This window comes from Streptomyces sp. NPDC002513, from assembly GCF_053595355.1.
This window is the reverse complement of sequence record NZ_JBSFXK010000044.1, coordinates 1-57,671: the sequence shown is the minus strand read 5'-3', so window position 1 is coordinate 57,671 and position 57,671 is coordinate 1. Positions and strand designations below refer to the sequence as shown.

The window sequence follows — 57,671 nt, the reverse complement described above, 5'->3', positions numbered from 1 at the left end:
GCGCTCCACTGCCCGGGCGGGGGCTGCTCCTTGGACCACTGCGTCGGCGGCTGCGGCTGAGCGCCACCGCTCTGGTCCGAGGGCTGCTCCGGGGGCTGCGCGCCGGTGGCGTCCGGCTGCTCCCCGTCGGAGGGGGCGGATCCGGGCGATGCCCAGCCCGGAGTGTCATTCATCGTCGCTCCTTCACGGTGCCCGCTCCGCGGTCGCGGCGGCGAGTTGCCAGACATCGTGCCACGCGGTGTCCGGTGAGGGACCAGCGGTGGTGTGGGCTGTACACCTTCAATTGTCGGCCGGTTACGGGGCAGACTGACCGCATGGCTGATCAGTACGCGCGACCGGGCGAGGACAACCAGTCGACGGAGATACCCGTGATCCGCTGGGACGAGCCGCCCGAAGGGCCCGTACTGGTCCTTCTCGACCAGAGGAGACTGCCGGCCGAGGAGGTCGAGCTCGTGTGCACGGACGCGTCCGTGCTGGTGGACGCGATCCGCACGCTCGCCGTGCGCGGGGCGCCGCTGCTCGGGATCGCCGGGGCGTACGGTGTGGCGCTCGCCGCCACGCGCGGCTTCGACGTGGAGGAGGCCGCCGCCGCGCTGGCCGGGGCCCGGCCCACCGCGGTGAACCTCGCCGTCGGCGTGCGCAGGGCCCGGGCCGCCCACCGGGCCGCGCTCGCCGGCGGCGGGGGCCTGCGGCAGGCCGCTGAGGCGACGCTGGCCGCCGCGCGCGCCCTGCACCAGGAGGACGCCGAGGCCAGCGCGCGGATGGCGCGGCACGGTCTCACCCTGCTGGACGCGTTGCTGCCGGGCGGCGGGCACCGGGTGCTCACTCACTGCAACACGGGGGCGCTGGTGTCCGGCGGCAGGGGTACGGCGTTCGCGGTGGCGCTCGCGGCGCACCGGGCGGGGCGGTTGCGCAGGCTGTGGGTGGACGAGACGCGTCCCTTGCTGCAAGGTGCTCGTTTGACGGCGTACGAGGCGGCCCGCAACGGGATGGCGTACACCTTGCTCACGGACAACGCGGCCGGTTCCCTGTTCGCGGCGGGCGAGGTGGACGCCGTACTGATCGGGGCGGACCGGATCGCGGCCGACGGTTCGGTGGCGAACAAGGTGGGGAGCTATCCGCTCGCTGTTCTGGCCCGGTACCACCATGTGCCGTTCATCGTGGTGGCGCCGGTGACGACGGTGGATCCCGGCACGCCCGACGGGGCGTCCATCGAGGTGGAGCAGCGGCCCGGGTACGAGGTGACGGAGGTCACCGCGCCCCGGGTGCCGGTGGCGAGAGCGGAAGCGGGAGGCGGGATACCGGTGGCACCCCTGGGGACCCAGGCGTACAACCCGGCGTTCGACGTGACGCCGCCCGAGCTGGTGACGGCGATCGTCACCGAAGAGGGCGTCGTTTCCCCGGTGACGGCCGATGCACTCGCTGCGCTGTGTGACAGGTCACGCCAGGTAACAATTTAGTTAATGGGATGATGTGGTCCATGAAGGGACGAGTCCTTGTCGTCGACGACGACACCGCACTGGCCGAGATGCTCGGCATTGTGCTGCGTGGTGAAGGTTTTGAGCCGTCTTTCGTAGCTGACGGCGACAAGGCGCTGGCCGCTTTCCGCGAGACCAAGCCCGACCTCGTGCTGCTCGACCTGATGCTGCCCGGGCGGGACGGCATCGAGGTGTGCCGCCTGATCAGGGCGGAGTCCGGTGTGCCGATCGTGATGCTCACCGCCAAGAGCGACACCGTGGATGTGGTGGTCGGCCTCGAGTCGGGTGCGGATGACTACATCGTGAAGCCGTTCAAGCCGAAGGAGCTGGTGGCCCGGATCCGGGCGCGGCTGCGCAGGTCCGAGGAGCCGGCGCCCGAGCAGCTCACGATCGGTGACCTCGTCATCGACGTGGCCGGTCACTCGGTGAAGCGTGACGGGCAGTCGATCGCGCTGACGCCGCTGGAGTTCGACCTGCTGGTGGCGCTGGCGCGCAAGCCGTGGCAGGTGTTCACCCGCGAGGTCCTGCTCGAGCAGGTCTGGGGCTACCGTCACGCGGCGGACACCCGTCTGGTCAACGTGCATGTCCAGCGGCTGCGTTCCAAGGTCGAGAAGGACCCGGAGCGGCCGGACATCGTGGTGACCGTCCGTGGCGTCGGTTACAAGGCCGGACCGAGCTGAGGTGCCGTTGGACGGTGCCGCTTCGGCTCCCGGTCGGGCGGAGGCCCGCCGGGAGCCGCCTGCCGGGCGGCGCACGGCAGGCTCCGGATGGGGACGGTTCATCGAGGGCGGGCTGCTCCAGGGCGGAGTCCAGGGCAGCCCGGTCCTCCGGCTCGTCATGCGCTGGGTGCGCCGTCCGCTGCTGCCCGTGATGCGGCTGTGGCGGCGCAACATCCAGCTCAAGATCGTCGTCACGACGCTGCTGATGTCCCTGGGCGTCGTGCTGTTGCTGGGCTTCGTCGTCATCGGACAGGTGCGCAACGGTCTGCTCGATGCCAAGGTGAAGGCGTCCCAGAGCCAGGCCGTCGGCGGTTTCACGGTCGCCGGGCAGAAGGCGGACAGTGCGGTCAGCGCGAGCGGCGGCGACGACAACTCGGGCACGGGCAACAACCCGGTGCAGAACGTCAGCGGGTGGATGAGCGATCTCGTCGAGTCGCTCTCCAGCGGTGGCCAGGGCGCCTTCGACGTGGTCACGCTGAGCACCACCGCCGTGGACAGCGGCGACAACCGCGGTCTCGGTCCGCGTGCGTCGGGTGACGTGGACCCCAGCCAGAGCGTGCCGGAGGACCTGCGCCGGCGCGTCGGTGCCGGCATGGGTGTGGCCCAGAGCTACACCCGTATCGTCTACACCGACAGCGACCGCGATCCGCAGCCGGCGCTCATCATCGGCAAGCAGATCAACGACCCGAACGGACACCCCTACCAGCTGTACTACCTCTTCCCGCTCACCCAGGAGGAGAAGTCGCTCAGCCTGGTCAAGGGGACGCTGGCGACCGCCGGGCTGTTCGTCGTGGTGCTCCTCGGGGCCATCGCCTGGCTCGTGGTGCGCCAGGTCGTCACCCCCGTGCGGATGGCGGCGGGCATCGCCGAACGGCTGTCCGCCGGGCGGCTGCAGGAACGTATGAAGGTCACCGGCGAGGACGACATCGCACGTCTGGGCGAGGCCTTCAACAAGATGGCGCAGAACCTCCAGTTGAAGATCCAGCAGCTGGAGGACCTGTCGAGGATGCAGCGGCGGTTCGTGTCGGACGTGTCCCACGAGCTGCGCACGCCCTTGACGACCGTGCGGATGGCGGCCGACGTCATCCATGAGGCGCGCGTCGACTTCGACCCGGTGACCGCGCGGTCGGCGGAACTGCTCGCGGACCAGTTGGACCGTTTCGAGTCGCTGCTCGCGGACCTGCTGGAGATCAGCCGTTTCGACGCGGGCGCGGCGGCCCTGGAGGCCGAGCCGATCGACCTGCGCGAGGTCGTGCGACGGGTGGTGAGCGGGGCCGAGCCGCTTGCCGAGCGCAAGGGGACGCGGATACGCGTCGTCGGCGACCAGCAGCCCGTCGTCGCGGAAGCCGACGCCCGGCGGGTGGAGCGGGTGCTGCGCAACCTGGTCGTCAACGCGGTCGAGCACGGTGAGGGCAGGGACGTCATCGTCAAGCTCGCCGCGGCGGGCGGCGCGGTCGCGATCGCGGTGCGGGACTACGGCGTGGGGCTCAAGCCGGGCGAGGCGACCCGGGTGTTCAGCCGGTTCTGGCGGGCGGATCCGGCACGCGCCCGTACCACCGGTGGTACGGGCCTGGGGCTGTCGATCGCCCTGGAGGACGCCCGGCTGCACGGTGGCTGGCTGCAGGCGTGGGGCGAGCCGGGCGGCGGTTCGCAGTTCCGGCTGACGCTGCCGCGGACCGCGGACGAGCAGCTGCGGGGCTCCCCGATACCCCTGGAGCCCAAGGACTCGCGGCGCAACCGCGGGCTGCACGACGCCGGGCTGCCGCGGGGCGGCTCGGACAAGCTCGCCACGGTGCCCGCACAGGCCACGGGCGAGCGGGCCCCGATCGCGCCGAGACTGGCCGCCGTGGCGCCCACGGCCGACCCGACCGCGCTGCCGGGCAACGGCGCGCGGGTGGTGCCGCGGTCCACCGGGGCCGTGCGGCACCGGGAGGACAGCACACAGGACCCGTCGCCGGGCGACGGGCCGCACGAGTAAGTGAGCAAAGGGGAGGCAGTTCGTGGGCGCTGAGAGCTCCGGACAAAAGGGGAGTCCGATCAGCTTGCGGCGTCTGGTGCTTGCGAGCGTGCGTGCCAGACGCCGCGAGCCGGGCGCCGATTCTGTCCGGAGCTCTGAGGGGGGCAGGCGGCGGCGTGCGCCGCGCACGGGCGTGTTCGTCGGCTGTGGCGCCGTACTGCTGGCCGGGTGCGCGTCGATGCCGGACAGCGGGGATCTGCGCGGCGTCGAGTCGACGCCCCGGCAGGACGCCCAGGTCCGGGTGTTCGCGATGCCACCGCGGGAGAACGCCGGGCCCGCGGAGATCGTGCAGGGTTTCCTGGAGGCGCTGACCAGTGACGACCCGCGGTACGAGACGGCCCGTAAGTATTTGACCGCCGGCGCGTCGCGCGTGTGGCACCCGGACCAGTCCACCACGGTGCTGTCCGACGGGCCGAACACCGTGCCCGAGCACAGCAGGACCCGGGAGGCGGACGATGACTACTCGTACACGCTGACGGGCAGCGAGTTCGCCGTCGTGGACGCCCAGCACGCGTACAGGCCGGCCTCGGGGACGTACAGCAGGACCGTGCACCTCACGCTGGAGAAGAAGACCAACCAGTGGCGCATCGACTCGCTGCCGCAGGGTGTGGTCATGGGCAGGTCCGACTTCCAGCGCAACTATGTGTCGGTCAACAAGTACTACTACGCCTCGAACGTGCCCGCCGCGGAGGGCGGACAGCTGAGCACCGTCGCCGACCCGGTGTACGTGCGCAGCAAGGTGGACGCCGTCACGGCGACGGTCCGTGCGCTGCTGAAGGGCCCCACACACTGGCTGGACCCGGTCGCGACGTCGAGCTTCCCCTCGGGGACCGCGCTCAGGAAGGACGTCACCTCGCTGTCGCCCGACGACCAGAACACGCTGACGGTGCCGCTCGACGACAGGGCCGACCGGGTGGGGCGGACACAGTGCTCGCGGATGGCGGCCCAACTGCTGTTCACGCTGCAGGATCTGACACCGACGGGTGTGAACCAGGTCGAGCTGGAGCGCTCCGACGGCAGGAGGCTGTGCGAGCTGAACGAGGCCCGGGCCGAGATCATCGCCTCGCACGGCACGGCCAAAGCGCCCGAGTACGAGTACTTCATCGACGGCAGGCAGCGGCTGGTCAGGCTGCCGAGCGGCAGCGGTTCCAACCAGTTCGACCCGGTGCCGGGCGCCCTGGGCGAGGGGGTCAGGAGGCTGCGAGCGGCCGCCGTCTCGCGTGACGAGGACCGGGCGGCCGGGGTCTCGGCCGACGGGCAGTATCTGTACGTCGCGCCGCTGGAGCCGGGCGCTCCCCTCGGGAACGCGGTGCTGAGCAGTCAGGGCCCGTCGGAGGACGACCGGCTGACGACGCCGAGCTGGGACGGCGGGGGCGATCTGTGGGTGGCGGACCGCGATCCGAGGAACCCTCGGCTCGTGGTGCTGGAGAAGGGCGCCGGCCAACCGGTCGAGGTGCGCACGCCGGGACTCGACGGACGCATCGAGGCGGTCCGGGTGGCGGCCGACGGTGTGCGGATCGCGCTGATCGTGAAGAAGGACGGCAAGACGTCCCTGCAGATCGGGCGGGTCGAGCGGGAGAACGGGGCCGACGGGCGGCCCGCCGTGTCGATCCTCGAACTGCGTTCCGTCACTCCCCAGTTGGAGGAGGTCACAGCCATGTCCTGGGCCGGGGACAGCCGGCTCGTGGTGGTCGGACGCGAGTCGGGCGGGGTGCAGCAGATGCGCTACGTTCAGGTCGACGGCTCCGTGCCGGCGGGCAACGCGCCGCCCTCGCCGACCGGGGTGAAGCAGATCGCGGCGTCCGAGGACGAGCGGCTGCCGCTGGTGGCCTACTCGGAGGACGGGATCGTGCGGCTGTCGGCCGGGGCGCAGTGGCAGAAGGTCGTCAAGGCGGGGGCGGCTCCGGTCTATCCGGGGTGAACCGCCGGACCGCTGCCGGACCGCCGGGGCCCGGCCGGCATGCGCCCCTCGGTTGTCCACAGGGAGTTTTCCACAGGCCTGGCAGGCCGCTTCTCGCCTTGGCACAGTGGTGGCCATGCGGGGGTGGTGGCAGGACCTCACCGATCTGGTGCTGCCCGCCGAGTGCGGAGGCTGCGGGAGGCCGCGCACGGTGCTCTGCCCGGAGTGCCGAGCGGCCCTGCAGGGGAGCGCACCGCGGCGGGTGCGACCGGTGCCGGAGCCGGCGGGGCTGCCCGTGGTGCACGCGGCGGCTGCCTACGGGGGCGCGGTGCGCGCCCTGCTGCTGGCCCACAAGGAGCGGGGCGTCCTGATGCTCGCGAGGCCGCTCGGTACGGCGCTGGCCGGGGCCGTACGGGCGGGGCTGGGCGAGGACCGGGCCGGTGACGCACGGCCGGGTGTGCTGCTGGTGCCCGTCCCCTCCTCGCGTCGGGCGGTGCGGGCGAGGGGGCACGACCCCGCGCGGCGGATCGCGCTGGCTGCCGCGGGGGAGCTGCGCCGGACGGGGACGGCGGCCCGGGTGGCGGCCGTGCTGCGGCAGCGGCGGGCGGTGGCCGACCAGTCGGGGCTCGGTTCCCGGCAGCGGCTGGTCAACCTCGCCGGCGCGCTGGAGGTGGCCGAAGGGGGCGCGCGGCTGCTGACCGGCGGGCCGGTGGTGATCGTCGACGACCTGATGACGACGGGAGCGTCAGTGGCGGAGGCGGCGCGCGCGGTACGGGCCGCGGTCGGGCACCCTCGAATGAGGGACACGGAGGTGTATGCGCGCGCGGCAGGGGAAGCAAGGGGGGAACGAAGAGCGCGGGAGGCGACGGCAGGGCCGGCCCGGGTGCGGTGGCCATCGGGAAGAACCGCTGCTCACGGCGGTGCGGACGGGATCCGTGCGGCCGTGATCGCGGCGCCTGCGGACTCTTTCGCATTCACCGGAACTGACTGAGAACTTGCATCGTTGCAGGTAATGAGCAGGTCAATTCACCGGAATGGAGGTACGCCGCGGTAGAGGGTGACGACATCCGTCCGGGCGAGATATGTTCGGTTGTGAGAGAAAGGCGCAGGCCGTCCCTCGCTTATTCGAATGTGCGCTGCGGGCTTTCTGCAATCGCCCGCAGCCGTGGGAGGGGGCCTCGCACACGGGGGAGGAGGAGGTGGCAGTCACCGAGTCCGCGGCTCCGGAGTTCACCGGAGCCTGGTGCACAAGGGAGATGCTCCGCCGGGAATGCGGAGCGATCCGGGAACGGAGTTCTGCGTGGACATCGTCGTCAAGGGCCGCAAGACAGAGGTGCCCGAGCGGTTCCGGAAGCACGTGGCCGAGAAGCTGAAGCTGGACAAGATCCAGAAGCTGGATGCCAAGGTGATCAGCCTGGACGTCGAGGTGTCCAAGGAGCCCAACCCCCGACAGGCCGATCGCTGTGACCGAGTGGAGATCACCCTCCGCTCCCGCGGTCCGGTGATCAGGGCGGAGGCGGCGGCCAGCGATCCGTATGCGGCACTCGACCTGGCGTCGGAGAAGCTCGAGGCGCGGCTGCGCAGGGAGCACGACAAGCGCCATACCCGCCGCGGAGTCCGCAGGCTCACGGCGGCCGAGGTGCCCGACCACGTTCCGGGCGCCGCGACCCTCAACGGCAGCGGCATCGTCGTGTCGGAGGAAGAGGCGGACGGCGTGCCGACCAAGAAGATCGGATCGCTCGAGGTGCAGGGCGAAGGCCCCCTCATCGTCCGCGAGAAGACACATGTCGCGTCCCCGATGTCGCTCGACCAGGCCCTCTACGAGATGGAGCTGGTCGGACACGACTTCTATCTGTTCGTCGACTCCGAGAGCAAGCAACCCAGCGTCGTCTACCGCCGGCACGCCTATGACTACGGCGTCATCCACCTGAGCACCGACCAGATGGTGGCTCAGACGCAGGCGGCCGAGGCGGGCGGAGTGGTCGGCGGCTGATTCCCGCCGAGTGACGGCTGTACCGGTGTGCCCCTGGGAGAGCCCCTGCGCCCCCAGGGGCACCGGTGTGTGGCTATTTCTCGCCGCGTTCGGTCATCGGGCGGTCGCCCGGGCATGGAATCATGGCCGTAACGGCTCAACCGGTGGGCCGTTGCCTTGGGTTGGCGATGGCACAGGACCACGGGCCACAGCCTTCAGGGGGAGGAACGATGGCCGACAGCTTCGGACCGATGCGTGACGCGGATGCCGACGGCGGCGTCGTCGGCATGGGCCCGGAGACGGGCTCTGCGGGCGGCGAGCCCATCCGCGTCCTGGTCGTGGACGACCACGCGCTCTTCCGTCGCGGCCTGGAGATCGTGCTGGCCGCCGAGGAGGACATCCAGGTGGTCGGCGAGGCGGGAGACGGCGCGGAGGCGGTCGACAAGGCGGCCGATCTGCTGCCCGACATCGTGCTCATGGACGTGCGGATGCCCAAGCGGGGCGGGATCGAGGCCTGTACCTCCATCAAGGAGGTGGTGCCCAGCGCCAAGATCATCATGCTGACGATCAGCGACGAGGAGGCCGACCTCTACGACGCCATCAAGGCGGGTGCGACCGGGTACCTCCTCAAAGAGATCTCCACGGACGAGGTGGCCACGGCCATTCGCGCGGTCGCCGACGGCCAGTCGCAGATCAGCCCCTCCATGGCGTCGAAGCTCCTCACCGAGTTCAAGTCGATGATCCAGCGGACCGACGAGCGCCGGCTGGTCCCGGCGCCGCGGCTCACCGACCGTGAGCTGGAGGTCCTCAAGCTCGTCGCCACCGGAATGAACAACCGGGACATCGCCAAGGAGCTGTTCATCTCCGAGAACACCGTGAAGAACCACGTGCGCAACATCCTGGAGAAGCTGCAACTGCACTCCAGGATGGAGGCCGTGGTCTACGCGATGCGGGAGAAGATCCTCGAGATCCGCTAGCGGGCGGGCCCCGGCAGCCGGCGAGCAGCCGGGGGCCGGTTCGGAGCCCTGAGGGCTCGCGTCAGTCCAGCGCGCGGGACAGCTCCCGGGTCAGCGGCTCCCGCAGGGCCGGAGCGTCCACCCGCTCCACGCGTACGTTCGTGCAGTCCACCCAGGACGCCGCCTCCAACAGGGCCTGGGCCACCGCCGGGACCGCCCGGGGATCCTCCAGCGTGACCTGCTTCGCGACCAGGGTGCCGCCCTCACGCGCCGGGTCCACCCGGCCGACCAGCCGGCCGCCGGCGAGCACCGGCATCGCGAAGTAGCCGTGGACCCGCTTCGGCCTGGGGACATAGGCCTCCAGGCGGTGCGTGAAGCCGAAGATCCGCTCCGTGCGCGCCCGCTCCCAGATCAGGGAGTCGAAGGGCGACAGAAGCGTCGTACGGTGGCGGCCGCGCGGCGGGGTCGCGAGCGCCGCCGGATCCGCCCACGCCGGTCTGCCCCAGCCCTCGACCGTCACCGGGACCAGGCCCGAGTCCTCGATCACCGCGTCGACCTGCTCGCCCTTGAGACGGTGGTAGTCAGCGATGTCCGCGCGCGTGCCGACGCCGAGGGACTGGCCGGCGAGCCGCACCAGCCGGCGCAGGCACTCGGCGTCGTCCAGCTCGTCGTGCAGCAGGGCCTCAGGGACGGCGCGCTCGGCGAGGTCGTACACCCGTTTCCAGCCGCGTCGCTCGACGCACGCCACCTCGCCGTACATCAGCGCGCGCTCCACCGCGACCTTCGTGCCGGACCAGTCCCACCACTCGCTGGTCCTCTTCGCACCGCCCAGGTCCGTGGCGGTGAGCGGGCCCTCGGCGCGCAGCTGCTTGACGACCTGCTCGTAGACGCCGTCCGGCAGCGCGTGATTCCAGTGCGGGCGCGAGCGGTAGGCGCGGCGGCGGAAGGCGAAGTGGGGCCACTCCTCGATGGGGAGGATGCAGGCGGCGTGCGACCAGTACTCGAAGGCGTGGGGGTGGGGCGCGGCCGGACCGGCGGGCGACGGCGTCCAGTACGCCGCGTCGACCGAGCTGCGGCCTATCGCGCCGAGGCGGGCGTACGCGATGACTTCATGGGAGCGGGCGAGGACCGAGATGGTGTCGAGCTGGACCGCGCCGAGGTGGCGCAGGACCCCGCGGACGCCGGCCCTGCGGTCGGGGGCCCCGAGGAAGCCCTGGGCCCGCAGGGCGATGCGGCGGGCTTCGTCGGCGGTCAGTTCGGCGGCGGGAGGCGGGAGGCTCGGCATGGGTCACACCGTAGGGCCTGCCACTGACACCGCCGGGTGGGCCGGGACCCCGCCCCCGCGGTACGGCCCGTGGCTACGCCGGCCGGGACGGGGCCGGCAGATACGGCGCCGACGGGGGCAGGCCCAGATCGGACGGCAGGAGCGAACCCACCCAGCAGTCCCGGCGGACCCCCTTGTTGATGATCGCGGAGCGCAGGATGCCCTCGATGGAGAAGCCCGCGCGTTCCGCGACCGCCCGCGAGCCCGCGTTGCCCACCTCGGCACGCCACTCCAGGCGGTCGATCGACCGCTCGGTGAAGGCCCAGCGTGCCGCGGTGAGTGTCGCCTCCGTGACGTAGCCGTTGCCCCGGTGTTCCTTCGCCGTCCAATAGCCCACCTCGGCGACGTCCAGGGAGCGCATCGTCAGACCGAGCATGCTCACCAGCTCCCCCGAGGGCAGGAAGACGCCGAAGGTGAACATCGAGGCGTCCGCCCAGCCGTCGGGGGCTATCCGGCCGACGAACACTTCCGCGTGCTCCCGCAGGTACGGCGACGGGATCGTGGTCCAGCGCTGGATGTCGGGGTCCTGGGCGGCCGCGAACACCGCGTCGGCGTCACCGGGGTCCACGGTGCGCAACAGGAGGCGTTCGGAGGTCAGAGTGACGGGGTCCATCGCCCGATTCTGCTCGGGTCCCCGCCCGGCTGCCACGGCATTTCGCGCCGCCCCGCGTGCCCCCCGCCGGACGGGGCGCGGGCGCCACGCCGTCGGGTCTCCTCCCGCGTCATCGCGTGAGCGGCCGGTTACTTTTCGTGGCACGGACGCGGCACCTTCCGTCACGCCCGTCCGTTGTCCTCATGGCTGTCGGCGACAGACCTCCCGGCGTGGCGGGGTCCTCGCTTACGATGGCCGTTGCTCAAGCTGTCATACGTAACCGACCGTCCCAGGCCCGACCGGCAAGGAGACAAACCCCCGTGTCCGTCCTCTCGAAGATCATGCGTGCAGGCGAAGGCAAGATCCTGCGCAAGCTGCACCGCATCGCGGACCAGGTCAACTCCATCGAAGAGGACTTCGTCGACCTCTCCGACGCCGAGCTGCGGGCCCTCACCGATGAGTACAAGCAGCGGTACGCCGACGGTGAGAGCCTTGACGACCTGCTGCCCGAGGCGTTCGCCACCGTGCGCGAGGCCGCCAAGCGCGTCCTCGGCCAGCGGCACTACGACGTGCAGATGATGGGCGGCGCCGCGCTCCACCTCGGCTATGTCGCCGAGATGAAGACCGGTGAGGGCAAGACCCTGGTCGGCACGCTGCCCGCTTATCTCAACGCCATCTCCGGAGACGGCGTCCACATCGTCACGGTCAACGACTACCTGGCCGAGCGGGACTCCGAGATGATGGGCCGCGTCCACCGGTTCCTGGGTCTGACCGTCGGCTGCATCCTGGCGAACATGACCCCGGCCCAGCGCCGCGAGCAGTACGCGTGCGACATCACCTACGGCACGAACAACGAATTCGGCTTCGACTACCTCCGCGACAACATGGCGTGGTCGCAGGACGAGCTGGTCCAGCGGGGCCACAACTTCGCCGTCGTCGACGAGGTCGACTCCATCCTCATCGACGAGGCCCGTACGCCGCTGATCATCTCCGGCCCGGCCGACCAGGCCACCAAGTGGTACGGCGACTTCGCCAAGCTGGTCACGCGCCTGAAGCGCGGCGAGGCGGGCAACCCGCTGAAGGGCGTCGAGGAGACCGGCGACTACGACGTCGACGAGAAGAAGCGCACGGTCGCCATCCACGAGGCCGGCGTCACCAAGGTCGAGGACTGGCTGGGCATCGACAACCTCTACGAGTCGGTGAACACCCCGCTGGTGGGCTACCTGAACAACGCCATCAAGGCCAAGGAGCTCTTCAAGCGCGACAAGGACTACGTCGTCATCGACGGCGAGGTCATGATCGTCGACGAGCACACCGGCCGTATCCTCGCCGGCCGCCGCTACAACGAGGGCATGCACCAGGCGATCGAGGCGAAGGAAGGGGTGGACATCAAGGACGAGAACCAGACACTCGCCACGATCACCTTGCAGAACTTCTTCCGCCTGTACAACAAGCTCTCCGGCATGACCGGTACGGCGATGACCGAGGCCGCCGAGTTCCACCAGATCTACAAGCTCGGCGTGGTCCCGATCCCGACCAACAGGCCGATGGTCCGCAAGGACCAGTCGGACCTGATCTACCGCACCGAGGTCGCCAAGTTCGAGGCGGTCGTCGACGACATCTCGGAGAAGCACGAGAAGGGCCAGCCGATCCTGGTCGGCACCACCTCGGTCGAGAAGTCCGAGTACCTCTCGCAGCAGCTCAGCAAGCGCGGCATCCAGCACGAGGTGCTGAACGCCAAGCACCACGAGCGCGAGGCGGTGATCGTCGCCCAGGCCGGCCGCAAGGGCGCCGTGACCGTGGCCACCAACATGGCCGGCCGTGGTACGGACATCAAGCTCGGCGGCAACCCCGAGGACCTCGCCGAGGCCGAGCTGCGCCAGCGCGGGCTCGACCCCGAGGAGCACATCGAGGAGTGGGCGCAGGCCCTGCCCGCCGCCCTGGAGCGCGCCGAGCACGCGGTCAAGGCCGAGAAGGACGAGGTCGAGGACCTGGGCGGCCTGTATGTGCTGGGCACCGAGCGCCACGAGTCCCGCCGCATCGACAACCAGCTGCGCGGTCGTAGCGGCCGCCAGGGCGACCCCGGCGAGTCCCGCTTCTACCTCTCGCTGGGTGACGACCTGATGCGCCTGTTCAAGGCCCAGATGGTCGAGCGCGTGATGTCCATGGCGAACGTCCCGGACGACGTGCCGATCGAGAACAAGATGGTCACGCGCGCGATCGCGTCCGCCCAGTCGCAGGTCGAGACGCAGAACTTCGAGACCCGGAAGAACGTCCTCAAGTACGACGAGGTCCTCAACCGGCAGCGCGAGGTCATCTACGGCGAGCGGCGCCGCGTCCTGGAGGGCGAGGACCTGCAGGAGCAGATCCAGCACTTCACGCACGACACGATCGACGCCTACGTCGCGGCCGAGACCGCCGAGGGCTTCGCCGAGGAATGGGACCTGGACCGGCTGTGGGGCGCTTTCAAGCAGCTCTACCCGGTGAAGATCACCATCGAGGAGCTGGAGGAGGCCGCGGGCGACCGTGCCGGGCTGACCGCCGAGTTCATCGCCGAGTCCATCAAGGACGACATCCACGAGCAGTACGAACAGCGTGAGGGGCAGCTCGGCTCCGAGATCATGCGTGAGCTGGAGCGCCGGGTCGTGCTGTCCGTCCTGGACCGCAAGTGGCGCGAGCACCTCTACGAGATGGACTACCTCCAGGAGGGCATCGGCCTGCGCGCGATGGCGCAGAAGGACCCGCTGGTCGAGTACCAGCGCGAGGGCTTCGACATGTTCACCGCCATGATGGAGGGCATCAAGGAGGAGTCCGTCGGCTATCTGTTCAACCTGGAGGTCCAGGTCGAGCAGCAGGTCGAGGAGGTCCCCGTCGCGGACGCCGCCCAGCCCTCCCTGGAGAAGGAGGAGGCCGTGGCGGCCCAGGCGGCCCGCCCGGAGATCCGCGCCAAGGGCCTGGAAGCCCCGCAGCGCCGCGAGCGGCTGCACTTCTCCGCGCCGACCGTGGACGGTGAGGGCGGCATCGTCGAGGGCGACTTCGCCGGCGACGACGGCGAGCCGGTGCGCTCGGAGGCGGACGGCCTCACCCGTGCGGAGCGCCGCAAGCAGGCCAAGGGCAGCCGCCGCCGCAAGAAGTGACGCCGTCGCTTGAGGCGGCGGAGCGGTCGGCCGCCGCCTCAAGCGACGGCCGGACGTCGGCGCCATGCCGGAGTGCGGTGATGGCGCCCCGCGCGTTGCCGTCCGGCGGCAGCGGCAGCACGGCTGTGTGAGGGGCCGGGCACCCGAGGGTGCCCGGCCCCTCATGTCGTCGGGCCCCCGGCCGTCCGCTCGCCGTCGGGCTGGGAGCTTTTGGCTGCCGGCCGTCGGGCCCCCGGTCGTTTGGCTTCTGGCTGTCGGGCCCCCGGTCGTTTGGCTCCCGGCCGTTGTGCCCCCGGTCGTCGGGCCCGCTAGCCGTCGCGGCCTGTCGGTCGTCAGGCCCGCTGGTCGTTGGGCGTGCCGGTCGTCGCGGCCTGTCGGCCGTCAGGCCCCCGGTCGACCGCTTGCCGCGGGCCGGGAGCTTTTGGCCGCCGGCCGAAGGGCCCGCCAGTCATCGCGGCCTGTCAGTCGTCGGGCCCGCTGGCCGTCGGGCCTGCCGGCCGACAGGCGCCCGGTCATCGCGACCTGTCAGCCGTCGGCCGGCAGGGGGCGGCCCGCAGGGGTCAGTCTTCGTCCGCCCGTGGTGGCCGGGGTCCGCCCAGTTCCACCGCTGTGCAGCGCCAGCGGTGGTCGGGGCCGCACTCCAGGCGGAATGCCATGGCGCGCAGTTGGTCGCCCGCGCCGATCCGGGCGAAGGCCTCGATGGCACCCGGGCGCGGGACGTAGTAGCCGATGTCGCGGACGACCGGACGGGTGCCGTGGGTGCGCAGCGGGCCGTGTGCGGCGAGCCGGGCCAGCTCGTCGTAGGCCCGGCCGACGGTGTGGCGGAGCATGCTGTGCACCGGGCGCTGACCGCTGAGCACCGACAGCAGACGGTCGGCGAAGAGGTCCGTCGGGCGGGGCTGGGGGACCGTCGCCGCCGCCTGGCCCGCGACGCCGGGTGGTGCCGCTCCCGGGGCGCCCTGCGCCGGTACCGTGGCCGGTGTGCGGGGGCTCGGCGCCGTGGTGCCGGACAGGCCCGGGCCGGGGGTCCTGCGGCGAGGGGTGCCGCCGGGGCGGCGGGTGTCGTGGCGGACCGGCGGGCGCCCGCCAGGCCGGGACTTCGCCGGGGTCGTCGTGCTGTTTCTGGTCATCACCTTGTTCATGCGGGATCCCCGTTTCACGCGGAGGTGGATACCGGTCGGTAACTTCTCGGTGGGGATCCTGTACGAGGCGGACCGGGTGCGTGGCGAGGCCGCGGCGGCGCGGGGGCGGCCGAAAGGTTCACGCATCAGGGTGAGGGGCCGGGCGGGAGTCAGTGGTGCGGGTGGGACGGGCAGGGTGATCCGCGGGCGTCCTGGTTGACGGTGCGGAACGGTGCCGGCGGGGCCCGAAGGGGGACGCCCGCACGTATCCTGGGGTGACTCGCCGGAGGCGCGGAACGATCTGCGTGGGGTCCCCGACCGGGGCTTGTCCGGCGTCCCTGACCGACTACGAAAGCGGCTCGTCATGCGCGTCTACGTCCCTCTGACCCTCCCCGGTCTCGCCGAGGCGTACAAGACGGGCGAGCTGGGCGCGGGACCGGTCGTCGCGTACGCCGTCACGCCCGCCCTGCGTGAGTGGTACCTCTCCGACGACATCGAGGAGCTGGAGTACGCGGCGCTGAGCCGGTCCGCACTGGGCTCCCTGCGGCTGCTGGCGGCGGACCCGGGGGCGCCGCGGCGCCGGGTCGTCGTCGCGGTCGACGTGCCGGACGGCACGGCGGCGGTCGACCCGGACCGTGGCCTCGATCCGGCCGCGCTCGGCGAGGTGCGGATCGCGGGGGCCGTGCCACTGGCCAAGGCGGCCGCGGTGCACGTCGACGCGGCCGACGCGGAGGCGGACGTGACCGAGGCGGCCCGGGCGCTCCCGGCGGCGGAGGACGGGGACGACGGCGCACAGTTCGTCGTGGACGGGGCCGAGGACCACGAACTGCTTTGGTATGCGACGCAGGAGATTCCGAATCTCCTGATCCTGGGTCGCTGACCTGGTCTTTTCCGGTCTTCGAGGTCAAGGCGGCGGTGATTGTCAGTGGCACCGGGTACGTTTTCCGGCATGGGGACGCAGGGAAACGCGCACATTGTGTGGGACTGGAACGGGACGCTGTTCCACGACAATGAAGCGATCATCGGGGCGACGAACGCGGCCTTCACGGAGCTGGGCCTGGAGCCGATCACGCTGGAGCGGTACCGGGCGCTGTACTGCGTGCCGGTGCCGAAGTTCTACGAGCGGCTGACGGGGCGGCTGCCCACCGACACCGAGTGGGAGGTCATGGACGAGACCTTCCACCACTACTACGCGGAGCACCGGGTCCGGTGCGGGCTGACCGAAGGCGCGGCGGAGCTGCTCGCGGGCTGGCGGTCGGCGGGCCGCAGCCAGTCCCTCCTGAGCATGTACGCGCACGAGGAGCTCGTGCCGCTCGTGCGCGGCTTCGGGATCGAGACGCACTTCCTGCGGGTGGAAGGGCGGGTCGGTCCTTCCGGGGGCAGCAAGGCCGAGCACATGGTCCGCCACATACGGGCCCTCGGCGACGTCGCCCCCTCGCGCACGGTGGTGATCGGGGACGCCGCCGACGACGCGGTCGCCGCCCGGCACGTCGGAGCGCGGGCCGTTCTGTACACCGGGGGCTCACACGGCCGCGCCAGCCTGGAGGAGGTCGGTGTGCCGGTGGTCGACACGCTGGAGGAGGCGGTCGCGGAGGCCGAGCGTCTGGCGGCCTGAGGGGACGCGCCGGGGCGCCGCACCGCCCCGCCCGGACTCAGCTCACCGGCGCCTTCGCCCGCAGCACGGTCAGGAACTCACGCATCCAAGGGGAGTGATCCGGCCAGGCGCGGGAGGAGACGAGGGTGCCGTCGACGACCGCCTCGGCGTCCTGGAAGGTGGCTCCGGCCGCCTGCATGTCCAGTTCCAGCGCCGGGTAGGCCGTGACGCGCCGCCCGCGCAGGGCGTCGACCGCGGCGGTGAGCAGCGGGCCGTGGCAGATCTGGGCGACCGGCTTGTCGGTGTCGAAGAACGACTTGACGATCTTGCGGAGTTCGGGGTCGTTGCGGAGGTACTCCGGGGCGCGCCCGCCGGGGATGACCAGGGCGACGTAGGCACCGGGGTCGACATCGCAGAAGGCGAGGTCGGCGGGCCAGGTGTAGCCGGGTTTCTCGGTGTACGTGTCGAAACCGGGTTCGAAGTCGTGGACGACGAAGCGGAGGGTCTTCTGGGTGGGTGCGGCGATGTGGACCTCGTAGCCCTCTTCGCGAAGGCGCTGGTAGGGGTACAGGACCTCCAGTGATTCCGCCGCGTCGCCGGTGACGATCAGGATCTTCTGCGTCATGTCCGCTGTGCTCCCCTCGGTCGTGCGGACGGCCCGTCGGGTGCCTTCCGGCAACGTGCCTCAAGCCGGGGGCGCTGCCAAGGGGGCCCGTACGGTTCGTACCGCCATGCTCGCACCGAAGGCCCCGCGCGGCCCGTACCGCAAGCCCCGCGCGGCCCGTACCGAAGGCCCCGCGCGGCCCGTACGAAGGCCTTGCACGGTGGCGTCCCGTTCGTCCCTGTGCAGATCGTCAAACTTCGCCCCCCTCTTTTGTACACATACGGCTCATGACGTGCCCCCCGTGAGGAGCGATAGCCTGGTGACGTGATCAGCGCGATACCTCGCGGGGACGTTGTCGTCCCTGCCTTGCGCCCGGTGAGCACGGACGGCGTCCGTGACCGGGCGGCGGTCGCTGGTCTTCGCAAGCGGGGCCGGCCGAGCGGGGCGCCGCAGGCGCCCGGCACGGCAACCGGGGCGCCGAGGACGCGAGAGGCGCGGAACGCGCCGAGAGCAGCGTCACAGTCGCCGAGGGCGCCGGAAATGGCCGATAACTCCCCACCCATCTCTCCATGCGGCATAGCGTCGAACCAGACCGGATACCCCGCGTCACGGCGTTACGTCGGAGAAGAGACCGTACTTCCTTCTACGTCACGCAACGGCGCGCGACAGGAGCCAGAGGACAATGCAGACCAAGCTGGACGAAGCCAAGGCCGAGCTGCTCGAGAGGGCTGCCCGGGTAGCTGAGAACAGCCCGGTCGGGGGGCACCTACCGACTGGGACGATGGGCGCGGGAACCCCGGACCGGGACACCGTGCTCGCGTTCCTCCAGCGCTACTACCTGCACACCGCCCCGGAGGACCTGGCCGACCGTGACCCGGTCGACGTCCTGGGAGCCGCGTTCTCGCACTACAGGCTGGCCGAAACACGTCCCCAGGGCACGGCGAACGTACGGGTCCACACCCCCACCGTCGAGGAGAACGGCTGGACCAGCAGCCACTCCGTGGTGGAGGTCGTGACCGACGACATGCCCTTCCTGGTCGACTCCGTGACCAACGAGCTGTCCCGGCAGGGCCGCGGTATCCACGTCGTCATCCACCCGCAGATCGTCGTCCGCCGTGAGCTGACCGGCAAGCTGCTGGAGGTCCTGCCCGAGGCGCCCGGCGGCGAGCTGCCGCATGACGCGCACGTCGAGTCCTGGATCCACGTCGAGATGGACCGGGAGACCGACCGCTCCGACCTGAAGCAGATCACCGCCGATCTGCTGCGTGTCCTGTCCGACGTCCGCGAGGCCGTCGAGGACTGGGAGAAGATGCGCGACTGCGCGCTGCGCATCGCCGAGGACCTCCAGAAGGAGCCCGTGCCCGGGGACCTGCCCGAGGCCGAGCTGGAGGAGGCCGGCGAGCTGCTGCGCTGGCTGTCCGCCGACCACTTCACCTTCCTCGGCTACCGCGAGTACGAGCTGCGGGAGGACGACTCGCTGGCCGCCGTGCCCGGCACCGGGCTCGGCATACTGCGATCGGACCCGCACCACGCGCGGGGCGAGAGCCACCCGGTCAGCCCGTCCTTCGAGCGGCTGCCCGCCGACGCCCGCGCCAAGGCCCGCGAGCACAAGCTGCTGATCCTCACCAAGGCCAACAGCCGCGCGACCGTGCACCGGCCCTCGTACCTCGACTACGTCGGTGTGAAGAAGTTCGACGAGAACGGCAACGTCGTCGGCGAGCGCCGGTTCCTCGGCCTGTTCTCGTCCGCCGCGTACACCGAGTCCGTGCGCCGCGTGCCCGTCGTCCGGCGCAAGGTCGATGAGGTCCTCGAGGGCGCCGGGTTCTCGCCCAACAGCCACGACGGCCGCGACCTGGTCCAGATCCTGGAGACCTACCCCCGCGACGAGCTGTTCCAGACGCCGGCCGACGAGCTGCGCTCCATCGTCACCTCCGTCCTCTACCTCCAGGAGCGCCGCCGGCTGCGGCTCTACCTGCGCCAGGACGAGTACGGGCGCTACTACTCGGCCCTCGTCTACCTGCCGCGCGACCGCTACACCACGGGCGTCCGGCTGCGGATCATCGACATCCTCAAGGAGGAGCTCGGCGGCACCAGCGTCGACTTCACGGCCTGGAACACCGAGTCGATCCTGTCCCGGCTGCACTTCGTGGTGCGCGTCCCGCAGGGCACCGAGCTGCCGCAGCTGTCCGACACCGACAAGGAGCGCATCGAGGCGCGCCTGACGGAGGCCGCCCGCTCCTGGGCCGACGGCTTCGCCGAGGCGCTGAACGCCGAATGCGGCGAGGAGCGCGCCGCCGAGCTGCTGCGCCGCTACGCGAGCGCCTTCCCCGAGGGCTACAAGGCCGACCACAGCCCCCGCGCCGCGGTCGCCGACCTGGTCCACCTCGAGCAGCTCACCGCCGAGGAGGGCGGCCGGAACTTCGCGCTCAGCCTGTACGAGCCGGTGGGCTGCGGCCCCGGCGAGCGCCGCTTCAAGATCTACCGCAAGGGCGAGGCCGTCTCCCTGTCCGCCGTGCTGCCGGTCCTCCAGCGGCTCGGCGTCGAGGTCATCGACGAGCGTCCGTACGAGCTGCGCTGCACGGACCGTACGACCGCGTGGATCTACGACTTCGGGCTGCGCCTGCCGAAGTCCCTGGCCGGCAACGGTGACCACCTGGGTGACGACGCCCGTGAGCGGTTCCAGGACACCTTCGCCGCGACCTGGACCGGGCAGGCCGAGAACGACGGCTTCAACGCCCTGGTGCTGAGCGCCGGGCTCACCTGGCGGCAGGCCATGGTGCTGCGCGCGTACGCCAAGTACCTGCGCCAGGCCGGTTCCACCTTCAGCCAGGACTACATGGAGGACACCCTCCGAAACAATGTCCACACCACCCGGCTGCTGGTCTCGCTGTTCGAGGCGCGGATGTCGCCGGAGCGGCAGCGGGCCGGACTGGAGCTGACCGACGCCCTGCTGGAGGAGCTGGACGCCGCGCTGGACCAGGTCGCCTCGCTGGACGAGGACCGGATCCTGCGCTCCTTCCTCACCCTGATCAAGGCGACCCTGCGCACCAACTTCTTCCAGGAGTCGCGCGGCGGCACGGCGCACGACTACATCTCCGTGAAGTTCGACCCGCAGGCCATCCCGGACCTGCCGGCGCCGCGCCCGGCGTACGAGATCTGGGTGTACTCGCCGCGGGTCGAGGGCGTGCACCTGCGCTTCGGCAAGGTCGCGCGCGGTGGTCTGCGCTGGTCCGACCGGCGTGAGGACTTCCGCACCGAGATCCTCGGCCTGGTCAAGGCGCAGATGGTGAAGAACACCGTCATCGTGCCGGTGGGCGCCAAGGGCGGGTTCGTCGCCAAGCAGCTCCCGGACCCGTCCGTGGACCGTGACGCCTGGCTCGCGGAGGGCGTGCGCAGCTACCGCACCTTCATCTCGGCGCTGCTCGACATCACCGACAACCTGGTGGCAGGCGAGGTCGTACCGCCCGCGGACGTGGTCCGGCACGACTCGGACGACACCTACCTCGTGGTCGCCGCGGACAAGGGCACGGCGACGTTCTCGGACATCGCCAACGAGGTCGCCGTGAGCTACGGCTTCTGGCTCGGTGACGCCTTCGCCTCCGGCGGCTCGGCGGGCTACGACCACAAGAAGATGGGCATCACCGCCCGCGGCGCCTGGGAGTCGGTGAAGCGGCACTTCCGGGAGCTGGACGTCGACACCCAGGCCGAGGACTTCACCGTGGTGGGCATCGGCGACATGTCCGGTGACGTGTTCGGCAACGGCATGCTGCTGTCCGAGCACATCCGCCTGGTCGCGGCATTCGACCACCGGCACATCTTCATCGACCCCGAACCGGACGCGGCGACCTCGTACGCGGAGCGCCGCCGCCTGTTCGAACTGCCGCGCTCGTCGTGGGCCGACTACGACACCGGACTGCTGTCGGCGGGCGGCGGTGTGTTCCCGCGGTCGGCGAAGTCGATCCCGGTCAACGCGCACATCCGCGAGGTGCTCGGCATCGAGGGCTCGGTCACCAAGATGACCCCGGCCGATCTGATGAAGACGATCCTCACGGCACCGGTGGACCTGCTGTGGAACGGCGGCATCGGCACGTACGTGAAGTCCTCGGCGGAGTCGAACGCGGACGTCGGCGACAAGGCGAACGACGCCATCCGGGTGGACGGCAAGGACCTGCGGGTCAAGGTCGTGGGCGAGGGCGGCAACCTGGGCCTGACCCAGCTCGGCCGGATCGAGTTCGCCCAGCACGGCGGCAAGATCAACACGGATGCCATCGACAACAGCGCGGGCGTGGACACCTCCGACCACGAGGTGAACATCAAGATCCTGCTCAACGCGGTCGTGGCCAACGGCGATCTGACGGTCAAGCAGCGCAACCACCTGCTCGCCGAGATGACCGACGAGGTCGGCGCCCTGGTGCTGCGCAACAACTACGCGCAGAACGTGGCGATCGCCAACGCCCTGTTCCAGTCGAAGGACATGCTGCACGCACAGCAGCGGTTCCTCCGCCACCTGGTGCGCGAGGGCCACCTCGACCGGGCGCTGGAGTTCCTGCCCACCGACCGGCAGATCCGTGAGCGGCTGAACGCCGGTCAGGGCCTGACCGGCCCGGAGACGGCCGTCCTGCTGGCGTACACCAAGATCACGGTGGCCGAGGAGCTGCTGGAGACGGAGTTGCCCGACGACCCGTATCTGCGCCGCCTGCTGCAGGCCTACTTCCCGACGGCCCTGCGCGACAGGTTCCCCGGGCAGATCGACAGCCACGCGCTGCGTCGCGAGATCGTGACGACCCTGCTGGTCAACGACACGGTCAACACGGGTGGTACGAGCTTCCTGCACCGTCTGCGCGAGGAGACGGGCGCCTCGCTGGAGGAGATCGTCCGGGCGCAGACCGCGTCCCGTGCGATCTTCCACGCCGGCGCGGTGTGGGACGCGGTCGAGGACCTGGACAACAAGGTCGAGGCCGATGTCCAGACCCGTATCCGACTGCACTCCCGCCGGCTGGTCGAGCGCGGCACGCGCTGGCTGCTCAACAACCGGCCGCAGCCGCTGCAGCTCACCGAGACCATCGCGTTCTTCGGTGACCGCGTCGAACAGGTCTGGGGCGAACTGCCCAAGCTGCTGCGCGGCGCGGACCTGGAGTGGTGGCAGAAGATCTACGACGAGCTGACGGGCGCCGGCGTCCCGGACGAACTGGCCACGCGGGTGGCCGGGTTCTCCTCCGCCTTCCCGGTGCTCGACATCGTCTCGGTGGCCGACCGCACCGGCAAGGACCCGATGGGCGTCGCCGAGGTCTACTACGACCTCGCCGACCGCCTCAACATCACGCAGCTCATGGACCGCATCATCGAACTGCCGCGCGCGGACCGGTGGCAGTCGATGGCCCGGGCGGCGATCCGCGAGGACCTGTACGCGGCCCACGCGGGTCTGACGGCCGAGGTCCTGGCCGTGGGCAACGGAGCCTCCACGCCGGAGCAGCGGTTCGAGGCCTGGCGGGCGAGGAACGGGGCGATCCTGGGCCGGGCCCGGGCGACTCTCGACGAGATCTCGGGCTCGGACTCGTTCGACCTCGCGAACCTCTCGGTCGCGATGCGCACGATGCGGACGCTGCTGCGGACGCACGGCTAGCCGGTCACCGGCCGGTCCGGCAGGAGCCGGTCCGGCGCTCCCGGTACGACGACGGGGGCGCCCCTTTCCAGGGGCGCCCCCGTTTCGCGTAGTCGTGGAGCATTCCCCCTTACGTTCGTCCCGTACCGCTTTCTTGCCAAGACCTAGGGGAATTTCGGCGGTTGATTTACTCTCCCTCGTTAAACAGGACATTTGGACTAGGTTTGGCCCGATCGTCCGACGAGTGTGGAGGACCCCTACCGTGACTGTGAACCTCTCCGAGCAGCGGCCCCAGGTCGCTCGCCCGGTCGCCGAGACCTTCGTCCCCGCGCCCGTCTCCGCACCTGCCCCGGCACTCGTCCGGGCCCGGCGGATCGCGGTCGAGGTGGCGAAGTTCGGGGTCGTCGGCGGCAGCGGTGTCGCGGTGAACCTGCTCGTCTTCAACGCCCTGCTGCACGGCCTGAAGTGGGCCCCCATGACGGCGACCGTGCTCGCCAGCATCATCGCCATGGGCACCAACTACCTCGGCTTCCGCTTCTTCGCCTACCGGGACCGGGCCTCCCGCACCCGGCAGCAGATCATGCTGTTCTTCGTCTTCAGCGGGATCGGTGTGGTGATGGAGAGCGTGCTGTTCTACGCCGGCTACCACGGCCTCGGCATGAACGGGCCGTTCGGCTCCAACGTGGCGAAGGCGCTGTCGATCGTGCTGGCGTCGGCGTTCCGCTTCCTGGTGTACCGCACCTGGGTCTTCCAGCACGAGGCGAAGCAGGGCCACGGCGCCCGATGAGCCTCACCGCGAAGGACACCGGCGGTGCGGGGGGAGCCGCAAGGCGCCTGAGGGGACCCGAAGGGCCGTTCGCGGCCGCCGGGACGCCGCGCGGCGCCGCGGGCATCGCCCTGTGGGCGGCCATGGCGCTGTTCGTCGTCCTGATGCTGCTCGTGATCGTGCGGCTGCCCTGGGCGGGGGACCTCGGCATGCACGCGGCGACCGTGGAGCGGCTGCGGCAGCGGCTGACGGATCCCGGCAACCCCCTGGTCGACGAGAACACCCCGAGCCCGTACTACTCGCCGTGGACCGTCTTCCTCGGCGTGATCGCCCGCCTCACCGGGCTGTCCGTGTGGATCGTGCTGCGCATCGGCGCGCTGATCTCCCTGACACTGCTGGTGACGGGCGTGTGGCGGTATGTCCGGGCGCTGACCGCCCACCGTCTCGCACCGCCGCTCGCCCTGCTGTGCGTGGTGCTCCTGTGGGGCACCCAGGTGTTCAACTGGAGCGGCTTCCTCGGACTCAACTCCCTGGCACTGACGGTGGCCTACCCCAGCGTGCTCGCGCTGGGCCTCGCCTTCCACTTCTGGGCCCTGCTGACCCGGGCGCTGAAGGGCGAACCCGCGGGGTGGACCGCCTTCCTCGGGCTCGGGGCGCTGTGGGCGGTGATCCTGCTCAGCCACCAGTTCACCGGCGTGGTGGCGACGCTGGGCGCGCTCGCGACGGTGGTCGGTGCGCGCGCCGGACGCCGGGCCTGGCTGCGGCTCGGGGCCGGGATCCTGCTCGGCGTGCTGATCCTCGCGCTCTGGCCCTACTACGACTTCTTCGCGCTGTTCCGGGTGGGCGGCCTGGAGGCGATCCACCAGCCGCTGTACCAGCATCTGTTCGCCCGGTTCTGCCTCGTGCTGGTCGGGGTGGCGGCGCTCGGCCTGAGGGCCCGGCGCGACCTGCGGGACCCGCTGGCGGTGTTCTTCCTGCTCGGCGCGCTGATGTTCGCGGCGGGCGGGCTGACCGGGCACTACTCGTGGGGGCGGGCGCTGCCGGCCGTACTGATCCCCGCGCAGCTCGCGGCGGCCGTGGAGGTGACCGGTGCGGCGCGCGGCGCGCTGCGGAACGCGGGGGCGTGTGTGCTGGCGGCGGCGCTCGGGATCGGCGCGTGGACGCAAGCGCAGACCGTCGGATACGTGGTGGGGCGCGGCGCCCTGCCCGCGGCGGTCGCCGCGAAGTACCGGGCGCCGTGGGTGGGGTACCACTGGATCACGCCCTGGGTGCGGTACGGGGACGTGGTGATGGCGCCGATGTATCCCGCGCGGCAGATTCCGGCGTACGGGGCGTACACCGTGGCGCCCGGGTATCCCGACTTCTTCCTGCCGGACGAGGCGAAGCGGGAGGCTGCGGTGCGGACGTACTTCGCGGCGGGGTCGTCGCGGAGCGCGCGGCTGGACGTCCTGGGGGCGTACGGCGTGCGGTGGGTGGTGCAGCGGCCGGCGGACGGCGGACTGCCGCCCGGGGACCGGGCGTTGCGGCGGGTGGCCTCGGGGCCGGGGGGCCAGGTGCTGTACCAGGTGGTGCGCTGACGGGGCCGAAGCCGTGGGGCGGACCGCTCGGCCCGCCCCACGGCCGTTTACCGCAGCACGCTGCGGACCAGTCGTGCCGCCTCACGCACCCGCGGTCCCGCCACCCGGCGGACCACCGGGCCGACCCGGGCGGTGAGCCCCACCGGGCGCCAGCGGACCTGGAGGCGGCCCGCTCCACGGCCTTCCGGCTCCACCGTCATCTCGTGCGGCAGCGTGCCCACCTGGGCGGCCGTCATGACCGGGAAGGACAGCGGGGCGAGCAGGACACCCGAGTTGGACAGGCCCTGCTGGTTCAGACGCAGCATCGGGTGGCGGATGCCGTCGAAGCCCTGCACGGGCAGGTGCGCCGCCGCGAGGTCCACCCGGACCCGCCCCTCGAAGACCCCGGGACGGACCGGGTCCAGACGGAACGCCGTCACCAGCGGGCGCCGGCCGGGGGTGACCACGATGCTGGCCCGTTGCGGTCCCACGGGCAGCCGCAGACCGGGATCGTACGTCCGGATCGAGAGGTCCACCGAGGCACCCGGTCCCGGCGCCACGGATGTGATCTCATGGCGGAACCGCGCGCTGGAGAAGGGCCGGTACTCCAGCTCCAGGTCGGTGATGTCGAGTTCCCGGCGCGCCCAGGAGGAGGACGGGACCACCGGGCCCCAGTAGGTCGTGCCGGACGCGTCCGTCACCGTCTCGCGGGGGGCGACCCCGTGCCCGAGGCCCCGCGCCGCGAGTTGCGCCTGAGCCATCCGTCGGTCGCGCACCAGCTGGAGCACCACCCGCTCGGTGCGCGGCAGCCGCGCGTACGCGGCGGGGGCGAGCGTCTCCAGATACGGCGTCATCAGGTCCGCGAAACCGGCCAGCCACTCCTCGTCGCGGTACGGCAGGTCGCCCGCGTACATCCGGAAGTCGTGCTTGAGGAACTTGTAGTCCTTGTCCGGCCGGAGGGACTCATGGCCGCTCTCGGTCAGGAACGCGTCGATCAGCGTCTGCACGTGGATGCGGTCGCGGACGTTGGAGAGCTTGTGCCGCTGGTTGGATATCGACGCCGTCTCCGCCGCCACGAACGGGGCTATGTACCAGCGGTAGACCGTCTCCGGGATGATCGTGAAGGCGCGCGCCAGGCAGTACGCCTGCGCCGAGAACAGCTGGTCCTCGTAGTGGATCCCCTCAGGGAAGCGCAGATCGTGCCGGTCCAGGAACTCCCGCCGGTACATCTTGCTCGTCGACAGGTGCTCGAAGAGCAGGCCGGGCTCGGACTCGATGCCCTCGACCGTGCGCCGCTCGGCGACCAGGTGCGGCATCCAGGCCGAGCGCCGGCCGGTGTCGACGCGGATACGCTCGACCGCGCCCATGGCGAAGTCGATGTCCCGCTCGCGGTGCGCGTTCAGCAGCAGCTCGACGGCGTTCTCGGGCAGTTCGTCGTCGCTGTCCAGGAACATCAGGAACGGCGCCCGGGCGATGTCGACGGCCCGGTTGCGCGGGGCGCTGCAGCCGCCGCTGTTCTCCGGCAGGCGCAGATAACGCACCCGCTCGTCCTGGGCCTGAAGCCGGCGCGCCACCGACGGGGTGTCGTCCGTCGAGTGGTCGTCGCTGATGATCACTTCGATGTTCGGGTACGTCTGCCGCAGCAGCGAGGCCACCGCGCGCGGCAGGCGTTCCGCGTCGTTGTAGACGATGACCGTGATCGTCACATCGGGGGTACGGGTCGTCGTCACGCCGTCGCCTCCTCGGGGGTCGGGGCCGGGGTCCGTTCGTCCACCGGGATCACGGGCGGCAGCGACTCCTCGCTCTCGCCCAGGAAGACCCGGCGCACCACCCGCTCGGCCGCCTGTCCGTCGTCGAACTCGCAGAACCTGCGCCGGAAGGCGGTCAGCGCCTTGCCCGCGGCCTCGTCCCGCCACGCGTCCGTCTCGAAGACGGCCGCCAGCTCCTCCTGGGTGTGGGCCACCTGGCCCGGTGCCTCGGCCATCAGATCGAAGTAGACGCCGCGGGTCTTGGCGTACGTCTCCCAGTCGTCGGCGTAGATCACGATCGGGCGGCCCAGGTTGGCGTAGTCGAACATGATGGACGAGTAGTCCGTGACCAGGGCGTCCGCCGCCAGGGAGAGGTCCTCGACCGGGTCGTACGACGATACGTCGATCACCCGGCCCGAGCGGCGCAGACCGGCCAGCGGGGAGGCGGCGCCGCCGTAGAAGTAGTGGCCGCGGACCAGCAGGACCGTGTCCTCGCCGAGCCGGTCGGCGAGGGAGGCGAGGTCCAGGCGCGGCGTCCAGCCCGCCTCGTAGTCGCGGTGCGTGGGGGCGTACAGGAGGGCCCGGCGGCCCGGGGCTATGCCGAGGCGTTCGCGTATCGCGCGGACGTCCTCGGCCGTGGCCGAGTAGAAGACGTCGTTGCGGGGATAGCCGTAGTCCAGCGACGTGTAGTGCGAGGGGTAGGCGCGTTCCCACATCCGGGTGGAGTGGCTGTTCGCGGAGACGCTGTAGTCCCACTTGTCTATGCGGGTCAGCAGGGCGTCGAAGTCCAGCCCCTTGGAGGTGGCGGGGAAGTCCACCTGGTCCAGTCCCATGCGCTTGAGCGGAGTGCCGTGGTGGGTCTGCACATGGACGGCGTCCGGGCGCTTCACCACCGCGTTGGGGAAGTTGACGTTGTTGACCAGGTACGCGGCCTTCGCCATCACGTCCCAGTAGCGGCGCGTGCCGGGGACGACGTGGTCGGTGCCCGGCGGCAGCAGCGCCGCCTTGTTCCGGGCGACCACCCACACCGGGTGGATGTGGGGGGCGAGTTCGGCGAGCTTCGCGGCGATGGCGGCCGGGTTGCAGGCCACGCCCCGGTCCCAGTACGCCGAGAACACGGCCAGGTGGGGGTCGACGGGCTCGCTCAGGGCCCGGCGGTAGCGGTGGTCGCGCAGCTTCGCGCCGACCTGCCGCTTGCCCGACCGGACCGCCGACCGCACCTCGCGGCGTTTCTGGTTGGCGGCCTGGAAGAGGCGGTACTTCGTGTACGCGTTCTCCTCCAGGAAGGCGTGGCGGACACCCTCGAAGCCGGCCGGGCGCTGGTGGTGTTCCGGCCGCCACCGCACGGCGGCCTGGGAGGCGCGGGTGAAGAACTCCCGCGCCTCGGCCTCCGGCATCCCGCTGCGGCTGAAGACCCGCAGCAGATCGCGGACCATCAGGTCGTACAGGACCGCCCGGGGCCCCTCGGGCGCGCCGCGCCCGGCGAGCAGCCGGTGCAGCCGCTCGTAGCGCTCCAGGGCCTGGTAGCGCCGTGCGGTGGTCACCGGCGGCAGGCTCTGCTCGCGCAGCTCCCGTACCTCGTAGGCGACCTCGTCGAGCGCGGCGATCTTCTCGGCGTGCAGGACCACGGCGAGGGCGGTGTACGTCTCGTCGTCGCCGGACTCGGCGTCGGCCAGGTCGTCGGAGACGGCCCGGGAGCGCCAGAAGTCCGCGCGGATCAGCCGGTTGCCCAGGAGCGGGGCCAGCCACAGCAGTTGCGGGAAGTCGGCCAGCGGGGCGGCGTGGCGGCCGGTGCGGGCCAGGAACCGGCCGTCCCCGCTGGGCGCGGCGGTGGTCTGCCAGGTGGAGCGGACGTGGTTGACGACCAGGACGTCCGCGGAGTCCTCCAGTTCGGCGGTGCGGTCGGCGACCGCCCGCAGGGCGCCGGCGGGCAGTCCGTCCTTGGCGTGCACGAAGTGCAGCCAGCGGCCGGTGGCCCGGTCGGCGCCCGCGGCCCGGGCGGTGCCGTCGCTCGTGCCCTCCGGCAGCGGCAGCACCACCATCCGGGGGTCGCCGGCCGCGCGCCGTTCGGCTTGTTGCCTGGCCCAGTCGCCCACGGTCGTGACGATCACCTCGGCCCCGGCGACGGGCTGGGCGGTCAGGGAGTCCAGGAGTTCTCCCAGATGGCCCTGGGGATCGGGACCGTGGATGATGACGCTCAGCCCTGGTTGCACGTGGCCTCCTTGCTCTTCAGGCGCCCACGGCGGCACTGCTGCTGATGAAACGACATGGCTAAGGCGTATACGAAGCAGGTAAGAAACATGTACGAGACATGAACAAGCACTGTCGTATGCGCCTCAGCCGAGGAAGACGCTACTGCGCGACCGCCGGTTCCTTCTGCTGCGGCTTGGGTGACGGGGCGCCCTTCTGGGGCTTGTCGCCGCCGCCCGTGTACGCCTCGTAGGCCTCCAGGACCTCCTCGGTCGGGCCGTCCATGCGCAGTTCGCCGCGCTCCAGCCACAGCACCCGGTCGCAGGTATCACGGATCGACTTGTTGTTGTGGCTGACCAGGAAGACGGTGCCCGCGTGCTGCCGCAGCTCGCGGATGCGATCCTCGGACCGCTTCTGGAAGGAGCGGTCACCGGTGGCGAGGGCCTCGTCGATGAGGAGTACGTCGTGGTCCTTGGCGGCGGCGATGGAGAAGCGCAGACGGGCGGCCATGCCGGAGGAGTAGGTCCGCATGGGCAGCGTGATGAAGTCGCCCTTCTCGTTGATGCCGGAGAAGTCGACGATCTCCTGGTAGCGCTCCTTGACCTGCTCCCGGGACATCCCCATGGCGAGGCCGCCGAGGTAGACGTTCCGCTCGCCGGTGAGGTCGTTCATCAGGGCGGCGTTCACGCCGAGGAGGGAGGGCTGGCCGTTGGTGTAGATCCTGCCGTTCTCGACGGGCAGCAGTCCGGCGACGGCCTTGAGCAGGGTCGACTTGCCGGAACCGTTGGTGCCGATCAGACCGATGGCCTCACCTTTGTACGCGGTGAAGGACACGTTCTTGACGGCGTGCACGCGGCGCACACCCGCCGCCTTCTCCGCCTGCTTGCGGCGCACGATGCGGTTGAGCGCGGCGGTCGCGGTGCCACGGCCGGCCCCCGTGCCGTTGACGCGGTAGACGATGTCGACGCCGTCGCAGAGGACGGTCGGAACGAGCTGGTCACTGATCGGGTTAGCCACGGCCGTACGTCTCCTCAGCCTTCCAGAAGTAGATGAAGCCTCCGACACCGGCGAGCAGGGCCCAGCCCGTCGCCGCCGCCCAGACATGCGGCGGGAGCTGGTGCGCGTGGAAGCTGTCGATCAGCGCGTAGCGCATGAGGTCGATGTAGACGGCGGCCGGATTGGTCTCCAGGGCCATCGTCACCAGGTGCGGCAGGTGGTTCGACTTGGTGAGCTTGTCGATGCTCCACATGACGCCCGACACGTACATCCAGGTCCGCAGGATGAACGGCATCAGCTGCGCGATGTCCGGTGTCTTCGCACCCATCCGGGCCATGATCATCGACACGCCGGCGTTGAACACGAACTGCAGGGCGAGCGCGGGGATCGCGAGCAGCCAGGAGGCGGCGACCGGCACGCCGAAGCAGAGCAGGATGACGATCAGCGCGGCCATCGAGAACAGGAGCTGCTGGAGCTGCTGGAGGCAGAAGGAGATGGGCAGCGCGGCGCGCGGGAAGTGCAGGGCGCGCACCAGCCCCAGGTTCCCGGAGATGGCGCGGGTGCCCGCCATGATCGAGCTCTGGGTGAACGTCCAGATGAACACGCCCGTGACCAGGAACGGGATGTAGTCCGGGACGCCGTGCTTGGTGCCCAGCAGCACACCGAAGATGAAGTAGTAGACCGCCGCGTTCAGCAGCGGGTTCATGACCTGCCAGATCTGGCCGAGCTTCGCCTGGCTGTACTGGGCGGTGAGCTTGGCCGTGGCGAACGCCGTGATGAAGTGGCGGCGCGCCCAGAGCTGGCGGACGTACTCGGGCAGGGAGGGACGGGCACCGCTGACCGCGAGGCCGTACCGGGCGGCGAGCTGCGCCGGGGTCTCGGCCGCTTCGGCTGCCGTGGGGGGCGGTGTGTGGAGGACCTGGCTCACATCCGCTGCTTTCGTTCGGGGGTCGGTTGCGCGCACCGGTCCGCAGTCTTCCGCCGTCATGCCTCTTCTGGTACCACTGCCCGGCTTTTCTCACGTTTCTTGCCGGGGTCTTGCTCTGCCCTCAGGGCTCTGTGGTCTTTTGGTGCTCTTGGGGCTTTGGACTACTGCTCTTTACGTCGGGACGGGACCGTATCGTCGCAACGTGAGACTAAGCCGTTTCGACGTCGGGACGCAACCGTTTCGTCGTCACGCCCTATGCTGGTCCGCATGACCACGAACGCCGACACTCCCCAGGTGAAACGGCGCCGCAGGGCGCCCGCGGGTGCGGCCGTGCTGCGCGAGGACGTGACGGAGGCCATTCGCGCGGCCGTCTTCGAGGAACTGGCGGCCGCGGGCTACGCCCGGATGTCCATCGAGGGCATCGCGCGCCGGGCGGGTGTCGGCAAGACGGCGGTGTACCGCCGGTGGCGCTCCAAGCTGCACCTGGTCCTCGACCTGGTCTCGGCGATCGCGGTCCAGGGCCTGCCGGCCCCCGACACCGGATCCCTGGAGGGGGACCTGCGCCTGCTGTACGAGATGACCTCACGTGCCCTGCGCCACCCGGTGGCCGGACAGATCATCCCGGACCTCCAGGCGGAGGCGGCCCGTAACCCCGAGATCGCGGACGCCCTGCAGAAGGCGCTGCGGGAGGGCCAGCAGGGCGTGGCGAGCGGCATCGTCGCGGCGGCCGCCGCCCGCGGCGAGATCGGCGAGGGCATCGACCAGGACCTGGCCCTCGACCTGATCTCGGGCCCGCTGTACTGGCGCGCGGTGGTGGTACGGGGCCCGAAGCTGCCGAAGGGCTATCTGGCGGGGCTGGCCCGGGCCACCGCGGGGGCGCTGAAGGCGTTGTGAGCGGGGCCTGAAGCGCGGGGGCGCTCGGGTGGATGTTCGTCGGCAGTCCTGACCGCCGGCGTCGCCGCGATCGGTGCGCCACCGCGGTGTGCCGTTTCGCATGGCATCAGGTAATGGCACTTCAGTTCGCTTTGTCTTCCGGCCGGTCAGGAGCGCAGCCCCGGAGGACGTACGCGATCAGTTCGTCCAGGTCCTGTGCGCACACGTCCGGCGGCAGGGAGTCGCTGGCCGCCAGGGTCGCGTAGCCGTGCAGCGTGGAGAAGACCCCGATGCCCACGCGCTCCGGGGGGCCCTCGCGCACTTCTCCGCGGCGCTGGGCCGCGGTGATGAGGCCCACCATCTCCTCGGTCCACCGCTGGGCGGCCGCGCTCAGCTCCTCGGAGGCCTCGGGGGTGTGCTTGATCGCGTACATGAGGTCGAGCAGCTCGGCGTTGGCGGTGGCGAAGTCCACATACGCGCGGGCTCCCGCCCTCAGACGTTCGGCGAACGACTCGCCCGCCTCCCTCAGCGCCGTCGTCATCGCCTCGGCGAGCCGCCCGAAGCCGGCCAGCGCGAGCGCGTCCAGCAGTGCCTGCTTGTCCTTGAAGTGCCGGCTCGGCGCCGCGTGGCTCACGCCGAGATCGCGTGCGAGTTCGCGGAGGGACAGCGCGGCCGGTCCCTTCTCCCGGAGCGTCTCCTCGGCCCGGGTCAGCAGCGCGGCGCGGAGGTCTCCGTGGTGGTAACGGCGTCGAGTGTGCATGCGGATCAGTGTAGCCAGGATGTGGTCGACGCCTACTTTGTTGTCGACGTCACCATTGTTGTCATTGACATCATTGTTGTCGGCGCCTACTTTTGCTCGTATGTCCACGACTCAGAGCAAGAAGCAGACCAGATGGAGCGCCGGTGACATCGCCGGCCAGACCGGCCGCACCGTCGTCGTCACCGGCGCCAACAGTGGTATCGGCCTCGCCGCCGTCGACGCGCTCGCCCGGGCCGGCGCCCGCGTGGTGCTCGCTGTACGCGACACCAGGCGCGGCGAGGCGGCCGTCGCCACCGTGCGCGGCGCGAAGGGACACCTCGAGGTGCGCCGTCTCGATCTGGCCGACCTGGCGTCCGTGCGCGAGTTCGCCGACGGGTGGCAGGGCGACATCGACGTGCTCGTCAACAACGCCGGTGTGATGAACGTCCCCGAGGGCAGCACCAAAGACGGCTTCGAGACCCAGTTCGGCACCAACCATCTGGGCCACTTCGCCCTGACGAACCTGCTGTTGCCGTACGTCAGGGACCGCGTGGTCACCGTGTCATCGGGGATGCACCGGACTCCCGGCGCGCGCATCCACTTCGAGAACCTGAACCTGACCGGCGAGTACAGCCCGATGGCCGCCTACGCGCAGTCCAAGCTGGCCAACCTGCTGTTCACCCTGGAACTGCAGCGCCGGCTGACCGAGGGCGGCTCCCGCGTACGGGCCCTGGCCGCGCACCCGGGATGGGCCTCGACCAACCTCCAGGGCCACGACGCCAACGCCCTGCGGCGGGTCGCGATGCAGGTCGGCAACCGCCTGTTCGCCCAGGACGACAAGGCGGGCGCACTGCCGACCCTGTACGCCGCGACCCAGGATCTGCCCGGCGCGAGCTACGTCGGCCCCGACGGCATGAGCGAGATGCGCGGCGCCCCGACCCTGGTCGGCCGCTCGCGCGCGGCCAGTGACCCGGACACGGCCCGGCGCCTGTGGACGGTCTCCGAGGAGCTGACGGGCGTCACGTTTCCGGCGCTCCCCGAACCGTCGCCGACCGTGGAGGCCTGAGCGGTCTTAAGAGCTAACGCCGTGCCGCCCCGGGATGCCTGCGGACCCAGCCCTCCCAGGCGGAGGTGATCATGTCCTCCACGTCGTGTTTCGCCGTCCAGCCCAGGCGCTCGGCGATGCGGTCGGCCGAGGCGACGACGCGGGCGGGGTCGCCGGGGCGGCGCGGGGTGACGGTCGGCGGGGTGTCGTAGCCCGTGATCGCGTTGATGCGGTCGATCATCTCGCGCACCGACACGCCCTCCCCGCGGCCGATGTTGAGGGTGAGGTCCGTGCCGGGGGCGGCCCGGAGCGCGCGCGCCGCCGCCACATGGGCCTCCGCGAGGTCGACCACGTGGATGTAGTCGCGGACGCACGTGCCGTCGGGGGTCGGGTAGTCGTCGCCGAAGATGCGCGGTGCCGCGCCCTGCGTCAGCCGCTCGAAGACCATGGGGATGAGGTTGAAGACGCCGGTGTCCGCCAGCTCCGGGGCCGCCGCCCCCGCCACGTTGAAGTAGCGCAGGGACGCCGTCGCGAGGCCCGTGGCGCGGTTCGTCGCGCGGGCCAGCCACTCGCCGGCCAGCTTCGTCTCGCCGTACGGCGACATCGGGACGCAGGGCGTGTCCTCCGTCACCAGATCGACGTCCGGCATGCCGTACACCGCGGCCGAGGAGGAGAACACGAACGAGGGAACCCCCGACTCCGTCACCGCCTCCAGCAGGACCCGCAGGCCCTCCACGTTCTCCCGGTAGTAGTGCAGCGGCAGCTCCACCGACTCGCCCACCTGTTTCTTCGCCGCCAGGTGTACCACGCCGCTCACCGTGTGCTCCGCCAGCGTGCGGCGCAGCAGTTCGCCGTCCAGCGTGGAGCCCACCACCAGCGGCACCTCGGCGGGTACGCGCTCGGCGATGCCCGTGGACAGGTCGTCGTACACCACGGCGCGCTCGCCCGCCTCGGTCATCGCGCGGACGACGTGCGCCCCGATGTAGCCGGCGCCGCCGGTGATCAGCCAGGTCATGTGCGGCCGTCCCCTCGTCAGTTGGCCCAGTGTCTGTCTGCGGTCAGGTCAAGTGAAGCAGCCGGCGGAGCCTGCGGCTCACGACCGAGGTCACTCCGCGTACGCCCGGTGCCACCCGCAGGGCCAGCGCGCCCGAGTGCGTCGCGTACGGCTGCACCAGCAGCACCCCGTGCCGCAGGCTCGGCACCGCGCGGCGGCCCAGCAGACCGGGGCCGTCCAGGGCGTGGGCCGTGGTGTCGCGGATTGTGCCGTCGTCGAAGCGGAGGGTCAGGTTCAGGTCCCAGGTTCCGGCGCCGAGCGCCACGAGGTCCACGGGGGGCTCGGCCGTCCAGCCGCCGAGGTCCGCGTCCCGCTGGAGCGCGGCCGTGGTGGTGAGTCCCACCGTGGTGCCGTCCTCCCGCCGGACGAACTCCACGTCCACCCGGTGCGGGCGCGCGTTCTCCACCCGCCCGTACAGCTCGTGCAGGCGCAGCCGCAGCCGGGCGCCCCGCGCGCGTGGACGCAGATCCGCGTCGACGGCGACCGGAAGATGCCGCATGGGGCGGTGCAGCAGATGCTCCAGCCGGACCTGCGGCAGATCCGCCGACCAGACGGGAGTGCCGTCCTCGGTCCGCGCGTAGGGCGGGGTCAGCCGCGCGGGGCGGGCCGCCAGCTCCTTGATCCGGTGCAGATCGCGGGGCTGTCCGGCGGCGAGCACCACCTGCGCCACGACCCGCCCCGGCACGGAGGCCTGCGCGAGGTCGGCGGCGTCGAAGTCCGACAGGTACGCGCGCGTGAGCGTCCACCACTCATCGCGGTACGCGGCTTCGCGCAGCGGGAGTTCCCGCGCGTACATGCGCAGCCCGCGGTCCAGGAAGGCGGCGCGCGCCGCCCGCGCGAGCCGCTTCTCGCCGGCACCCAGCAGGATCTCGTACGCCTGCCGGTTGGCCTCCATGCGCGCTTTCCAGTTGTCGACGTCGGCGCGGTCGAGGGAGATCGACAGCCGCCGCGCCGAGCGGCGCACATGCCAGATGTACACGGCGTCCGGCACCAGGGCGATGGCCGGTCCGGCGGCCAGCACGCGCGCGGTGAACACGAAGTCCTCGTAGAGGAACCGGCCGTCGGGGAAGCGGATGCCGTGCTCGCGCAGGAAGTCGGTGCGGTACAGCTTGTTGACGCACAGGGTGTCGTGCGCCAGGCGGGGGCGCCGGGAGGGGTGGGAGACCAGCGCGGGCCGCTCGTACAGCTCCGGCTGCCAGGGGACCTCGCGGCCCGACGGCAGCTCGCGGCGCACGCACAGGCCCGCGGCGACCGGTGTCCCGTGCGTGACGGCCGCATCGAGCAGCGCGTCCACCGCGCCGGGCGGCAGCACGTCGTCGCTGTCCAGGAACATCAGGTAGGGGGCGGTCACCGCGTCGATCCCGTCGTTGCGCGGGGTGCCGCAGCCGCCGCTGTTGGCGGTCCTGCGCACCACTTTCACCCTCGGATCCCCGGCCGCGAGGGCGTCGAGCAGTTCGGGGCTGCCGTCCGTCGAGAAGTCGTCGACCGCGATCACCTCGCGGACGACTCCGCCCTGGGCCAGGGCCGAACGCACCGCGTCGGTCACATGAGTGGCGTCGTCGTAACCAATGACGACGACGCTGACCTGTGCATCGTGAGGGCGCATCGAATCCACAAGCCTGGAGCCTAGGGAAGCCTGGTAATCATCTGTTAAGAACTAATTAACCGCCTGTGTGGAAGAGGGCAGGAATGCGGCTGCGGTTCCCTGGCGAAATGCCTGATTCCGGTCGTTCCGGAGCGGGACGGCCCGAGCGCCACAGACGGACGAAGGACAGCACCGCCGCGGACACCAGCAGCCCGTTGCGTACGACCATGAGCACACAGCCCAGCCAGGTGCAGTTGATGACGTCCCCGTAGAGGGCGGGGTACTCCACCGTGCTCACCGCGCTCGCCGCCAGGACCAGCGCGGCGACCGTGCGCTGTGTGGTGTGCCGCGAGGTCATGCAGACCGCGGCCAGCCCGATCAGCCACACCATGTACTGGGGGCTGATCACCCGGCTCGTCACCGTGAACAGCAGGACGGCCGCGAGGGCCGCGTCGTAGGGGGTCGCGGGCGTCCAGCGGCGGGCCCGCACCCGCCACAGCAGCAGCAGGGCGAAGGCCACCGCGGTCAGCGCGAGCGAGCCGACGGCGACCGCGTGCACATGCGGGCCGACGAACTCGACGGCCCCGTACTGGTAGTGGGTGCGCCCCGACCAGCCGGCCCGGCGCGCCAGCATGAGCACCGTGCCGCCGAGCGACTCGATCTGCACGCCCCGGCCGCCCTGCTGGCGCAGAAAGTCGAGCGGGTGGCGGAACAGGGCTGTGAGCAGGGCGAGCAGCGTGACCACGGTGACCGCGGCGGCCGTCCAGGCCTCGCGGGTGCCGCGGCCGCGCGGGGCGCCGAGGAGCGCCAGCGCCGGCCACACCTTCACCAGGGCGCCCAGTGCCGCGAACACGCCGCCCACGCGCGGGGAACGCGACAGCGTCAGCAGCGAGATGACCGCGAAGGCGGTGACCTGGACGTCGTAGCGGGCGAGCGGGATGTGCAGCAGCAGGGGCAGGCCCGCCGTCCACAGGACCGCGCCGCGCAGCGAGCGCCCCGGGCGGGTACCCGCGCGCGCGAGGACGAGCGTGATCACGGCGTCGGTGAGCAGGGTGAGGGTGACGAACGCCTGAAAGTACGTCAGGCCCGGCAGCAGCGCGGGTGACAGCAGGACCGCGCCCGCCCCCGGCGGGTACTGCCACAGGTGGTCGCCGGAGGGGAAAGCGCCGTGCGAGAGGACGCCGTACCAGTGGAAGTACAGCGCCCACACCTCGCGTGCGACCCCGCCCCGGCCGAGCAGGGGGTACTGGTCGTGGGCCAGCAGCCACAGCATCAGCGCCCGGGTGGTGAGCCAGCCGGCGGCGAGGAGAAGCAACCGATGTCTCGTGCGGCCCCTCTTCCACAGCGGTGGCCGCGACGTCGGCGCGGACGGGGGGGCGGGGGGCTCCATGGCACTCTTCAAGGCACTCATCAACCCCGAATGGTAAGCCGACTTGAAGGTGCGAGGGTGCAGATAACCCGTCAATGCGCGGCAAAGGTTAGTTAATAGTACTAAGTCGTCACATGTTGAATGCCCCCATGAGTCGGTCAGCGGTGAGGTGTACGCAGTGCGTGGCCGTCCTCGTGCCCGTGGCGGTCATGGTGGCGCTCGGGCTGTGGGGACTGGACCGCGACGGCATGTGGCGCGACGAGGCGGCCACGTTCCAGGTGGCGCGCCGCTCCCCGGCGCAGATCTGGCTGCTGCTGCACCATGTGGACGCGGTGCACGGCCTGTACTACCTGCTGATGCACGGGGTCCTGGCCGTCCACCCCGGTGAGGTGCTGCTGCGGCTGCCCTCGGTCTGCGGGGCGGCCGCGGCGGCGGGCCTGGTCGCCGCGCTGGGCGCACGGCTGTGCCGGCCGCGGGTGGGGCTGTGGGCGGGGCTGCTGTACGCGGTCACGCCGATGGTCGGGCACTACGCGCAGGAAGGGCGCAGTTACGCTCTGGTCGCGGCCGGGGTCGCGGGCGCGACGCTGCTGCTCGTGCGGGCGGTGCGGGGCACGAGCTGGTGGCCGTACGGGGCCGTCCTCGCCGTCACCTGTGTGCTGCACGAGTTCGCGGTGCTGGTGCTGCTCGCGCACGCCTGCACGCTGGCACTCGCGCGGGTGCCGGGCAGGGTGTGGCGGGGGTGGGCCCGCGCGGCCGGTGCCGTGGCCGTGCTGCTGCTGCCGCTGGCGTTGGTCTCGCGGGGGCAGTCGGCGCAGGTGGCGTGGCTGACGCCGCCGGACGGGCGGAGCGTGGTGCGGCTGCTGCGGGAGTTCGCGGGGCCGTCGCGGGCGGTCCTGGTGCCGTATCTGGTGCTGATGGCGCTGGCGGTGCGCAGGCCCGGCGCACCCCGGGGGCTCTCGCCGGCCGGGGTGGCGCTGCCGCTGATGCTGGTCCCGCCGGCGGTGCTGATGGCGGTGTCCCGGGTCAGCCCGTTGTACGACGACCGGTATGTGCTCTACGCGCTGGCCGGGGCTCCCCTGCTGGCCGCGGCCGGTGCCGAGCGGGTCGCCGGGATGCTCCGCCGGCCATTCAAGGGGACGCCGGCCGCGCCGCGGAACGGCTGCCCGCGCACCGCCGGTGTGGTCGCACGCGGCCCCCTGCCTCCCGCGCCGCGCCGGCCGGTGCCGTACGGCGCGGCAGTGGCGCTGCGGGAACGGTCACGGGTCTTCACGCCCCGCGCCCGCCCGGCCTCGCGGCGGCTCTCCGCGCCCCGGGCCTGCGTGGTCCCGGGGCGGCCCCCCGCGCCCGGCGCCCGCCCGGTGCCGCGGCGGCCCGCCGGGGTGCGGCGGCATATCGGGACCCTCGTCGGGGTCGTCCTCGTCTGCGGAGTGCTGGTCGTGCAGCTTCCCCTGCACAGGGCCGACCGAAGGGCCGCCAACCGGCCCGACGACCTGGCCGCCGTCTCCGCCGCCGTGAGCCGCACGGTACGGCCCGGGGACCCCGTGCTGTTCCTGCCCTCGCTGGAGCGGCGGGCGGCGCTGGCCTATCCCGCCGGGTTCCGGGGGGTCCGGGACGTGGCGCTGGACGTGCCCGCGGCCGTTGGCGGGACGCTGTACGGGCGGGAGGTCGGCCCCCGGGAGCTGCGGCGCCGGCTCGGCGGACTCGGGTACGTCTGGGTGGTCGGCGAGGGGTATGCGCTGCGGCCCTCCTGGACCCCCTGGAACGCCACCGACCGCGCCAAACTCGCGGTGGTGCGCGAGGAGTTCGTCACCCGCGCGGAGTATGTGCACCGCGGCGTCACCCTTCGACTTTACGTACGCCGCGAGGGGCCCTCCTCGCGCGCGCCACGAGGGGCCGTCGACCGTCCCGCGTAGACCGGCGTCCTGCGCGTGGGCGTCCCGCACACAGGCACCCGGGAGCAGGTGTTCTAAAAGCACTCCGGAGTCTCGTCCAGCGCCGCCGCGTCCAGGATCCGGGTCAACTCGTCGAGGCGGGCCCGCAGGTCCGTGATCTCCGCCAGGTCGAAACCCGTCGCCGCGGCGATCCGGCGGGGCACCAGCAGCGCGCGCTCCTTCAGTGCCGTGCCCTCGTCGGTGAGGTGGACGTGCACGGACCGCTCGTCCTGCCTGCTGCGCTCGCGCCGCACCAGGCCCGCCGCCTCCAGTCGCTTCAGCAGCGGCGACAGCGTCCCGGAGTCCAGCCGCAGGTGCTCACCGAGCTTCTTCACCGGCAGCTCTCCCCGCTCCCACAGCACCAGCATCACCAGGTACTGGGGATAGGTGAGGCCCAGGTCCTTGAGTACGACGCGGTACACGCCGTTGAAGGCGCGGGAGGCGGCGTGCAGGGAGAAGCAGATCTGGTGGTCGAGGCGCAGGTACTCCTCGGCCTCGGAGGCCTCGGAGACCGCCGTGCTGGGTGTCGGCGTGGTCGTCATGGCTCCAGGGTAGCTCCGGCTCGTCATTAAGTTGTGCACAACTTAATCGTGTGCTCTACTTGTGTCCGCAAGGCGGTCCGGGCGGAAAGAAGGGCCGGCCGCCGCAGAGACTTCGAAAGGGATGGTTTTCCATGGACGCGCTCTACACCGCCGTCGCCACCGCCACCCACGGCCGCGACGGGCGCGCCGTCAGCTCCGACGGCAAGCTCGACCTCGACCTGGCCATCCCGGTGGAGATGGGCGGCAGCGGCAAGGGCAGCAACCCCGAGCAGCTGTTCGCCGCCGGGTACGCGGCCTGCTTCGCCAGTGCCCTCGGCCTCGTCGGCCGCCAGGCCAAGGTCGACGTCAGCGACGCCGCCGTGACCGGCGAGGTCAGCATCGGCAAGCAGGGCGAGGGCTTCGGCCTCGCGGTCACGCTGCGCGTGGAGCTGCCGGAGTCGGTGGACCAGGAGACCGGCCGCAAGCTGGTCGAGCAGGCCCACCAGGTCTGCCCCTACTCCAACGCGACCCGCGGCAACATCCCGGTCGAGCTGGTCGTCGAGTAGCCGGTCGCGTCACCACGGTCCCGTGCCCGGCGCCGGTGCGACGTCCTCCCGGTGCCGGGCACGTTCTCAGGTCGTGGCCAGCACCTCGCGGTCGCCCGCCGCGGGGGCCGGGATCGACGCCGGGACCTCGGGCTCGCCCAGCATCAGCATCCGCACCACCCGCCGGGCGGCCTGCCCGTCGTCGAACTCGCAGAACCGCTCCCGGAAGCCGGCCCGCAGCCGTGCCGACTCCGCATCCCGCCAGCACCCCGAGGCGAACAGCCACGCCAGTTCCCGGTACGAGCGCGTGACATGGCCCGGCGCGTCCGCGGTGATGTCGACGTACGCGCCCCGGGCGGCCGTGAACGCGCCCCAGTCGTCGGCGTGCACGACGATCGGCCGGTCCAGGTTGGCGTAGTCGAACAGGAGAGCCGAGTAGTCCGAGACCAGCACGTCCGAGGCGAGCATCACCTCCTCGACGTGTGCCTCGTCGGTGGCGTCGACCAGCACGCCGCGCCGGTGCAGCTCGGCCAGGCCCATACCGCGGACCGGCTCCTCCGCCAGCGAGGGGTGCAGACGGACGACCAGGGTGTGGCCCGCCCCCAGGTCCTCGGCGAACCGGGCCAGGTCGAAGCGGTCGGCGTGGCCGCCCCGCACGTGGTCCCGGCGGGTCGGCGCGTACAGCACGACCGTGTGGTCCTCGGGGATGCCGTGCCGGGACCGGAAGGCGGCCCCGTCGCCTGGCCGCGCGCCCACCAGGACGTCGTTGCGGGGGCTGCCCGTGCGCACCGAGGTGAAGTGGCAGGGGTAGGCGCGGTCCCAGGCCAGCTCCGCGTGGCGGTTGGCGACCAGGCTGTAGTCCCAGCGGTCGGCGCGGCGCAGCATCTGCGGCACGTCCATCCCGAACCGGGCGCCCGGCTTGTCCAGCAGGTCGGCCCCCTTGTACTTCAGCGGGGTGCCCTGATGGGTGTGGATGTGGACGCTGCCGGGGCGCTTGACCAGGGTGCCGGGCCAGTTGACGTTGTTGACGAAGTACGTGGCCCGCGCGGTGAGCCGGTGGTAGGCCAGGGAGTCCGGCAGGACGTACTCGATGTCCGGCGGAAGGTGCTCCGCCTGGTCCTCGCGTACGACCCACACGCCCCGGATGTGCGGGGCGAGATCACGGGCCGCGCGATGGATGGCGGCCGGGTCACCGAGGACCCCCCGGTGCGAGAACGCCGAGTAGAGGGCCAGCTCCGGGTCCAGGGGCCGCAGCGCCTGCGCCCGGAACCAGCCCCTCTTGACGCGCCCGGCCGTGGCCTTGCGGGCCTGCTGCCCCCGCCGTCCGGCCGCGCCGCCGAGGGCGGCGGCCCGCTGCCGGGCCCGGTAGCGGGCGTAGCCGCCCTCAAGGACGCGCAGGTTCGCCGGGACCGGCTCCTCGGTGCGGTGTCTGCGGAACAGCTCGGCGGTGCGGCGGAAGAACTCGCCCTTGTCGGCCGCGGGCAGCCGGTCCGGTTTGGCGAGGATGTCCAGGCAGTGCTCGCCCGTCTTGCGGTGCAGATACGGGCGCCAGCGGGCCAGTTCCGGGTGGGCGTCGACGTAGGCGAAGACCCGTTCGTACTGGTCGTGGATGTCGAAGTGCTTGCGGCTGGTGGTGGACAGGATGTTGCCCTGCCGGCGTTGCCGGTAGTTCAGGCAGATCCGGTCGAGGACCGCGATCCGCCGGGCGCTCAGCAGCGCGGGGAAGGTCCAGGGCGTGTCCTCGTAGTAGCCCGGCGGGAAGCCGAGATCGTGCTCGGTGACGTAGTCCCGGCGGTAGGCCTTGTTCCACACCACCATCAGCAGTTCGAGGATCTCGGGGTGTTCCGCCGCCGTGAAGGTCCCCTCGCCGGCCTCGGCGAGTACCCGGGCCAGGGTGTTGCGACGGGTGCCGCCCCACCAGTAGGTGCGTGCGTAGTCGAACACGAGGATGTCCGGGTCGCGGGTCTCCTCCAGCCGGTCGGCGATCGCGCGCAGCGCCCCCGGGGTGAGCGTGTCGTCGCTGTCGAGGAAGAGCAGGTAGTCCCCGGTGGCGTACGGCATCCCGGCGTTGCGGGCCCGGCCGAGGCCGACGTTCTCGGGCAGGTGCAGCACCCGTACGCGCGGGTCGCGCTCGGCGTACTCGTCGAGGATCGCTCCGCTGCCGTCGGGCGAGCGGTCGTCGACGGCGATCACCTCGAAGTCCGTGTACGACTGCCCGAGCACCGAGTCGAGGCACTCGCCGAGGAAGCCCTGCACCTTGTAGACGGGGACGATGACGCTGAAGCGGGGCACTGGGGTCAGCTCCTCACGAGGGAGTGGGCCGGGGCCGGGACGCGCTCGGCGAGCGGGATCACGGGCGGGATCGACTCGGGCGGCTCGCCCAGCAGCACCCGGCGCACCACACGTTCGGCGGCGCGCCCGTCGTCGAACGGGCAGAAGCGCTGCCGGAAGGCGGCGCGCAGGGCGGCGGCGGAGGCGTCCGCGTACGCGCCGTCGCGGAAGAGCGCCGTCAGTTCCCCGGGCGTACGCGCCACCCGGCCCGGCGGTGCCGCCATCAGGTCGAAGTAGACGCCCCGGACCTCCCGGTAGACGTCCCAGTCGTCCGCGTACACGACGATCGGCCGGTCCAGGTTGGCGTAGTCGAACATGATCGACGAGTAGTCCGTGATCAGCGCGTCGGCGGCCAGACAGACATCCTCCGCGGAGCGGTGCCGGGTGACGTCGATGATCCGGCCGTCGCCGCGGGCCGTGCCCCGGTCGTAGAAGTAGTGCGCGCGCAGCAGCACCACGTACTCGTCGCCGATCGCCTCGCAGAACGCCGCCAGGTCGAGGGGCGCGTCGAAGCCGGTCGCGTGGTCGCGGTGCGTGGGCGCGTACAGCAGGGCCGTCCTGCCCTCGGGGACGCCCAGCTCGCGGCGGACGCGGGCCACGTCGTCGGCGGTCGCCGTGTAGTAGACGTCATTGCGCGGATAGCCGTACTCGAGGGTCTCGTACGAGCCCGGGAACGCCCGCTCCCACATCCGGGTGGAGTGCGGGTTGGAGGAGAGGTTGTAGTCCCAGCGGTCCACCCGCGTCAGCAGCTTGGCGAAGCTGCCGGAGGCGGCCGCGACCACGGGGTACGTCGACTGGTCGACGCCCATCTTCTTCAGCGGCGTGCCGTGCTGGGTCTGCAGGTGCACGCTGCCGGGACGCTTGACGACGCCGTCCGCGAAGTTGGCGTTGTTGATCAGGAACCGGGCGCGGGCGAGCACGTCCCAGGCGGCGGGGCTGCCGAGCACCGCGTACTCCACGTCCTTCGGCATGCTGTCGGCCGCGTCCGGCTCGACCAGGAACACCGAGCGCAGCCGCGGGGCCAGTTCGCGGGCCTTGGCGTGGATCGCGGCCGGGTTGCAGGCGTAGCCGCGGCCCCAGTACGCGCAGTACACGGCGAGGTCGGGGTCGAGGGGGCGGCGCAGGTTCAGTGCGTACCGGGCGCGGGTGCCCAGCGCCCGGGGCCGGGATGTCTGCCGCACGGCCCGCGCCGTGCCCTGGTTGACGGCCCGCAGCGCGTGGAACGCGTCGTAGGCGCCCGCCGCGAGCAGCCGGTGCTGCATCCCGACACGGCCCGCCGGCGGCCGGAACCCGGCCGGGCGGTGCCGGCGGTACAGACCGCCCGCCCGCCGGAAGAAGGCCCGCCGCAGATGCGCGGGCAGCCGCTCCGGATGCGCGGCGGTCTTCAGTACGACGGTGAAGAGCTGGTGGAACAGCGGCCCCGACCGGTCCTCGGGCAGGGCCAGTTCGGCGGCCCGGGCGAGGACCAGCTCGACCTGGTCGAGGAGGTCGAGCTGGTGGGCGCCGGGGGTGTGCAGCCGGCTGCCCTGCCGGCGCAGCAGATGCCGTACGCAGACCGAGCGCAGCACCGCGACGCGCTCGGCGGTGAGCGTGACCATGCCGCCCCAGCCGATGTCGGTGAAGTGGCTCGCCGGGAACGTGAGCCGGTGTCCGGTGACGAACGCACGGCGGTACGCGGCACTCCACGCGGGCACGGACACGCCGGTCAGCTCCGGCGCCCGGCCGGGCGTGAACGCCCCTTCGGGCGCCGGGCCCAGCGGGGGCGTGGAGGCCTCGGCGTTCCACCAGTGGACCCGCTCGTGGTCGAAGAAGAGGACGTCCACGTCACCGGTCGCGGTCAGACGCGCGTCGATCGCGGCCAGCGCGCCGGGCGTGAGGACGTCGTCGGCGTCGAGGAACAGCAGATACGTTCCGGTCGCCGCCGCCATCCCGGTCGTACGGGCCACGCCCAGGCCGCCGGCGGGCGGCGAGGTGAGCGGCACGACCGTGCTGTGCCGCTCGGCGTACGCGGCGGCGACCGTGCCCGCGGGGGAGTCGGGGGCGTCGCAGACCGGGATCAGCTCGATGTCGCCGAAGGACTGGCTGAGGGCGGAGTCCAGCGCCTGGGACAGCCGGCCGGCGACACCGAAGGCGGGGACGATGATGCTGAAGCGGGGCATTCTGGTCTTTCTCTCGGGCCCCGAAGGCGGTGCCGGGGCCTTAAGCGTCATGGGCTGCGGGTACGTCAGCGCCCGGGCCGTGGGGCGGGGCGCCAGGTGACCGGCCGGGTGGGGGTGGGTCTGCGCGGCATGCGGAACTCCGTCTGCTCAGGGGGTCACAGGCGCTCGGCGACCGGGACGGGGCGCCCGGGCGCCGGAACGGTGGCGAGCGGTACGGCGGACAGCCCCGCGGCGGCGGACGGGACCGGGTGCCGGCCCGTCGGGGGGACGACCGAGGGCAGCCCGGCGTTCTCCCCGAGCACGACCCGGCGCACGATCCGCTCGGCGGCGCGCCCGTCGTCGTAGGGGCAGAAGCGCTCGCGGAACGCGGCCCGCAGCCGGGACGAGCGCGAGCCGCACCAGTGGCCGGTCGCGAAGATGTCGATCAGCTCGTCCTCGCTGCGCGCGACCGCGCCCGGCGGGACGGCGCGCACGTCGAGGCAGGTGCCGCGGACCGCCTCGTACGCCTCCCAGTCGTCCGCGTACACCACGATCGGCCGGTCGAGGTTGGCGTAGTCGACCATCAGGGAGGAGAAGTCGGTGACCAGCGCGTCCGAGGCCAGGCACACCGACTCCACGCTCGGATGGTCGCTGACGTCGATCAGCCGGCCGCCGGTGGCCCGCGTCAGCGGCTCGCCGTACGCGGGGTGCGCCCGGGTCAGCAGCACGAAGCGCGGGCCGAGCCTGCTCAGAAAACGTTCGAGGTCGAGGCCGGGGCGCGGGCCGCTGCGGTAGTCGCGGCAGGTCGGCGCGTACAGGATCGCCACCGCGTCCGCGGGGATGCCGAACGTCTCGCGCAGCCGGGTCACGTCCGCCGAGGTCGCCCGCGCGAAGACGTCGTTGCGCGGAAGGCCGTACTCCAGGGTCGTGAAGCGGGACGGGAACACACGCTCCCACACCAGGGTGGAGTGGCGGTTGCCGGACACGACGTAGTCCCAGGTGTCGGCGGAGCGCAGCATCCCCGCGACATCGGTGTCGCGGGTGGCGGCCGGACGGTCCTTGAGGTCCAGGCCCATGCGCTTGAGCGGGGCGCCCTGCCGGGTCTGCACCAGGATCTGGCCGGGGCGCTTGACCAGCCGCGGGCCGAAGTCGGCGTTGTGCACGAGGTACCGGGAGCGGGCCAGCGCCGTCCAGTACGCGGCCGATCCGGGCCGCAGCCGGCGGGTGGCCGCCGGGATGGTGTGGTGGTGCTCGGGGCGGGCGATCCACGCGGTGCGGATCCGCGGGAACAGCCTGCGGAACGCGGACTCCAGGGCGGCCGGGTTGCAGCCGTACCTGCCCCCCGCGGCACTGGTGAAGACGGCCCGGTCGGCGCGCAGCGGGAGGCACCGCTGGAGGCGGTAGTGCGCCCGCAGCGCGACGCCGGCCGACCGCCGGCCCGCCCCGGCGGCCAGGCGTCCGGCGCCGCGCGCGAGACGGGAGGCCAGGGACAGCGCCCGGAAGGTGCGGTGCGCGGCGAAGCGGACCAGCAGATGGCGCGGGCGCAGCGGGGCGCCCGGGACGCGGTGCCGGCGGTAGTGGTCGCGGGCCAGGCGCAGGAACTCGCCGTGGCTGCCCCGGGGCAGCCGGCCGCGCCGGACGAAGACCGTGGCCAGGTGGTCGACCATGCGGCCGAACAGCACGGGCCGCCAGCGGGCGAGTTCCGGATGCGCGTCCAGGTGCGCGAACACCCGGTCGTACTGGTCGAACACGTCGAAGTGTCTGCGGCTGGTCGAGCCGAGGATGCTGCCCTGGCGGCGCTGGCGGTAGTGGACGCAGACCCGGTCCAGGGTGGCGAGCGTCTCCGCGGTCAGCAGCACCGGGAACGTCCAGGGCGTGTCCTCGTAGTAGCCCGGCGGGAAGGCGAAGCCCTCGCGCTGGACGAACTCCCGGCGGTAGGCCTTGTTCCACACCACCATCAGCAGCGAGAGCAGGCCGGGCCGGTCGTCGAGGCGGAAGGGTGCCGGGCCCTGCTCGGTGAGCAGTCCGGAGAGCTGGTTGCGGACCGCTTCGCCGGTCCAGTACGTGCGGGCGTAGTCGAAGACGAGGACGTCCGGCTCGGAGGTCTCCTTCAGCCGGTCCGCGATGTCCTGGAGGGCGTCCGGGGTCAGGCTGTCGTCGCCGTCCAGGAAGAGGACGTAGTCGCCCTTCGCCTGCTCCAGCCCCGCGTTGCGGGCCCGCCCGAGCCCCGCGTTCTCCGGCAGGTGCAGTGGGCGGACACGGGCGTCGCGGGCGGCGAACTCGTCGATGACGGCGCCGCAGGCGTCCGGCGAGCAGTCGTCCACGGCGATGACCTCGAGGTCGGGATACGACTGGTCCAGCACGGATGTGAGGCATTCCTCCAGGTACGCCTGAACCTTGTACGCGGGAACGATGACACTGAACCTGGGCAAGGGGCATCCATGGGTCGGCGCGGGCATACTGCCCGAAAACGGCCGACGGGGCGGTTTGGTTACGCCCGGGTGCCACATGCGGGGGAACGGCGAAGGAAACCCCAGGTGAACGGCGTGGGGTGGGCCGCTGGTTCCGGTCCACCCCTGAACGGCCGTGCGAGCGACATTACTTGACGGCACCCGCCATGACACCTGACACGAACTGGCGCTGGAACGCGAAGAACACGGCCAGCGGGATCACCATCGAGATGAACGCGCCGGGCGCCAGGACGTCGATGTTGTTGCCGAACTGGCGGACCTGCGTCTGCAGCGCCACCGTGATCGGCTGGGTGCCCGACTTGGTGAACACCAGCGCGACCAGCATGTCGTTCCACACCCACAGGAACTGGAAGATGCCGAGGCTCGCGATCGCCGGGCCGCCCAGCGGCAGCACGACCCGGGCGAACAGCCGCAGTTCGCCCGCGCCGTCGAGACGGGCCGCCTCCAGCAGCTCCCGGGGGATCTCCGCGAAGAAGTTCCGCAGCAGGAACACCGCGAAGGGGAGACCGAAGCCCGTGTGGAAGAGGATCACCCCGAAGACCGTCCCGAACAGGCCGATCCTGCCGAAGAGTTCCGCGATCGGGATCAGCGCCACCTGTACGGGCACGACCAGCAGGCCGACCATGCCGAGGAACCACCAGTCGCGGCCCGGGAACTCCATCCAGGCGAAGGCGTAGCCCGCCAGGGAGCCGATCACCACCACCAGGACGGTCGCCGGCACGGTGATCAGGACCGTGTTCACCAGGGAGTGGGTGATGTCGCCGTTCTCCAGCAGCTTCCGGTAGCTCTCGACGGTCAGTTGAGAGGGCTTGCTGAGGACCGTCCACCAGCCGGACGCGCTCATGTCCGACGGCGAGCGCAGCGAGGACAGCAGCAGGCCGATCGTCGGCACCAGCCAGAACAGGCCGACGACGATCAGGAAGACACGGACCAGCCCGCCGCCGACGCCCTCAGCGAGCCGTGCGCCAAGGGAGCGCCTGGCCCGGACGACGGTGACGGGCGCCGCCTTCGGCAGACTCCGGTCCTGGGTCGTCATCGCCTGGCCTCCCGCCGCAACCGCCGTACGTTGAACAGCATCATCGGGATCACGAGCAGCAGCAGGAACACCGCGATCGCGCTCGCGATGCCCGGCTGGTCCTCCGAGAAGCCCTTGCGGTACAGCTCCAGGGCCAGGACGTCCGCGTCGTCCTGGGATGAGCCCGGCGGGATGATGAAGACCAGGTCGAAGATCTTCAGCACATTGATCATCAGGGTGACCGTGACCACCGCGAGCACCGGCGCGAGCAGCGGCACGGTGACCCGGCGGAACACCTGCCACTCACCCGCGCCGTCCACCCGCGCCGCCTCCAGCAGTTCCCGGGGCACGCCCGCGAGCCCCGCCGCGATCAGCACCATCGCGAAGCCGGCCCACATCCACACGTACGCGCCGATGATGGCTGGCGTGACCAGCGACGGACCCAGCCAGTCCACCCCGTTGTACGGCTCCTTGAAGTTGCCCGCCGGAAGCCGCAGCCGGGCGCCGTCGGCCCGGGCGGGAAGCGTGAACGTGCCGTCGGCGGCGGCCTTCGTCGAGGCCACCACCGTGCCGTCCTTGACCGCCTCGATCCGCATCCCGGCGTAGCCCAGCTCCGCGGGGTCGACCACGCCGAGCCTGCCGACGCCCTTGCCGCGCGTGAAGTCCTGCCAGGTGGTGCCGGTGATCCTCCCCGGCTCGGGCCCGGCCTGCACCGCCCGCTTCGCGCCGCTCGGCATCTTGTCGGGGGCGACCCCGACCAGGGGCAGCGCGACTGGCCGGCCGACGTGGACGGCGGTCCTGGTGATGAAGCCGCCGCCCTGCGCGATGAGCGGGGACTCGCGGCCGGGGTGCGCCTTCGGGAACGCGGACGACTGCGCGAAGGTGTCGTGGACCCCGACCCACACCGCGTTCGCGACGCCCTTGGCCGGGTCCTGGTCGTACACCAGCCGGAAGATGATCCCCGCGGCGAGCATTGAGATCGCCATCGGCATGAAGACGATCAGCTTGAACGCCGTGCCCCAGCGCACCCGTTCGGTGAGCACCGCGAAGACCAGGCCCAGCGCCGTCGAGACGGCCGGCGCGAACACCACCCAGATGATGTTGTTCTTCAGGGCGGTGCGGATGCCGTCGTCGGTGAACAGCGCCCGGTAGTTGTCGAATCCGGCGAAGCCGTCGCCGGAGGAGTCCTGGAAACTGCGGACGACCGAGTACCCGATCGGGTAGACCACGAGCGCGCCGAGCAGCACCAGGGCGGGCAGCAGGAACAGGGCCGCCACGGTCTTGCGGGTGCCGGTCACGCTCTTGCGCGGACGGGGAGCGGGCGGCGTCGCCGGGGCTTCGGCGACGCCCTCCGCGGCTGTCGGCGGCACCGCCGGATCAGCTCCCGTTTCCGTACGCCGCCGCCGCGTCCTTCTCCAGCTTCGCCTGTGTGCCCGCTACGTCCGCCGGGTTCTTCAGGAAGTCCTGGAGGTCCTTCCACTCGCCCTTGCCGGGCGTGCCGCCGAAGGCCTGCGGGGCCTGGTCGGACATGTCGAAGCGGAAGTCGTCGCCGGCCGCGATCAGCGCCTGGGCCATCTTCCGCTGCACCGCGTTCGGATACGCGGACAGCGGGACCGCCTTGTTCGGCGAGAGGTAGCCGCCGAGCCCGGCCTGGATGGTCGCCGCGTCCGGTGAGGCGAGGAAGGTGACCAGTGCCTGCGCCGCCGGGGAGTCCTTCAGGACGACCGCCGCGTCGCCGCCGGAGACCACGGGTGCCTGGGCCCCCACCGCGGGGAACGGGAACACCTTCGCGTCCGTGCCCACCTTGGCCTTGGTCTCACCGATGTTGACCTGCGCGAAGTCGCCCTCGTAGACCATGGCCGCCTTCGGCTGGGTGCCTCCGGTGAAGGTCTGGGTGACCGAGACGGGGAACTCGGTCTGGAGCGCGCCGTCGGGGCCGCCCGCGATGTAGTCCTTCTTGCCCCAGATCTGCGCCAGCGTGGTCAGCGCGTCCTTCACGGACGGGTCCGTCCACTTGATCTTGTGCTGGGCGAGCTGGTCGTACTTGTCCGGGCCCGCCTGGGAGAGATAGACGTTCTCGAACCAGTCGGTGAGGGTCCATCCGTCGGCGCCGCCGATGGAGAAGGGGGTCACCCCGGAGTCGTAGACGTTCTGGGCCACCTTCAGCAGGTCCGCCCAGCGCGCCGGCTCCTTGGTTCCCGCGTTCTGGAAGACCTGCGCGTTGTACCAGATCAGGGACTTGTTGGCGGCCTTGTAGTACGCCGCGTACTGGGTGCCGTCGACCTTGCCGATGTCCTGCCAGCCCTGGGAGTAGTTCTTGCCGATCTGCGCCCGGGCCTCGGCGCCGAGGGGCTTGGCCCACTTCCTCTGGACGGCCTGCTTGATGGCGCCCGGCTGCGGGAGCAGGGCGACGTCCGGCGGCTGGCCGCCGGCGATCTTCGAGCCGAGGAAGTTGATGATCGGGTCCTGGGCGGGCACGAAGGTGACCTTGGCGCCGGTGCGTTTCTCGAACTCGGCCAGCACCTTCTTGAAGTTGGCCTGTTCGCCGCCGGTCCAGACGGCGGCGACCTCCAGGCTCCGGCCGTTCAGCTTGGGAAGGGTGACGGTGGCCGCGCTGGGCGTACCGCCGCTGTTCTTGCCGCCGCCGCTCTTCTTGCCGTCGCTTCCGCCGCACGCGGTGAGCGAGAGCGCCAGCGCTCCCACGACGACGGCGGCTGCGGTTCTGGCCGCCCGGTGTGTCCGGATGGTGCTGCTCGTCCTGCGCATCACTGCCCCGTTCTCCGTTCCTCGTCGAACGTCGAGCACTGTTCCGTGCGCTCTGGTGTACGCGGGGATGATCGGGGCGGCAAGAGCGCATGCACCGTCAACGAGCCGATCGTGACCGCCTCGTGACGTGCGGTGGGCGCGCCTTCCCGGCCGCGGACACACAGCTCTCCGGGCCGTGCGTGCAGCTTTCCGGGCCGTGGACGTGCAGCTCTCCGGGCGGACGTGCAGCTCTCCGGGCGGACGTGCAGCTCTCCGGGCGGACGTGCAGCTTTCCGGGCCGCGGAAGCTACAACAGCGAGGGCACCTCCGTGGCCGACACCGAGCGGGCCGCCCGCTCCAGCGCGCTGGCCAGGAGCGCCAAGTCCGTGGGGCCGTTGCCCAGTTCGCGGACCGGGCGGCGGGCGGGCGGGTCGCCCATGCGGTGCCACTCCAGGGGGACGACCGTGGGGCGCAGCGTCGCCGTGCGGGGAATGCGCCCGGTGATCCGGCCCCCCTGGAAGGGCGTCACTCTGCCGTCCGCGCCCGTCAACCGGCCACGCCCCGGCGCCGGTTCGTCGGGCCCCGATGTCACCGCGTCCAGGGTGACCCGGAGCGAGGCCGTGCACGCCGGTTCCCATTCCGCCGTCCGTCCGCCCGGACCCGCGGCCGCGACGAGATGCACCCCGAGCCGCTGCCCGTCCCGGGCCACCGCCTCCAGGGCCCGTACGACCGAACCGGCCGCCGGGCGGCCCAGCGCGCCCAGCGCTGGGGACAGCAGCGCGTCCAGGTCGTCCACCAGCACGACGAGACGGGCCAGCGGCGGACCGGGCTCCGGCCGCTGCCGCGTCGCCGCGGGCCGCAGGCGCAGGGTCGTGCTCGGCGGGGAGTCGAGGTCGCCCGAGGCCGGACTCCCCACGCGCTGCGGGCCGATCCGCTCCGACACCTGCCGCTGGGTGTGCCACTCGGCGAAGTCGAGCCGCCCCAGCAGCTCGGCCCGCCGCTTCAGCTCGGCGCTCAGCGACTGCGCGAACTCCCGCATGCGGACCGGGTCGTTGGCCGTCAGGTGGGTGGTGACGTGCGGCAGGTCCGTGGCGAGCCGCAGGCTCTCGCCGTCGGTGGCGCCGTTCGGGCCGCAGCCGTCGCCCTCGACGAGCACGATCCCCAGCCGGTCGGGACGCTCGGCCGCCGCGAGCGACGCGGCGACCGAGCGCAGCAGCTCCGTACGCCCGCTGCCGGGCGGCCCCTCCACCAGCATGTGCGGTCCGCCGGCGGCGAGATCCACCGTCACCGGGCCGCGCGGTCCCGCGCCGAGCACCGCCCAGGCGCGCCCGCCCGGCGACCTCGTGTCGTCCGCCGCGTCGGCCCAACGCGCCATCAGGGACGCCGGGGTGGCCCGCGCCAGGCCCAGCTCGTCCAGCAGCCGCGCCGTCTGGGGCAACGGTGCCGACACCCGCGGGTGCCGGTCTGTGCCGCCGTCCGTGCGCAGCGGGGCGAGCGCCCGCGCGAACCGCTCCGCCCAGGCCCAGGACACCGCGTCCACGGTGGCGACCGTGCCGTGCCCGACGGGGACACGGGGCCCCCGCGCGAAGTCAGCGCCCCCTCCCGGCGCGACCCGCAGCAGCCGCAGTGCCGTCGCGACGTCGCCGCACAGCAGCGCGACGGCCCCGCACTCCCGGAACGCGGGCGACGCCGCGCACGCCGCCTCGTACGTCTCCGTCACCGGAGAGGCGGGCGAGGCGGACGGCGCCTCGGCCAGGCACAGGACGTGGATGCCGGCCCGCGCCCCGTCCTGCGCCAGCCGTGCCACGGCCTCGCGCACATCGGCGCTGCCGGGGTCGCCGTCCACGACCACCACGGTGTACGGCCCGGGGAAGGCGCCCTGTGCCTCGCCCTCGTGCTGCGCCCAGGAGGGGCGGCGGAGGGCGCCGCGCACCTCACCGGCCGGATCGCCCAGATGCCCGGGACCTCCGGGACGGCCCCCGGGAGGTGTGCGGTCCGCGCCGGTCGTGGCGGGGGTGCCCGGCACGCCGTCGTGGCCGGTCAGGTGGTCTTCGAGGCGGCGCAGCAGTTCGTCGGTGCGGGCCGTGGCCTGCTCGCGGTCGTACGCCAGCAGGAGCCGGCAGTTTTGGCCGTGGGCCGGGCGCAGATGCGGCAGCCAGCCGAGCCAGGCCCAGTCGGCGACGCGTTCCTCCAGCGGGCGCGAGCGGTCGGAGCTGATCAGGACCAGCTCCAGCGTGTCGGGGGAGTGCAGCGCGGCGAGCTGCGCCACCACCGCGCGCGCCAGCCCCGCGAGCCGCGCCCGGGGGCCGGCCAGGCCGAGCGCGCCCACCTCGCGCAGTCCGGCGGTCACCGGCACCGCGGGCAGCAGCCCCCCGCCGCCCGGCGCCGCCCGGTCGGCCGTGCCCAGCCGCACGGTGAGCGTCTCCGGATGGCCGGGTCCGCGCTCCCACAGCCGCGGCCCGGGGCCGAGCGCGCTCAGCAGCAGCGCCGCGAGGTCCGGCCACTTCTCGGGGCCCGGGGCGGCGAAGGACGCGGGCGTCGAGGTGACCTCGGCCCCGTCGAAGCCCGGTCCTGTGGTGCCGGACTGTTCGCCACGGCCTCCGGTGAGGCGCCGCGCCCACGCGGTGAAGCCGCGCCGGCGCATTCCCGGCGGCACGTCCGTGCCCCGCCGCTGCCCGATCCCGGGGGCTCCGCCCTGCCCGGACACGGTGGGCGCCATGGGGGCGCCTTGCTGCTCGTCGGGGTGCCCCCGCTCGGGCGCAGCCGGGAGCGGGGGAGGGGCCACGAGCCGGGGAACGGGCGGCTCCACCGGGCCGTGCTCCTGTGCCCCGGGGGCGGCCCCGCCGGACGCGCCCCACTCGGTGACGCCGAAGCCGTGATGGGTGTCGCCGGAGGCGACGCCGTGCGCGCCCCGGTCCGGGATTCCCGTGGTGCCGTCCCGGCCCGGGATCGTCGTGGTGCCGTCCCGGCCCGGGATCGCCGTGGTGCCGTGCCGGCCCGGGATCGCCGTGGTGCCGTGCCGGCTCGGGATTCCCGTAGCGCCGTCCGGGCCAGGGATCCCCGTAGCGCCGTCCCGGTCCGGGCCCCCCGTGCTGCCGGAGCCCGCGTCCGCGGCGCTCCCCCCGCGCGCGTGCGGCACGGTCGCCGGGCGTGGGGCACCCGCCGGGCTTCCAGGCGCCTCCTCGCCGAGGATCCGCACCTGGCCTTCGCCGTCCGGCGCTGTCCGCACCCGCCGCGCCACGCCGGGCGGGGCCAGCCGCAGGGCCGATTCACCGAGGCGGAGCAGCGCCCCGGGGGCCAGGCGCACCGGGCGGTCGGTCACCTGCCTGCCGTCGAGCACCGTGCCGTTCGTGGACCCCAGGTCGGCGACCGAGACACGGCCGTCGTCGGCGACCGTGACCGCGCAGTGCAGCCGGGAGACGTCGGGGTCGTCCAGCGGGACGTCCGCGTCGGCGGAGCGGCCGATGCGGACCACCCCGCCGTGCAGCAGATGGACGCCGCCCGCGTCCGGGCCCGCCACCACATGCAGCTGGGCCGCGTCCTCGTCGGGCTCGGGGCCCGGCTCCGCGGGCGCGCCCAGCGTCAGCACCGCCCCGTCCAGCAGCGGCGGCTCGCCCAGCGTGCAGCGCTGGGGGTCCAGCCGCTCGGAGCCCGCGTACAGCACCAGGGAACCCGCACCGGGCTCCCGGCCGCGCTCGGGCGGGGAGGCGCCCTGGGCCGCGCCGACCGCCGAGGTCAGGCCCGACGCCACCGCGGCCAGGGCCGTACCGGCGGGCGCGGTGACCAGCACGTCGCAGCTCGCGGCACGCGCCCGTGACTCCGGGAGCGGGCCCAGCGGGTCTACGACGGTCAGCCGGATCTGCATCGCCGACAGCGGTCCCTTCTGCGCGGGCGCACGCGCACGGGGACGGAGCCGTGCCGCGGTCCCCCACCGCGGACTCCCCCCACCGCACGCGAGCACAGCGGCCAGTACGGGATGCATCCTCGCACCTGCCACCGACAACACGCGCGCGGCCCGGCACCAAGTGATCTTGATTGGTCGGCTCTGCCCGCAAAAGTGCCGGACCGGTGCCCGGCCGGTGTCCGCCGGAGATCGGTCACGTCCGGTTCCGGCAACCAATGGACTGAGGGGAGCGTCTTTTCTTCGAACATGCACGAGAGGCGGAACGTAAGACGGAGCAGGACGACAGGGAGCGCCGCCCACCGCGGCACTACAGTGGGTCGGAACACGCTCGGCGCTCCGGGAGCGGTGACCGGAGCCGGCGTACGGACCAGGCAAGCAATCAGCAGGGAGCGCATGACGTGCGGCCGGTAGGCAGCAAGTACCTGCTCGAGGAGCCGCTCGGACGCGGCGCCACGGGCACCGTCTGGCGAGCCCGCCAGCGGGAGACCGCGGGTGCCGAGGCGGCCGTGCCCGGCCAGCCCGGCGAGACGGTCGCGATCAAGGTCCTCAAGGAGGAACTCGCGAGCGACCCGGACATCGTCATGCGGTTTCTGCGGGAGCGCTCCGTCCTGCTCCGGCTCACCCACCCGAACATCGTCCGGGTGCGCGACCTGGTCGTCGAGGGCGATCTGCTGGCGCTGGTCATGGACCTCATCGAGGGCCCCGACCTGCACCGCTACCTCCGTGAGAACGGCCCCTTCACCCCGGTCGCCGCAGCCCTGCTCACCGCGCAGATCGCCGACGCGCTGGCCGTGAGCCACGCCGACGGCGTCGTGCACCGCGACCTGAAGCCCGCGAACGTGCTGCTCGAACAGCGCGACAGCCAGATGCACCCGATGCTGACCGACTTCGGCATCGCCCGACTGGCCGACTCGCCGGGCCTCACGCGCACCCACGAGTTCGTGGGCACGCCCGCGTACGTCGCCCCCGAGTCGGCCGAGGGCCGCCCGCAGACCTCCGCCGTCGACATCTACGGCGCCGGCATCCTGCTGTACGAGCTGGTCACCGGCCGTCCGCCGTTCGCCGGCGCGACCGCCCTGGAGGTCCTCCACCAGCATCTGAGCGCCGAACCGCGCCGCCCCTCGACGGTGCCCGACCCGCTGTGGACGGTGATAGAGCGCTGCCTGCGCAAGAACCCGGAGGAACGGCCGAGCGCCGAGAACCTGGCGCGGGCGCTGCGGGTGGTCGCCGAGGGCGTCGGCGTGCACGCCGACGCCGCCCAGATCGCCGCCGCGGAGGGCGTGGCCGCGCTGCTCGCGTCGGACCCCGCCCCGGCGTCCGTGCCCGGCTCCGCAGACCCCACGCAGGTGCTGCCGCAGGGCCCGGCCGGCGCGTACGACCCGAACGCGGCGACCAGCGTCCTGTCGCACCCCCCGGGCGCCGCGGACCCCACGGCCGTCCTGCCGCCCCACGGCGGAGCCGCCGACCCGACGGCCGTCCTGCCGAACCGGGGAGCGGCCGACCCGACGGCCATGCTGCCTCCGGTGCCGCAGCACGGGCCCGGCGGGCAGCAGGGGCCCGAGGGCCCGCACCCCTGGCAGAACCAGCTGCGCGCCGCCCGCGACCGCAACGAGCAGACACAGGTCCAGGCCTACCTCGACCCCGGCGAGGACCCGCTGCGCCGCCGTCCGCAGCGCCAGGTGGCCCGCCCGCCGCAGCGCCCCCAGCAGCCACCGGCCCCGGGGTACGGCCAGCAGCAGCCCCAGCAGTACGCGCCCCAGCGGCAGCGGCACGCCCCCGCGCCGCAGCAGCAGCCGCAGCGGTACGCGCCGGCGCCGCAGCAGCAGCCGCAGCGGCCCGAGCCGCGTCCGGCGCGCGAGCCGCGGCCGCCGCGTCAGCGCAGCGCCAACCCGATGAAGATCCCGGGGCTCGGCTGCCTGAAGGGATGCCTGTTCATCGTCGTCATCCTGTTCGTCGCCGGGTGGCTGGTCTGGGAGTTCAGTCCGCTCCAGCAGTGGATCGGCACGACGCAGTCCTACTGGCAGCTCCTGAGCGGCTGGTTCGACAAGGTGAGCGGGTGGATCGGGAGCTTGAGCTCCTCGTAGGCGACTTTTGAGTTCCCCGTAGGGACGTAATCATTCAGGCGGTGTGCGCTGAGTGATGGATTTGGGCGTGTGGTGACGGCCGGTGACCGTGGTGGTCGTCGGCTGGCAGGGCGGGGTGTCA

39 protein-coding genes (1 of these 39 running past the window's edge) are annotated in these 57,671 nt (G+C 72.1%); 18 read left to right on the top strand and 21 right to left on the bottom strand.

Translation table 11 applies throughout. The annotated features are described in order from the left end of the window. Positions 1 to 173, bottom strand: the start of a protein-coding gene (locus ACWD5Q_RS25255; RefSeq protein WP_451429310.1) for a glycerophosphoryl diester phosphodiesterase membrane domain-containing protein. Its footprint begins 1,147 nt before the window's first position; only the first 173 of its 1,320 coding nucleotides appear in the window; the start codon lies at positions 171 to 173; its stop codon lies off the left edge, out of view. A 141-nt stretch (positions 174 to 314) separates the two neighbouring features. Between ACWD5Q_RS25255 and mtnA the strand changes: the two genes are divergently transcribed. From mtnA to ACWD5Q_RS25220, 7 genes are all read left to right on the top strand, one after another. Beyond that, complete coding sequence (mtnA, locus tag ACWD5Q_RS25250; protein WP_451429309.1) at positions 315 to 1,460, top strand: S-methyl-5-thioribose-1-phosphate isomerase; 1,146 nt, start codon at positions 315 to 317, stop codon at positions 1,458 to 1,460. 8 nt (positions 1,461 to 1,468) lie between these two features. Further along, the gene (gene mtrA / locus ACWD5Q_RS25245) at positions 1,469 to 2,158 is read left to right on the top strand and encodes a two-component system response regulator MtrA (RefSeq protein ID WP_451429308.1); all 690 of its coding nucleotides are present in this window, start codon (positions 1,469 to 1,471) and stop codon (positions 2,156 to 2,158) included. A gap of 1 nt (position 2,159) precedes the next feature. Then, entirely contained in the window at positions 2,160 to 4,175 is a 2,016-nt protein-coding gene (gene mtrB, locus ACWD5Q_RS25240; RefSeq protein ID WP_451429307.1) for an MtrAB system histidine kinase MtrB, read from the top strand. Between the two features lie 217 nt (positions 4,176 to 4,392). After that, entirely contained in the window at positions 4,393 to 6,135 is a 1,743-nt protein-coding gene (locus ACWD5Q_RS25235; protein ID WP_451429306.1) for an LpqB family beta-propeller domain-containing protein, read from the top strand. A gap of 115 nt (positions 6,136 to 6,250) precedes the next feature. Beyond that, positions 6,251 to 7,105 (top strand): ComF family protein, encoded by an 855-nt coding sequence (locus ACWD5Q_RS25230; protein ID WP_451429305.1) that lies wholly within the window; start codon positions 6,251 to 6,253, stop codon positions 7,103 to 7,105. Positions 7,106 to 7,414: 309 nt separating this feature from the next. Beyond that, entirely contained in the window at positions 7,415 to 8,107 is a 693-nt protein-coding gene (gene hpf, locus ACWD5Q_RS25225; RefSeq protein ID WP_451429304.1) for a ribosome hibernation-promoting factor, HPF/YfiA family, read from the top strand. Positions 8,108 to 8,316: 209 nt separating this feature from the next. After that, complete coding sequence (locus ACWD5Q_RS25220) at positions 8,317 to 9,063, top strand: response regulator (RefSeq protein WP_451429303.1); 747 nt, start codon at positions 8,317 to 8,319, stop codon at positions 9,061 to 9,063. 61 nt (positions 9,064 to 9,124) lie between these two features. Here the strand turns inward: ACWD5Q_RS25220 and ACWD5Q_RS25215 are convergent, their stop codons facing one another. Next, positions 9,125 to 10,327, bottom strand: a complete 1,203-nt coding sequence (locus ACWD5Q_RS25215; protein WP_451429302.1) for a winged helix-turn-helix domain-containing protein — start codon at positions 10,325 to 10,327, stop codon at positions 9,125 to 9,127. Positions 10,328 to 10,400: 73 nt separating this feature from the next. Beyond that, positions 10,401 to 10,979 (bottom strand): GNAT family N-acetyltransferase, encoded by a 579-nt coding sequence (locus tag ACWD5Q_RS25210; RefSeq protein WP_451429301.1) that lies wholly within the window; start codon positions 10,977 to 10,979, stop codon positions 10,401 to 10,403. Positions 10,980 to 11,278: 299 nt separating this feature from the next. Between ACWD5Q_RS25210 and secA the strand changes: the two genes are divergently transcribed. Then, positions 11,279 to 14,095 carry a preprotein translocase subunit SecA gene (gene secA, locus ACWD5Q_RS25205; RefSeq protein ID WP_451429300.1) on the top strand — a complete coding sequence of 939 codons (2,817 nt, stop codon included), beginning with the start codon at positions 11,279 to 11,281 and terminating at the stop codon, positions 14,093 to 14,095. Between the two features lie 560 nt (positions 14,096 to 14,655). On the opposite strand, the gene ACWD5Q_RS25200 is transcribed toward secA, so the two are convergent. Then, complete coding sequence (locus ACWD5Q_RS25200; RefSeq protein ID WP_451429299.1) at positions 14,656 to 15,237, bottom strand: Rv3235 family protein; 582 nt, start codon at positions 15,235 to 15,237, stop codon at positions 14,656 to 14,658. 343 nt (positions 15,238 to 15,580) lie between these two features. Here ACWD5Q_RS25200 and ACWD5Q_RS25195 point away from each other — a divergent pair, with 343 nt between their 5' ends. After that, positions 15,581 to 16,096 carry a DUF6912 family protein gene (locus ACWD5Q_RS25195; RefSeq protein ID WP_451429298.1) on the top strand — a complete coding sequence of 172 codons (516 nt, stop codon included), beginning with the start codon at positions 15,581 to 15,583 and terminating at the stop codon, positions 16,094 to 16,096. Between the two features lie 69 nt (positions 16,097 to 16,165). Continuing rightward, positions 16,166 to 16,831, top strand: a complete 666-nt coding sequence (locus ACWD5Q_RS25190; protein WP_451429297.1) for an HAD family hydrolase — start codon at positions 16,166 to 16,168, stop codon at positions 16,829 to 16,831. Positions 16,832 to 16,868: 37 nt separating this feature from the next. Here ACWD5Q_RS25190 and ACWD5Q_RS25185 read toward each other — a convergent pair whose 3' ends face one another. Next, positions 16,869 to 17,435 carry a DJ-1/PfpI family protein gene (locus ACWD5Q_RS25185; protein ID WP_451429296.1) on the bottom strand — a complete coding sequence of 189 codons (567 nt, stop codon included), beginning with the start codon at positions 17,433 to 17,435 and terminating at the stop codon, positions 16,869 to 16,871. A 661-nt stretch (positions 17,436 to 18,096) separates the two neighbouring features. On the opposite strand from ACWD5Q_RS25185, the gene ACWD5Q_RS25180 reads away from it, so the two are divergent. The 3 genes from ACWD5Q_RS25180 (at position 18,097) to ACWD5Q_RS25170 (ending at position 25,359) form a co-directional block, all read left to right on the top strand. After that, the gene (locus tag ACWD5Q_RS25180; RefSeq protein WP_451429295.1) at positions 18,097 to 23,037 is read left to right on the top strand and encodes an NAD-glutamate dehydrogenase; all 4,941 of its coding nucleotides are present in this window, start codon (positions 18,097 to 18,099) and stop codon (positions 23,035 to 23,037) included. 241 nt (positions 23,038 to 23,278) lie between these two features. Further along, entirely contained in the window at positions 23,279 to 23,803 is a 525-nt protein-coding gene (locus tag ACWD5Q_RS25175) for a GtrA family protein (protein WP_451429294.1), read from the top strand. Then, on the top strand, positions 23,800 to 25,359 hold the full coding sequence (locus ACWD5Q_RS25170; protein ID WP_451429293.1) for a hypothetical protein: 1,560 nt from the start codon (positions 23,800 to 23,802) through the stop codon (positions 25,357 to 25,359). The genes ACWD5Q_RS25175 and ACWD5Q_RS25170 overlap by 4 nt, the downstream gene beginning before the upstream one ends. A gap of 47 nt (positions 25,360 to 25,406) precedes the next feature. Here the strand turns inward: ACWD5Q_RS25170 and ACWD5Q_RS25165 are convergent, their stop codons facing one another. From ACWD5Q_RS25165 to ACWD5Q_RS25150, 4 genes are all read right to left on the bottom strand, one after another. Further along, entirely contained in the window at positions 25,407 to 27,068 is a 1,662-nt protein-coding gene (locus ACWD5Q_RS25165; protein WP_451429292.1) for a glycosyltransferase family 2 protein, read from the bottom strand. After that, positions 27,065 to 29,299 carry a CDP-glycerol glycerophosphotransferase family protein gene (locus tag ACWD5Q_RS25160; RefSeq protein WP_451429291.1) on the bottom strand — a complete coding sequence of 745 codons (2,235 nt, stop codon included), beginning with the start codon at positions 29,297 to 29,299 and terminating at the stop codon, positions 27,065 to 27,067. Before ACWD5Q_RS25160 ends, ACWD5Q_RS25165 begins: the two co-directional genes overlap by 4 nt. Before the next feature lie 139 nt (positions 29,300 to 29,438). Next, on the bottom strand, positions 29,439 to 30,341 hold the full coding sequence (locus ACWD5Q_RS25155; protein WP_451429290.1) for an ABC transporter ATP-binding protein: 903 nt from the start codon (positions 30,339 to 30,341) through the stop codon (positions 29,439 to 29,441). Further along, positions 30,286 to 31,200: an ABC transporter permease gene (locus ACWD5Q_RS25150; RefSeq protein WP_451429289.1), complete on the bottom strand. Its 915-nt coding sequence runs from the start codon at positions 31,198 to 31,200 to the stop codon at positions 30,286 to 30,288. Before ACWD5Q_RS25150 ends, ACWD5Q_RS25155 begins: the two co-directional genes overlap by 56 nt. 267 nt (positions 31,201 to 31,467) lie before the next feature. Here ACWD5Q_RS25150 and ACWD5Q_RS25145 point away from each other — a divergent pair, with 267 nt between their 5' ends. Further along, positions 31,468 to 32,094: a TetR/AcrR family transcriptional regulator gene (locus ACWD5Q_RS25145; RefSeq protein ID WP_451429288.1), complete on the top strand. Its 627-nt coding sequence runs from the start codon at positions 31,468 to 31,470 to the stop codon at positions 32,092 to 32,094. A 121-nt stretch (positions 32,095 to 32,215) separates the two neighbouring features. Here the strand turns inward: ACWD5Q_RS25145 and ACWD5Q_RS25140 are convergent, their stop codons facing one another. Further along, positions 32,216 to 32,833, bottom strand: coding sequence for a TetR/AcrR family transcriptional regulator (locus tag ACWD5Q_RS25140; RefSeq protein WP_451429287.1), 618 nt, complete (start codon positions 32,831 to 32,833; stop codon positions 32,216 to 32,218). Between the two features lie 100 nt (positions 32,834 to 32,933). Between ACWD5Q_RS25140 and ACWD5Q_RS25135 the strand changes: the two genes are divergently transcribed. Next, positions 32,934 to 33,878 carry an oxidoreductase gene (locus ACWD5Q_RS25135; protein WP_451429286.1) on the top strand — a complete coding sequence of 315 codons (945 nt, stop codon included), beginning with the start codon at positions 32,934 to 32,936 and terminating at the stop codon, positions 33,876 to 33,878. Positions 33,879 to 33,891: 13 nt separating this feature from the next. On the opposite strand, the gene galE is transcribed toward ACWD5Q_RS25135, so the two are convergent. The 3 genes from galE to ACWD5Q_RS25120 are packed head-to-tail and all read right to left on the bottom strand — an operon-like array spanning position 33,892 to position 37,886. Beyond that, positions 33,892 to 34,872 (bottom strand): UDP-glucose 4-epimerase GalE, encoded by a 981-nt coding sequence (gene galE, locus ACWD5Q_RS25130; protein ID WP_451429285.1) that lies wholly within the window; start codon positions 34,870 to 34,872, stop codon positions 33,892 to 33,894. Positions 34,873 to 34,915: 43 nt separating this feature from the next. Further along, positions 34,916 to 36,517 carry a glycosyltransferase family 2 protein gene (locus tag ACWD5Q_RS25125; RefSeq protein ID WP_451429284.1) on the bottom strand — a complete coding sequence of 534 codons (1,602 nt, stop codon included), beginning with the start codon at positions 36,515 to 36,517 and terminating at the stop codon, positions 34,916 to 34,918. Between the two features lie 55 nt (positions 36,518 to 36,572). Next, positions 36,573 to 37,886, bottom strand: coding sequence for a glycosyltransferase 87 family protein (locus tag ACWD5Q_RS25120; protein ID WP_451429316.1), 1,314 nt, complete (start codon positions 37,884 to 37,886; stop codon positions 36,573 to 36,575). Positions 37,887 to 38,014: 128 nt separating this feature from the next. Here ACWD5Q_RS25120 and ACWD5Q_RS25115 point away from each other — a divergent pair, with 128 nt between their 5' ends. Beyond that, positions 38,015 to 39,778, top strand: coding sequence for a glycosyltransferase family 39 protein (locus tag ACWD5Q_RS25115; RefSeq protein ID WP_451429283.1), 1,764 nt, complete (start codon positions 38,015 to 38,017; stop codon positions 39,776 to 39,778). 53 nt (positions 39,779 to 39,831) lie between these two features. On the opposite strand, the gene ACWD5Q_RS25110 is transcribed toward ACWD5Q_RS25115, so the two are convergent. After that, positions 39,832 to 40,338, bottom strand: coding sequence for a MarR family winged helix-turn-helix transcriptional regulator (locus ACWD5Q_RS25110; protein WP_451429282.1), 507 nt, complete (start codon positions 40,336 to 40,338; stop codon positions 39,832 to 39,834). 131 nt (positions 40,339 to 40,469) lie between these two features. Here ACWD5Q_RS25110 and ACWD5Q_RS25105 point away from each other — a divergent pair, with 131 nt between their 5' ends. Continuing rightward, on the top strand, positions 40,470 to 40,883 hold the full coding sequence (locus tag ACWD5Q_RS25105; protein ID WP_451429281.1) for an organic hydroperoxide resistance protein: 414 nt from the start codon (positions 40,470 to 40,472) through the stop codon (positions 40,881 to 40,883). A 66-nt stretch (positions 40,884 to 40,949) separates the two neighbouring features. On the opposite strand, the gene ACWD5Q_RS25100 is transcribed toward ACWD5Q_RS25105, so the two are convergent. From ACWD5Q_RS25100 to ACWD5Q_RS25070, 7 genes are all read right to left on the bottom strand, one after another. Continuing rightward, positions 40,950 to 43,154: a bifunctional glycosyltransferase/CDP-glycerol:glycerophosphate glycerophosphotransferase gene (locus tag ACWD5Q_RS25100; protein WP_451429280.1), complete on the bottom strand. Its 2,205-nt coding sequence runs from the start codon at positions 43,152 to 43,154 to the stop codon at positions 40,950 to 40,952. A 5-nt stretch (positions 43,155 to 43,159) separates the two neighbouring features. Next, complete coding sequence (locus ACWD5Q_RS25095) at positions 43,160 to 45,352, bottom strand: bifunctional glycosyltransferase/CDP-glycerol:glycerophosphate glycerophosphotransferase (RefSeq protein ID WP_451429279.1); 2,193 nt, start codon at positions 45,350 to 45,352, stop codon at positions 43,160 to 43,162. A gap of 155 nt (positions 45,353 to 45,507) precedes the next feature. Then, entirely contained in the window at positions 45,508 to 47,763 is a 2,256-nt protein-coding gene (locus ACWD5Q_RS25090; RefSeq protein ID WP_451429278.1) for a bifunctional glycosyltransferase/CDP-glycerol:glycerophosphate glycerophosphotransferase, read from the bottom strand. A gap of 166 nt (positions 47,764 to 47,929) precedes the next feature. Beyond that, on the bottom strand, positions 47,930 to 48,838 hold the full coding sequence (locus ACWD5Q_RS25085; protein ID WP_451429277.1) for a carbohydrate ABC transporter permease: 909 nt from the start codon (positions 48,836 to 48,838) through the stop codon (positions 47,930 to 47,932). Next, positions 48,835 to 50,115, bottom strand: coding sequence for a carbohydrate ABC transporter permease (locus tag ACWD5Q_RS25080; protein WP_451429315.1), 1,281 nt, complete (start codon positions 50,113 to 50,115; stop codon positions 48,835 to 48,837). The genes ACWD5Q_RS25085 and ACWD5Q_RS25080 overlap by 4 nt, the downstream gene beginning before the upstream one ends. Positions 50,116 to 50,194: 79 nt before the next feature. Continuing rightward, complete coding sequence (locus ACWD5Q_RS25075; RefSeq protein WP_451429276.1) at positions 50,195 to 51,583, bottom strand: ABC transporter substrate-binding protein; 1,389 nt, start codon at positions 51,581 to 51,583, stop codon at positions 50,195 to 50,197. Positions 51,584 to 51,869: 286 nt separating this feature from the next. After that, positions 51,870 to 55,427, bottom strand: a complete 3,558-nt coding sequence (locus ACWD5Q_RS25070) for an FHA domain-containing protein (protein WP_451429275.1) — start codon at positions 55,425 to 55,427, stop codon at positions 51,870 to 51,872. A gap of 437 nt (positions 55,428 to 55,864) precedes the next feature. Here ACWD5Q_RS25070 and ACWD5Q_RS25065 point away from each other — a divergent pair, with 437 nt between their 5' ends. Then, complete coding sequence (locus tag ACWD5Q_RS25065) at positions 55,865 to 57,550, top strand: protein kinase domain-containing protein (protein ID WP_451429274.1); 1,686 nt, start codon at positions 55,865 to 55,867, stop codon at positions 57,548 to 57,550. Positions 57,551 to 57,671 lie beyond the last annotated feature (121 nt).

Excerpts from the sequence above, each read along its gene's own strand:
- ACWD5Q_RS25180 (WP_451429295.1), top strand. The coding sequence starts at position 18,097 with ATGCAGACCAAGCTGGACGAAGCCAAGGCCGAGCTGCTCGAGAGGGCT.
- ACWD5Q_RS25095 (WP_451429279.1), bottom strand. The coding sequence starts at position 45,352 with ATGCCCCGCTTCAGCATCATCGTCCCCGCCTTCGGTGTCGCCGGCCGG.
- ACWD5Q_RS25115 (WP_451429283.1), top strand. The coding sequence starts at position 38,015 with ATGAGTCGGTCAGCGGTGAGGTGTACGCAGTGCGTGGCCGTCCTCGTG.
- ACWD5Q_RS25185 (WP_451429296.1), bottom strand. The coding sequence starts at position 17,435 with ATGACGCAGAAGATCCTGATCGTCACCGGCGACGCGGCGGAATCACTG.
- ACWD5Q_RS25195 (WP_451429298.1), top strand. The coding sequence starts at position 15,581 with ATGCGCGTCTACGTCCCTCTGACCCTCCCCGGTCTCGCCGAGGCGTAC.
- ACWD5Q_RS25230 (WP_451429305.1), top strand. The coding sequence starts at position 6,251 with ATGCGGGGGTGGTGGCAGGACCTCACCGATCTGGTGCTGCCCGCCGAG.
- ACWD5Q_RS25110 (WP_451429282.1), bottom strand. The coding sequence starts at position 40,338 with ATGACGACCACGCCGACACCCAGCACGGCGGTCTCCGAGGCCTCCGAG.
- ACWD5Q_RS25105 (WP_451429281.1), top strand. The coding sequence starts at position 40,470 with ATGGACGCGCTCTACACCGCCGTCGCCACCGCCACCCACGGCCGCGAC.
- ACWD5Q_RS25190 (WP_451429297.1), top strand. The coding sequence starts at position 16,166 with ATGGGGACGCAGGGAAACGCGCACATTGTGTGGGACTGGAACGGGACG.
- ACWD5Q_RS25085 (WP_451429277.1), bottom strand. The coding sequence starts at position 48,838 with ATGACGACCCAGGACCGGAGTCTGCCGAAGGCGGCGCCCGTCACCGTC.
- ACWD5Q_RS25235 (WP_451429306.1), top strand. The coding sequence starts at position 4,393 with ATGCCGGACAGCGGGGATCTGCGCGGCGTCGAGTCGACGCCCCGGCAG.
- mtnA (WP_451429309.1), top strand. The coding sequence starts at position 315 with ATGGCTGATCAGTACGCGCGACCGGGCGAGGACAACCAGTCGACGGAG.
- ACWD5Q_RS25125 (WP_451429284.1), bottom strand. The coding sequence starts at position 36,517 with ATGCGCCCTCACGATGCACAGGTCAGCGTCGTCGTCATTGGTTACGAC.
- ACWD5Q_RS25140 (WP_451429287.1), bottom strand. The coding sequence starts at position 32,833 with ATGCACACTCGACGCCGTTACCACCACGGAGACCTCCGCGCCGCGCTG.
- galE (WP_451429285.1), bottom strand. The coding sequence starts at position 34,872 with ATGACCTGGCTGATCACCGGCGGCGCCGGCTACATCGGGGCGCACGTC.
- ACWD5Q_RS25220 (WP_451429303.1), top strand. The coding sequence starts at position 8,317 with ATGGCCGACAGCTTCGGACCGATGCGTGACGCGGATGCCGACGGCGGC.
- ACWD5Q_RS25215 (WP_451429302.1), bottom strand. The coding sequence starts at position 10,327 with ATGCCGAGCCTCCCGCCTCCCGCCGCCGAACTGACCGCCGACGAAGCC.
- ACWD5Q_RS25075 (WP_451429276.1), bottom strand. The coding sequence starts at position 51,583 with ATGCGCAGGACGAGCAGCACCATCCGGACACACCGGGCGGCCAGAACC.
- ACWD5Q_RS25135 (WP_451429286.1), top strand. The coding sequence starts at position 32,934 with ATGTCCACGACTCAGAGCAAGAAGCAGACCAGATGGAGCGCCGGTGAC.
- ACWD5Q_RS25200 (WP_451429299.1), bottom strand. The coding sequence starts at position 15,237 with ATGAACAAGGTGATGACCAGAAACAGCACGACGACCCCGGCGAAGTCC.
- ACWD5Q_RS25170 (WP_451429293.1), top strand. The coding sequence starts at position 23,800 with ATGAGCCTCACCGCGAAGGACACCGGCGGTGCGGGGGGAGCCGCAAGG.
- ACWD5Q_RS25210 (WP_451429301.1), bottom strand. The coding sequence starts at position 10,979 with ATGGACCCCGTCACTCTGACCTCCGAACGCCTCCTGTTGCGCACCGTG.
- mtrA (WP_451429308.1), top strand. The coding sequence starts at position 1,469 with ATGATGTGGTCCATGAAGGGACGAGTCCTTGTCGTCGACGACGACACC.
- ACWD5Q_RS25120 (WP_451429316.1), bottom strand. The coding sequence starts at position 37,886 with ATGGAGCCCCCCGCCCCCCCGTCCGCGCCGACGTCGCGGCCACCGCTG.
- ACWD5Q_RS25070 (WP_451429275.1), bottom strand. The coding sequence starts at position 55,427 with ATGCAGATCCGGCTGACCGTCGTAGACCCGCTGGGCCCGCTCCCGGAG.
- ACWD5Q_RS25145 (WP_451429288.1), top strand. The coding sequence starts at position 31,468 with ATGACCACGAACGCCGACACTCCCCAGGTGAAACGGCGCCGCAGGGCG.